The sequence below is a fragment of the Spirillospora sp. NPDC048911 genome (genome assembly GCF_043198015.1).
Taxonomy (GTDB): Bacteria; Actinomycetota; Actinomycetes; order Streptosporangiales; family Streptosporangiaceae; genus Spirillospora.
Genome location: NZ_JBICUD010000011.1, coordinates 258,049 through 313,933, shown reverse-complemented (window position 1 = coordinate 313,933; position 55,885 = coordinate 258,049). Strand labels below are relative to the sequence as shown.

At 71.9% G+C, this 55,885-nt stretch carries 53 protein-coding genes (2 of these 53 running past the window's edge); 31 read left to right on the top strand and 22 right to left on the bottom strand.

All coding sequences use genetic code 11. The features are described from left to right. Positions 1-44, bottom strand: the 5' end (the start) of a protein-coding gene (locus ACGFNU_RS40635; RefSeq protein WP_392601946.1) for a hypothetical protein. It extends 220 nt beyond the left edge of the window; 44 of the gene's 264 nt are visible here — the first part of the coding sequence; the start codon lies at positions 42-44; its stop codon lies off the left edge, out of view. A gap of 20 nt (positions 45-64) precedes the next feature. Then, positions 65-1,561 carry a flavin-containing monooxygenase gene (locus ACGFNU_RS40630; protein ID WP_392601945.1) on the bottom strand — a complete coding sequence of 499 codons (1,497 nt, stop codon included), beginning with the start codon at positions 1,559-1,561 and terminating at the stop codon, positions 65-67. Between the two features lie 137 nt (positions 1,562-1,698). Between ACGFNU_RS40630 and ACGFNU_RS40625 the strand changes: the two genes are divergently transcribed. From ACGFNU_RS40625 to ACGFNU_RS40615, 3 genes are all read left to right on the top strand, one after another. Then, positions 1,699-2,307, top strand: coding sequence for a TetR/AcrR family transcriptional regulator (locus ACGFNU_RS40625; RefSeq protein WP_392601944.1), 609 nt, complete (start codon positions 1,699-1,701; stop codon positions 2,305-2,307). A 131-nt stretch (positions 2,308-2,438) separates the two neighbouring features. Further along, positions 2,439-2,954 (top strand): SigE family RNA polymerase sigma factor, encoded by a 516-nt coding sequence (locus tag ACGFNU_RS40620; RefSeq protein ID WP_392601943.1) that lies wholly within the window; start codon positions 2,439-2,441, stop codon positions 2,952-2,954. After that, complete coding sequence (locus tag ACGFNU_RS40615) at positions 2,951-3,670, top strand: hypothetical protein (RefSeq protein ID WP_392601942.1); 720 nt, start codon at positions 2,951-2,953, stop codon at positions 3,668-3,670. The genes ACGFNU_RS40620 and ACGFNU_RS40615 overlap by 4 nt, the downstream gene beginning before the upstream one ends. 40 nt (positions 3,671-3,710) lie before the next feature. Here the strand turns inward: ACGFNU_RS40615 and ACGFNU_RS40610 are convergent, their stop codons facing one another. The 3 genes from ACGFNU_RS40610 to ACGFNU_RS40600 form a co-directional block, all read right to left on the bottom strand. Further along, positions 3,711-4,475 carry a sirohydrochlorin chelatase gene (locus ACGFNU_RS40610; protein WP_392601941.1) on the bottom strand — a complete coding sequence of 255 codons (765 nt, stop codon included), beginning with the start codon at positions 4,473-4,475 and terminating at the stop codon, positions 3,711-3,713. Between the two features lie 31 nt (positions 4,476-4,506). Next, entirely contained in the window at positions 4,507-5,217 is a 711-nt protein-coding gene (locus ACGFNU_RS40605) for a phosphoadenylyl-sulfate reductase (protein ID WP_392601940.1), read from the bottom strand. A gap of 174 nt (positions 5,218-5,391) precedes the next feature. Next, positions 5,392-7,062: a nitrite/sulfite reductase gene (locus ACGFNU_RS40600; RefSeq protein WP_392601939.1), complete on the bottom strand. Its 1,671-nt coding sequence runs from the start codon at positions 7,060-7,062 to the stop codon at positions 5,392-5,394. Positions 7,063-7,745: 683 nt separating this feature from the next. On the opposite strand from ACGFNU_RS40600, the gene ACGFNU_RS40595 reads away from it, so the two are divergent. From ACGFNU_RS40595 to ACGFNU_RS40580, 4 genes are all read left to right on the top strand, one after another. Continuing rightward, complete coding sequence (locus tag ACGFNU_RS40595) at positions 7,746-8,774, top strand: YihY/virulence factor BrkB family protein (protein WP_392601938.1); 1,029 nt, start codon at positions 7,746-7,748, stop codon at positions 8,772-8,774. Between the two features lie 68 nt (positions 8,775-8,842). Continuing rightward, on the top strand, positions 8,843-9,787 hold the full coding sequence (locus tag ACGFNU_RS40590) for a phosphotriesterase (RefSeq protein ID WP_392601937.1): 945 nt from the start codon (positions 8,843-8,845) through the stop codon (positions 9,785-9,787). 111 nt (positions 9,788-9,898) lie between these two features. After that, a complete protein-coding gene (locus tag ACGFNU_RS40585; RefSeq protein ID WP_392601936.1) occupies positions 9,899-10,615 on the top strand; it encodes a phosphoribosyltransferase in 717 nt (238 codons plus the stop codon). Next, positions 10,612-11,259: a dienelactone hydrolase family protein gene (locus ACGFNU_RS40580; RefSeq protein ID WP_392601935.1), complete on the top strand. Its 648-nt coding sequence runs from the start codon at positions 10,612-10,614 to the stop codon at positions 11,257-11,259. The genes ACGFNU_RS40585 and ACGFNU_RS40580 overlap by 4 nt, the downstream gene beginning before the upstream one ends. Before the next feature lie 198 nt (positions 11,260-11,457). Here ACGFNU_RS40580 and ACGFNU_RS40575 read toward each other — a convergent pair whose 3' ends face one another. From ACGFNU_RS40575 to ACGFNU_RS40560, 4 genes are all read right to left on the bottom strand, one after another. Further along, positions 11,458-11,754: a WhiB family transcriptional regulator gene (locus tag ACGFNU_RS40575; protein WP_358404045.1), complete on the bottom strand. Its 297-nt coding sequence runs from the start codon at positions 11,752-11,754 to the stop codon at positions 11,458-11,460. Between the two features lie 169 nt (positions 11,755-11,923). Further along, complete coding sequence (locus ACGFNU_RS40570; protein ID WP_392601934.1) at positions 11,924-12,823, bottom strand: sucrase ferredoxin; 900 nt, start codon at positions 12,821-12,823, stop codon at positions 11,924-11,926. A gap of 105 nt (positions 12,824-12,928) precedes the next feature. Further along, positions 12,929-14,557: a glycerol-3-phosphate dehydrogenase/oxidase gene (locus ACGFNU_RS40565; protein WP_392601933.1), complete on the bottom strand. Its 1,629-nt coding sequence runs from the start codon at positions 14,555-14,557 to the stop codon at positions 12,929-12,931. Further along, a complete protein-coding gene (locus tag ACGFNU_RS40560) occupies positions 14,554-15,180 on the bottom strand; it encodes a TetR/AcrR family transcriptional regulator (RefSeq protein ID WP_392601932.1) in 627 nt (208 codons plus the stop codon). The genes ACGFNU_RS40565 and ACGFNU_RS40560 overlap by 4 nt, the downstream gene beginning before the upstream one ends. Before the next feature lie 23 nt (positions 15,181-15,203). Between ACGFNU_RS40560 and ACGFNU_RS40555 the strand changes: the two genes are divergently transcribed. The 8 genes from ACGFNU_RS40555 (at position 15,204) to ACGFNU_RS40520 (ending at position 25,048) form a co-directional block, all read left to right on the top strand. Next, the gene (locus ACGFNU_RS40555; protein WP_392602070.1) at positions 15,204-16,820 is read left to right on the top strand and encodes an FAD-binding oxidoreductase; all 1,617 of its coding nucleotides are present in this window, start codon (positions 15,204-15,206) and stop codon (positions 16,818-16,820) included. 4 nt (positions 16,821-16,824) lie between these two features. Then, positions 16,825-17,709: a diacylglycerol/lipid kinase family protein gene (locus ACGFNU_RS40550; protein WP_392601931.1), complete on the top strand. Its 885-nt coding sequence runs from the start codon at positions 16,825-16,827 to the stop codon at positions 17,707-17,709. Between the two features lie 330 nt (positions 17,710-18,039). Next, positions 18,040-18,438, top strand: a complete 399-nt coding sequence (locus ACGFNU_RS40545; protein ID WP_392601930.1) for a YccF domain-containing protein — start codon at positions 18,040-18,042, stop codon at positions 18,436-18,438. Positions 18,439-18,646: 208 nt separating this feature from the next. Then, positions 18,647-19,219, top strand: coding sequence for a DUF485 domain-containing protein (locus tag ACGFNU_RS40540; RefSeq protein WP_392601929.1), 573 nt, complete (start codon positions 18,647-18,649; stop codon positions 19,217-19,219). Further along, a complete protein-coding gene (locus tag ACGFNU_RS40535; protein ID WP_392601928.1) occupies positions 19,216-20,940 on the top strand; it encodes a cation acetate symporter in 1,725 nt (574 codons plus the stop codon). Before ACGFNU_RS40540 ends, ACGFNU_RS40535 begins: the two co-directional genes overlap by 4 nt. 86 nt (positions 20,941-21,026) lie before the next feature. Further along, the gene (locus ACGFNU_RS40530) at positions 21,027-22,556 is read left to right on the top strand and encodes a metallophosphoesterase family protein (RefSeq protein WP_392601927.1); all 1,530 of its coding nucleotides are present in this window, start codon (positions 21,027-21,029) and stop codon (positions 22,554-22,556) included. Positions 22,557-22,724: 168 nt separating this feature from the next. Beyond that, positions 22,725-23,246: a DUF4234 domain-containing protein gene (locus ACGFNU_RS40525; RefSeq protein ID WP_392601926.1), complete on the top strand. Its 522-nt coding sequence runs from the start codon at positions 22,725-22,727 to the stop codon at positions 23,244-23,246. A gap of 152 nt (positions 23,247-23,398) precedes the next feature. Next, entirely contained in the window at positions 23,399-25,048 is a 1,650-nt protein-coding gene (locus ACGFNU_RS40520; RefSeq protein ID WP_392601925.1) for a bifunctional 3'-5' exonuclease/DNA polymerase, read from the top strand. 54 nt (positions 25,049-25,102) lie between these two features. On the opposite strand, the gene ACGFNU_RS40515 is transcribed toward ACGFNU_RS40520, so the two are convergent. The 6 genes from ACGFNU_RS40515 to ACGFNU_RS40490 all read right to left on the bottom strand — a co-directional run bounded on the left by ACGFNU_RS40515 (position 25,103) and on the right by ACGFNU_RS40490 (position 29,818). Further along, positions 25,103-25,324 carry a hypothetical protein gene (locus ACGFNU_RS40515; protein ID WP_392601924.1) on the bottom strand — a complete coding sequence of 74 codons (222 nt, stop codon included), beginning with the start codon at positions 25,322-25,324 and terminating at the stop codon, positions 25,103-25,105. A gap of 86 nt (positions 25,325-25,410) precedes the next feature. Next, positions 25,411-26,205 (bottom strand): ABC transporter ATP-binding protein, encoded by a 795-nt coding sequence (locus tag ACGFNU_RS40510; protein ID WP_392601923.1) that lies wholly within the window; start codon positions 26,203-26,205, stop codon positions 25,411-25,413. A gap of 73 nt (positions 26,206-26,278) precedes the next feature. Continuing rightward, positions 26,279-27,076, bottom strand: a complete 798-nt coding sequence (locus tag ACGFNU_RS40505; protein ID WP_392601922.1) for an ABC transporter permease — start codon at positions 27,074-27,076, stop codon at positions 26,279-26,281. Between the two features lie 20 nt (positions 27,077-27,096). Then, positions 27,097-27,888 carry an ABC transporter permease gene (locus ACGFNU_RS40500; RefSeq protein WP_392601921.1) on the bottom strand — a complete coding sequence of 264 codons (792 nt, stop codon included), beginning with the start codon at positions 27,886-27,888 and terminating at the stop codon, positions 27,097-27,099. Then, positions 27,885-28,853 carry an ABC transporter substrate-binding protein gene (locus ACGFNU_RS40495; protein ID WP_392601920.1) on the bottom strand — a complete coding sequence of 323 codons (969 nt, stop codon included), beginning with the start codon at positions 28,851-28,853 and terminating at the stop codon, positions 27,885-27,887. The genes ACGFNU_RS40500 and ACGFNU_RS40495 overlap by 4 nt, the downstream gene beginning before the upstream one ends. 122 nt (positions 28,854-28,975) lie before the next feature. Further along, the gene (locus tag ACGFNU_RS40490) at positions 28,976-29,818 is read right to left on the bottom strand and encodes an ABC transporter ATP-binding protein (protein WP_392601919.1); all 843 of its coding nucleotides are present in this window, start codon (positions 29,816-29,818) and stop codon (positions 28,976-28,978) included. A gap of 953 nt (positions 29,819-30,771) precedes the next feature. Between ACGFNU_RS40490 and ACGFNU_RS40485 the strand changes: the two genes are divergently transcribed. The 9 genes from ACGFNU_RS40485 (at position 30,772) to ACGFNU_RS40445 (ending at position 40,396) form a co-directional block, all read left to right on the top strand. Continuing rightward, on the top strand, positions 30,772-34,053 hold the full coding sequence (locus ACGFNU_RS40485) for a nitrate- and nitrite sensing domain-containing protein (protein ID WP_392601918.1): 3,282 nt from the start codon (positions 30,772-30,774) through the stop codon (positions 34,051-34,053). Further along, positions 34,050-34,499: a roadblock/LC7 domain-containing protein gene (locus ACGFNU_RS40480; RefSeq protein WP_392601917.1), complete on the top strand. Its 450-nt coding sequence runs from the start codon at positions 34,050-34,052 to the stop codon at positions 34,497-34,499. Before ACGFNU_RS40485 ends, ACGFNU_RS40480 begins: the two co-directional genes overlap by 4 nt. 31 nt (positions 34,500-34,530) lie before the next feature. Then, on the top strand, positions 34,531-34,962 hold the full coding sequence (locus tag ACGFNU_RS40475; protein ID WP_392601916.1) for a DUF742 domain-containing protein: 432 nt from the start codon (positions 34,531-34,533) through the stop codon (positions 34,960-34,962). A 130-nt stretch (positions 34,963-35,092) separates the two neighbouring features. Continuing rightward, on the top strand, positions 35,093-35,653 hold the full coding sequence (locus ACGFNU_RS40470) for an ATP/GTP-binding protein (RefSeq protein WP_392602069.1): 561 nt from the start codon (positions 35,093-35,095) through the stop codon (positions 35,651-35,653). After that, positions 35,650-36,696: an LLM class flavin-dependent oxidoreductase gene (locus tag ACGFNU_RS40465; RefSeq protein ID WP_392601915.1), complete on the top strand. Its 1,047-nt coding sequence runs from the start codon at positions 35,650-35,652 to the stop codon at positions 36,694-36,696. The genes ACGFNU_RS40470 and ACGFNU_RS40465 overlap by 4 nt, the downstream gene beginning before the upstream one ends. A gap of 250 nt (positions 36,697-36,946) precedes the next feature. Continuing rightward, positions 36,947-37,921 (top strand): ABC transporter substrate-binding protein, encoded by a 975-nt coding sequence (locus ACGFNU_RS40460; RefSeq protein WP_392601914.1) that lies wholly within the window; start codon positions 36,947-36,949, stop codon positions 37,919-37,921. Continuing rightward, positions 37,921-38,694 (top strand): ABC transporter permease, encoded by a 774-nt coding sequence (locus ACGFNU_RS40455; RefSeq protein ID WP_392601913.1) that lies wholly within the window; start codon positions 37,921-37,923, stop codon positions 38,692-38,694. The genes ACGFNU_RS40460 and ACGFNU_RS40455 overlap by 1 nt, the downstream gene beginning before the upstream one ends. Then, entirely contained in the window at positions 38,691-39,500 is an 810-nt protein-coding gene (locus ACGFNU_RS40450; RefSeq protein WP_392601912.1) for an ABC transporter permease, read from the top strand. The genes ACGFNU_RS40455 and ACGFNU_RS40450 overlap by 4 nt, the downstream gene beginning before the upstream one ends. Before the next feature lie 104 nt (positions 39,501-39,604). Further along, positions 39,605-40,396 carry an SGNH/GDSL hydrolase family protein gene (locus ACGFNU_RS40445; RefSeq protein ID WP_392601911.1) on the top strand — a complete coding sequence of 264 codons (792 nt, stop codon included), beginning with the start codon at positions 39,605-39,607 and terminating at the stop codon, positions 40,394-40,396. 82 nt (positions 40,397-40,478) lie between these two features. Here the strand turns inward: ACGFNU_RS40445 and ACGFNU_RS40440 are convergent, their stop codons facing one another. Beyond that, positions 40,479-40,865 carry an STAS domain-containing protein gene (locus ACGFNU_RS40440; protein ID WP_392601910.1) on the bottom strand — a complete coding sequence of 129 codons (387 nt, stop codon included), beginning with the start codon at positions 40,863-40,865 and terminating at the stop codon, positions 40,479-40,481. Positions 40,866-41,048: 183 nt separating this feature from the next. On the opposite strand from ACGFNU_RS40440, the gene ACGFNU_RS40435 reads away from it, so the two are divergent. After that, positions 41,049-44,738, top strand: coding sequence for an AAA family ATPase (locus ACGFNU_RS40435; RefSeq protein WP_392601909.1), 3,690 nt, complete (start codon positions 41,049-41,051; stop codon positions 44,736-44,738). A gap of 10 nt (positions 44,739-44,748) precedes the next feature. Here ACGFNU_RS40435 and ACGFNU_RS40430 read toward each other — a convergent pair whose 3' ends face one another. Beyond that, complete coding sequence (locus tag ACGFNU_RS40430; protein ID WP_392601908.1) at positions 44,749-46,830, bottom strand: ABC transporter ATP-binding protein; 2,082 nt, start codon at positions 46,828-46,830, stop codon at positions 44,749-44,751. 158 nt (positions 46,831-46,988) lie between these two features. On the opposite strand from ACGFNU_RS40430, the gene ACGFNU_RS40425 reads away from it, so the two are divergent. From ACGFNU_RS40425 to ACGFNU_RS40400, 6 genes are all read left to right on the top strand, one after another. Further along, positions 46,989-48,134 (top strand): LCP family protein, encoded by a 1,146-nt coding sequence (locus ACGFNU_RS40425; RefSeq protein WP_392601907.1) that lies wholly within the window; start codon positions 46,989-46,991, stop codon positions 48,132-48,134. A 91-nt stretch (positions 48,135-48,225) separates the two neighbouring features. Beyond that, on the top strand, positions 48,226-48,534 hold the full coding sequence (locus ACGFNU_RS40420) for a hypothetical protein (protein ID WP_392601906.1): 309 nt from the start codon (positions 48,226-48,228) through the stop codon (positions 48,532-48,534). A 191-nt stretch (positions 48,535-48,725) separates the two neighbouring features. Next, complete coding sequence (locus tag ACGFNU_RS40415) at positions 48,726-48,881, top strand: hypothetical protein (protein ID WP_392601905.1); 156 nt, start codon at positions 48,726-48,728, stop codon at positions 48,879-48,881. 170 nt (positions 48,882-49,051) lie between these two features. Beyond that, positions 49,052-49,207, top strand: a complete 156-nt coding sequence (locus ACGFNU_RS40410; RefSeq protein ID WP_392601904.1) for a hypothetical protein — start codon at positions 49,052-49,054, stop codon at positions 49,205-49,207. A gap of 33 nt (positions 49,208-49,240) precedes the next feature. After that, positions 49,241-49,729: a glutathione peroxidase gene (locus tag ACGFNU_RS40405; RefSeq protein ID WP_392601903.1), complete on the top strand. Its 489-nt coding sequence runs from the start codon at positions 49,241-49,243 to the stop codon at positions 49,727-49,729. A gap of 132 nt (positions 49,730-49,861) precedes the next feature. Beyond that, positions 49,862-50,779 (top strand): oxidoreductase, encoded by a 918-nt coding sequence (locus ACGFNU_RS40400; RefSeq protein ID WP_392601902.1) that lies wholly within the window; start codon positions 49,862-49,864, stop codon positions 50,777-50,779. Between the two features lie 12 nt (positions 50,780-50,791). On the opposite strand, the gene ACGFNU_RS40395 is transcribed toward ACGFNU_RS40400, so the two are convergent. From ACGFNU_RS40395 to ACGFNU_RS40375, 5 genes are all read right to left on the bottom strand, one after another. Beyond that, a complete protein-coding gene (locus ACGFNU_RS40395; RefSeq protein WP_392601901.1) occupies positions 50,792-51,409 on the bottom strand; it encodes a TetR/AcrR family transcriptional regulator in 618 nt (205 codons plus the stop codon). Between the two features lie 74 nt (positions 51,410-51,483). Beyond that, positions 51,484-52,044, bottom strand: coding sequence for a methylated-DNA--[protein]-cysteine S-methyltransferase (locus tag ACGFNU_RS40390; RefSeq protein ID WP_392601900.1), 561 nt, complete (start codon positions 52,042-52,044; stop codon positions 51,484-51,486). Between the two features lie 64 nt (positions 52,045-52,108). Next, on the bottom strand, positions 52,109-53,398 hold the full coding sequence (locus ACGFNU_RS40385; protein WP_392601899.1) for an MFS transporter: 1,290 nt from the start codon (positions 53,396-53,398) through the stop codon (positions 52,109-52,111). A 74-nt stretch (positions 53,399-53,472) separates the two neighbouring features. Continuing rightward, positions 53,473-54,414: a hypothetical protein gene (locus ACGFNU_RS40380; protein WP_392601898.1), complete on the bottom strand. Its 942-nt coding sequence runs from the start codon at positions 54,412-54,414 to the stop codon at positions 53,473-53,475. Between the two features lie 15 nt (positions 54,415-54,429). Beyond that, positions 54,430-55,885: the 3' portion of a DUF6493 family protein gene (locus ACGFNU_RS40375; protein WP_392601897.1), read on the bottom strand. 1,100 nt of this gene lie beyond the right edge of the window; the window shows 1,456 of its 2,556 coding nt (coding positions 1,101-2,556); its start codon lies beyond the right edge, outside the window; it ends in the stop codon at positions 54,430-54,432.

Below are 55,885 nucleotides of genomic sequence, written 5' to 3'. Positions count from 1 at the left end.
CCGGTGACGGCCAGGGCGATCCCGGCGGTACGAAGAAGAGCCATGAGGGGCGTGTTCCTTTCAGCTACTGATGATCGGCGGTGGCGTACTCGTAGTCGTCCAGGTCGAAGCTCCGGCTTCGGCGCCAAACGTACAACCCGGACTGCGGCCGGACGTACGGGGAGTCCCCGTGCCGGTCGAAGTAGTAGGAGTTGGAGCGCGCGCAGCTCGGCTGGGCGAGGATCGTGCCCTTCATCCGGCGGCGCATGTCGGCGGTGAACGCGTCGTGCGGGCGGCGCTTGACGACCATCCGCACCGCCCGGCGCCGCCGTGCCTCGGCGAGGCAGCGGACGATGTGCGTGCCGCCGGCCTCGATGATCGAGAACCAGGACGCCCCGGTGACCGTGTACGGCCCGTTCATCAGCCAGAAGTTGGGCGCCTGTGGCGCGGCGACGCCCTCGTAGGTCTGGTAGCGGTGCTCGTCCCAGTACGCGCCCAGCTCGACGCCGCCCAGCCCGACCACCGGGAACGCGGGCATCGCCCCCAGCTCCAGGATCTTGAACCCCGTCGCCAGCACGAGCGTGTCGATCTCCCGCTCGGTGCCGTCCGCCGTGACGATCCCCCGCTCGGTGATCCGCTCGATCCCCTCGGTGACCAGCTCGACGTCGTCGCGCAGGAACGTGGGGAAGTAGCGGTTGGAGAAGGACGGCCGCTTGCAGCCGAATCCGTACTCCGGCGTCAGCCTGTGCCGCAGCCGCCGGTCCGGCACCTGGCGGCGCAGGTGGGCGCGGCAGAGGGCCTCGGTCGCGCGGACGAGGAACGGCACCTTGCTGTAGTGCACGATGCCCAGCACCATGACGACCTCGGAGGCGGCCGTGGTGAGGAAGCGCACGAGCCGCTGCACCGGCGGCGCCGCGCGCAGCAGCGCCCGCACCGCGCGCGGGATGGCGAAGTCGACCTTCGGCAGCACCCAGATCGGCGTGCGCTGGTAGACGTCGAGACGCCCGGCCACCGCCGCGATCTCGGGGATCACCTGCAGCCCGGACGCGCCGGTGCCGATGACCGCGACGCGTTCGCCGCGCAGGTCGTGGTCGTGGTCCCAGCGGGCGGTGTGGATCACCTTTCCGGTGAACGTGGCGATGCCGGGGATGTCCGGGTTCTTGGGCTGGTCCAGCGGCCCCACGGCAGCGACCAGGAACCTCGCGGTGAACGTCCCCCGGTCGGTGTGCACGTGCCACAGGTCGGCGTCCTCGTCGAAGACGGCCCGCTCGACCGTGGTGCCGAGGCGCAGATGCTGCCGCAGCCCGTACTTGTCGGCGCAGTGCTCGGCGTACGCGCGCACCTCGGCACCGGGCGCGAACGAGCGCGACCAGGACGGGTTCGGCTCGAACGAGTAGCAGTACGTGGCGGACGGGATGTCCACGGCCACGCCCGGATAGGTGTTGTGCCGCCACACGCCGCCGACGCTCGGCGCCGCGTCCACGATCACGAAGTCGCGGACGCCCTGCCGCCGCAGCCGGATGCCGACGCACAGGCCGGAGAATCCCGCGCCGACGACGGCCACCTCGTGATCCGGTTGCACGGCCGCTCCTCGGTCGGGGCCAACGAGATACCGAAGGTATTTGTGAGTTGGACGGGATGTCAATATGCGGTAGGCGTCCTGGCAGCACGTTCCAATACCGTCGGTATCCAGATACCGATGTCTTCTATGATGACCGGATGGCACGACTGACCAGGGGCGAGAGCCAGGCGCGCACGCGCGAGCTGCTGCTCGCCACGGCCCGGCGGCTCTTTCTGCGTGACGGTTATCACGCCACCTCGCTGGAGAAGGTCGCGGACGCCGCGGGCTTCTCCAAAGGCGCCGTCTACTCCAATTTCGGCACCAAGGACGAGCTCTGCCAGACGGTCATCGAGGCCGTCCGCGCCGAGCACGTGCGGGCCATCATGGAGGCGTTCCTCGGCGAGGGCTCCGACGAGGACCGTCTCGCCGTCTTCGAGGCCTGGGCGGAACGCACGATCGGCGACCCCGGCTGGACCCTCCTGGAGGCCGAGTTCGCCATCCACGCCACCCGCCGCGACCAGGCGCTCCGCGACACGGTCGCCACCGGCGGCCGCAGCTGGGTCGGCGCCCTGCAGCTGTTGCTGCAGGAAGAGGCCCGCCGCCGCGATCTCACCCTGCCCCTGCCGGCCGCCGAGCTCGCCGACGCGCTTCTCAGCCTGGGCGTCGGGCTGGGCCTCCGCCGCGCCGTCGATCCGTCGCTCTCGCCGCACACGCTGACCGACATGATCCGGCTGCTTCTCGATCTCAGCCCGCGCCGCGACCGCTAGTCTCCTGACACACCCGTCACAACCCCCGTCCGCCGTCGACGACGATCGCCCCGATCGGCCACGCGACGCGGGCAACCGTTCTGGATCTCCAGCCGGTAGTAGGGACAGGGGAGTCTGGGAAGGCGAGGTCCATGCGAGATCGGGAGGACTTCACCGCGTACGTCGCGGAGCGGTCACCGAGGTTGCTGAGAACTGCGTACCTGCTCTGCCGTGACTGGGCGCTCGCGGAGGACCTGTTGCAGACCTCGTTGTCGAAGGTGTGGAGTGCCTGGGGGCGGATCGGGGGCGACCCCGACCCCTACGTCTACCGCGTCCTGGTCAACACGCACGCGTCCTGGTGGAAGCGCCGCTGGCGGGGCGAGATCCCCTCCGCGGAGCCGCCGGACGCGATCGACCCCACGGACCCGATGCGGGCCGCCGACGAACGCGCCGCCATCTGGGCGGCGCTGGGACGGCTGCCGCCCCGGCAACGGTCCGTGGTGGTCCTGCGCTATTTCGAGGACCTCTCGGAGGCGGCGGTCGCCGACATCCTCAACTGCTCGGTCGGCACGGTGAAGAGCCAGACCAGCAAGGCGCTGGCCAAACTCCGCGTCGATCCCGAGATCGTCACCCCCGTCGCGCCGATTCCCGTGGAAGGCCTGTCATGACGCGTAGCATCCACGACCTCCGCGAGACGCTCGACCTGGAGAGCACGGCCGCGCCGCTCAACACCGAGCGCATCGCCGAGGTGGAGACGCGGATCCGCCGCCGGCGCAAGCGCCGGGTGACGACGGGCGCCGTGCTCGGCGTGGCGGCGGCCGCCCTGACGGTCACCGGCGTGCTCGTCCTGCCGGGCGCCAAGGAAGAGACGCCGCAGGCGCTGGACGGGCCGGGGCACCCGCAGCGGAGCCAGGAGATCCGGACGCCGCCGACCGTCTACCAGGGCATGCGGCGCATCGCGATGAGGCGCTTCACCACCACGGGCAAGATGATGCGGGTGAACTTCACCCCGGTCGGGCCCGACACCGCGTACGTCATCCAGTGCCGGCCCGGCTACGAGGTGATCGAGCAGACCGACGGGGACGGCGGCTACGGCTCGTTCGGCGACTGCGACAGCGATCTGGACCCGCCGCAGTCGGTGAGCACGTCCGACCAGGCGTCCGGCCCCCTCAAGGAGGGCGTCGCGCACGTTCTCGAGGTGGTCGTGCTGCCCAAGGGGACGGTCAAGGACAACGTGATCGAGTACATGAACGAGGACGCCGAACGCATCGAGGGCGGCAGCACCGGGCAGATCAGCCTGTCGGAGTACCTTGCCAGCCACGAGCCGGGGACGAGCCCGTGGACCGTGTCCGTCTACAGCGGCACCTGCAAGGGCGACTGCTGAGCGACGCCGCCAGGCCGCGGGATCAGACCGGACCGCGGGGTCAGACCGCGGCGGCGGCCCGCACCTCGGCGAGGGCCTCGTCGTAGCGGTGCAGGACGAGCTCGGCCACCTCGGGCGCCGCGCCCAGCACGGGGGAGACGGCCGCGGCCCCGGCGGCCAGCGACTCGCGCCGTACCTTGTCGGCGAAATAGCCGGGCGCGAGGAAGTAGGAGGCCACCGCGACGCGGGGCGCGCCCGCGTCCAGCAGCGCCCTGACCGCCTCGGCCGGCGTCGGATGGGCGGCCGACGCGAACGCGGGGACGACGCCGCGCCGGCGCCGCGTCCGCCACTCGCGCGCCAGGCTCCAGATCGTGGCGTTCGCCGACGGGTCGCTGGAGCCCGCCGACACCAGCACGACCGCCGTGTCCGGATCACCGATCTCCACGTCCGCCTCGGCGAGCCGGCGTTCCAGCGCCGCCATCAGCAGCGGGTGCGGGCCGAGCGTGTCCGCGGTGCGCAGCGACAGCCGGGGCCGCAGGGTCCGCACCTCGCGCAGGACGCCGGGGATGTCGGACTTGCTGTGGTACGCGGCGGTCAGCAACAGCGGCAGCACGATCGCCTCGTCCACACCGCGCTGCGCGAGGCCGTCCAGGACGCGCACCGGGTTCGGCGGCGCGTGGTCCAGGAAGGACGTCAGCACCGGAACGCCGGGACGGCGGGCCTGGACGGCGGCGAGCAGCTCCGCGACGGTCGCGGCGGCACGCGGGTCCTTGCTCCCGTGCGCGACCGCGACCATCGGCGGGGCTTCGAGGGGAAACCGGGTCATGGGTGGATACCGAGTCCTCGTGGATACCGCGTCACAGGTGGATGCCGCATTCGGTCTTGCCCATCCCCGCCCAGCGGCCGCTGCGCGGGTCCTCGCCGGGCGCGACGGGACGGGTGCACGGCTCGCAGCCGATCGACGGGTAGCCGTCGTAGTGCAGCGGGTTGACCAGCACCCCGTTGTCCTCGATGTAGTCGTCCATCTGCTGCTGCGTCCAGCCGAGGACGGGGTTGACCTTGACCATGCCGCGCTTGCGGTCCCACTCGACCACGCGGCGGTCACGGCGGCTGGCGGTCTCCTCGCGGCGGATCCCGCTGAACCAGGCCATGTAGCCCTCCAGCGCCTTGCCCAGCGGTTCCACCTTGCGCAGGTGGCAGCACAGGTCCGGGTTGCGGCCGTTGAGCCGGGGGCCGAGCGCGGCCTCCTGCTCGGCGACCGTGCGCGACGGGGTCACGTTGATGACGTTGACGGGATAGACGGCCTCGACCGCGTCCCGGGTGCCGATGGTCTCGGCGAAGTGGTAGCCGGTGTCGACGAACAGCACGTCGATCCCGGGCTTCACCTTCGACACCAGATGGATCAGCGCGGCGTCGGACATGGAGGAGGTCAGACAGATGCGGTCTCCGAACGTCGCCGCGGCCCACCGGATCACCTCGAGGGTCGGGGCACCCTCCAGCGCGGTCGCGGCGGACTCGACGATGTCCTCAAGGTCGAGTGTCGGTCTGTCGGTCTCCAGCAGAGTCACTGGGGGATCTCCTTGTGTGTATGGGGGGCTCCAACACCGAGGAACTTCAACTTGAAGGCACGGACACAGTCGCGGCAGAACCAGGTCCCGTCCTCTTCGAGAGGCTCGAGGTGCTCTTCTCCGCAGTACGGGCAGTAGAACGGCGCGGCACGTTCGCTCATTTCCTACTGTCCGTTACTTGAGATCGGCGTCGTCGGCGCGCTGCACCCAGGCGGCGAAGGTCTCGCCCTCCGCGCGCTGGTCGTCGTACTTGCGCACGACCCGCTCGACGTAGTCGGTGAGCCCGGCCGAGGTGGTCTTCAGCCCGCGGACCTTCTTGCCGAACGTGGTGCCGAGCTGGCCGCCCAGGTGGATCTGGAAGCCCTCGACCTGGTCGCCGTTCTCGTCGACCACCAGCTGGCCCTTCAGGCCGATGTCGGCGGTCTGGATGCGGGCGCACGCGTTCGGGCAGCCGTTGACGTTGATGGTCAGCGGCTGGTCGAAGTCGGGCAGCCGCTTCTCCAGCTCGTCCATGAGGTCCATCGCGCGCTGCTTGGTCTCGACGATCGCGAGCTTGCAGTACTCGATGCCGGTGCAGGCCATGGTCTGGCGGCGGAACGTGGACGGGCGGACCTGCAGGTCGTGCTCGGCCAGCTCGGCGGCGAGCGCCTCGGTGGCGGCCTCGGGCACGTCCAGGATGACCATCTTCTGCTCGACCGTGGTGGCCACCCGGCCGGAGCCGTAGCGCTCGGCCAGATCGGCGATCGTGGCGAGCAGCGGCCCGTTCACCCGGCCGACCCGCGGCGCGAAGCCGACGTAGAAGTCGCCGTCCTTCTGCGGGTGGATGCCCACATGGTCGCGCTGGCGGACGGGCGGCGCCGGCTCCGGGCCGTCGGGCAGCGCGTACCCGAGGTACTCCTTCTCCAGCACCTCGCGGAACTTCTCCGCGCCCCAGTCGTTCACCAGGAACTTGATCCGCGCCCGGTGCCGCAGCCGCCGGTAGCCGTAGTCGCGGAAGATCGAGATGACGCCCTTCCACGCCTCGTGCGCCTGCTCGGGCTTGACGAAGACCCCGAGGCTCTTGGCGAACATCGGGTTGGTGGACAGGCCGCCGCCGACGAACAGCTGGTAGCCGGCCTCGCCCTCCTCGTTCACCGTGCCGACCAGCGCCACGTCGTTGATCTCGTGGACCGTGCAGTGCGCGGCGCAGCCGGAGACCGCGGTCTTGAACTTGCGCGGCAGGTTGGAGAACTCCGGCGAGCCGATGTAGCGGTCATGGATCTCGTCGATCTGCGGCCCGCCGTCGAGCACCTCGTCGGCGTCGATCCCGGCCAGCGGGCAGCCGATGATCACGCGCGGGGTGTCGCCGCAGGCCTCCATCGTGGACAGCCCGACCGACTCCAGCGCGTCCCAGATGGCCGGGACGTCCTCGATCGCGATCCAGTGGTACTGCACGTTCTGCCGGTCGGTGATGTCGGCGGTGCCGCGCGCGTACTTCGTGGAGATGTCGGCGATCACCCGCAGCTGCTCGGCGCTGAGCTGCCCGCCGTCGATGCGCACGCGCATCATGAAGTAGCGGTCGTCGAGCTCCTCGTCGGGCAGGCTGCCGGTCTTGCCGCCGTCGATGCCGGGCCGGCGCTGGGTGTAGAGCCCGAACCAGCGGAAGCGGCCGCGGAGATCGGCCGGGTCGATCGAGTCGAACCCCGCCTTGGAGTAGACGTCGACGATACGGCGGCGGACGTTGAGCCCGTCGTCGTTCTTCTTGTTCTCTTCGTTCTTGTTGAGAGGTTCGCGGTAGCCGAGGGCCCACTGGCCCTCGCCTCTCTTGCGCTTGGTCGCTGGTGGCACGGCGAGCGTCCTATCCATGTCGTACGGATGCATCTCGTACGGAGGACGCGCAGCGCAACGGGACAGCCTCAGGCGGCCGGCTCGACGGTGAGCGGGAACGGTTAAAGGTGACGCCGATGCGCCACGCTTCCGTAGATGATCAACGGGTGCGTGGTCGGGGCGTCACGGACAGATCGCGCTGCGGACGCGCAGAAAGTCCACGTGCCGGCGCATTACCAGCAGGGGATCCGCAGCAGTCATACGTGCATTCTGACCCGCCGTCTCGCGGGCTGTCCAGTTGCGTCCGGCATGCGGACGGGTGAGATCCGTCATCATCCCTGGCGCTTCCAGTTCACTCCGGGCTCCGCCGGCCGGCTCGCGCCGGGTGTGGCGCGGCCGTCCCGGCCCGGCGTGGCGGGACCGGGGCGGTGCTGGCAGGCGCACCACGAACCACCACGACAGTCGTCGTGGTGGCGATCACGGCATGCCTGGCAAATCACCTGTCCATTGTCACCGATCGTCGTGCATGCGTGCGCCACGACCGGGGACGGGGCCGGAACGGGCGTGGCGAGCGGCGTGCGGAAGTGATCTTGGGCTTGTCGTGGCTCGTGAACGTCAGAGTGGGTATGAGGCGGGAAACCGGCCGTGCGACGCGCGGAACGGATCACTGAAATGGGCGATCAGGCATGTTCCGGGCGGGTAACGCTTTACGGTGGGTCGGTGTGACCACCGTTTCGGACGCCGCCGGCGCCTCGGGGAGCCCGGCGGACGACTCCGACACCGAGCCCGGCCCCGCGCTGAACCGGCGCGTGGGCTCGGTGGCCTGGGGCCTCGTCCGCGACACGGCGATCGCCGCCTTCCGCTACCGGGTGACCGGGCTGGCCGCCGAGGCGGCCTTCTTCGCCCTGCTGTCGCTGCCGCCGCTGGTCATCGGGCTCATCGGCACGATGGGCCACTTCCGCGGCATGCTGGGCTCCGACACCGTGGCCGAGGTCCGCGCCTGGCTGATCGAGCAGGCGCAGACCGTGCTGACCGGCCCGGCCGTCGAGTCGGTCGTGGAGCCGCTGATCGACGACGTGATCAGGGGCGGCAGCCCGGACATCGTGTCGGTCAGCTTCCTGATCTCGCTCTGGGCGGGCTCGCGGGCCACCAACGTCTACGTCGACACGATCACCATCGCGTACGGGCTGTCCGGGGTGCGCGGGGTGATCCGCACCCGGCTGCGCGCGTTCGTGCTCTACCTCGTCGGCCTGATGGTGATGCTGATCGTCATCCCGCTGCTCGTGGCGGGGCCCGCGCTGGTCCGCGACGCGCTGCCGGAGAGCGCCGGATTCGTCCAGCTCTTCTACTGGCCGGTCGTGGTGACGCTGTCGATCCTCTTCCTGGCGATGCTCTACCACATGAGCGTTCCGGTGCGGACGGCCTGGTGGCGCGAGGTGCCCGGCGCGGTGATGGCGCTGATCATCTGGATCGTCGGCAGCGTCACGCTCCGGCTCTACCTGGCGGGCTCGCTGGCCGGGGTGTCGGTCTACGGCTCGCTGGCCGCGTCCATCGCCATCCTGGCCTGGCTGTACGTGGCGGCGCTGGCCGTGCTCATCGGAGCCGCGCTGAACGCCGAGATCGACCGGCTGTGGCCCAGCGCCGGCACCGCCCGGGCCCGCGCCGTCCGCGCCGCCGCGGCGCAGAGCGCGGCCGAGGCCGCCGAGGAGGCGGCGGCCGCCGACGAGGCGCACGCCAAGAACCGCGAATAACGGTCCGGGGTAAAAATCGTGTCACAACAGGCCCTGAATAGGTCAAACATGTCGTAGCCTCGCCTGACATGACCCCCCCTCCCGCCGAGCGACGGCTCCGTACCGTGACCGGTACGATCCCCGCGTCCGCGATCACCGGCACGGTCCTGCCGCACGAGCACCTCCAGCTCGACCTGCGGTGGCCCGCGCGCCCGGCCCAGGTGGAGTCCGACCCGCGCCGCTGGCTGGACGAGGAGAAGGCGGTCACCGCCGAGCTGGCGGCCCTGCGCGCCGGCCACGAGCTGAGCCTGGTCGTCGACCTCACCTGCGGCGGCATGGGCCGCAACGCGGCCGCCCTGTCCCGGATCAGCGCGGGCTCGCGGGTGGCCGTCGTGGCGGGCACCGGCTTCTTCGCCGAGCCCTTCCACCCCGCCTTCGTGGCCGACGCCGACGTCGAGAAGCTCGCCGAGCGCATCCTGGCCGAGATCGGCTTCGGCATGGACGGCACCAACTCGCTCCCCGGTGTGATCGGCGAGATCGGCAGCTGGGGCGAGGCGCCCACCGAGGCCGAGGAGCGCTGCCTCCGCGCCGCCGCCCGCGCCGCCCGCTACTCCGGCCTCCCGGTGGCGACCTACGGCCGCCCCGGCGTCACCCAGCTGGAGATCCTCACCGGCGACGGCCTGGACCCGTCCCGGGTCGCCGTCGGCCAGCAGACGGACGACCCGGCCGCCTACCGCAAAATCGCCGAACAGGGCGCCTATGTCTCGTTCGGCCTCACGGGCGACTCCGCCACGCTGGACAGCCAGGTGCGGGCCGTCGTGGAGCTTCTGGAGGCCGGTCACAACGAGCGTGTCCTGCTCAGCACGGGAATCGCCCGGATGGAGCAGGTCCAGCGCTACGGCGGCCCCGGCTTCGCCCATCTCTTCGAGGCCTTCCTGCCCGCGCTGAGCGCCGCCGGAGCCGACGACGCCACCCTGCGCACGATCACCCGCGACAACCCCCTCCGCTGGCTGACCAGCGCCCCTGCCGCCTGACCCTGGGGCGCTCACAGAACGGGCGGACAGGAGTGAATCGCACGATCGCGGCGGAAACTGGGTAGGCCAGGGATAGGCGCTTTTTCGCGACCCCAGGAGGGGGTGGCGCCGATGGCTTGGAACAGGCCCGCACGCGACACGGCTCCCGACTCGGAGACCGTCAGGCTGCCGTTCGCCGACCGGGCCGAGGCCGGCCGGGTGCTCGCCACCCGGCTGATGCCGCTCGGCCTGGACGGCTCCGTGGTGCTGGCGCTGCCTCGCGGCGGGGTGCCCGTCGCGTACGAGGTGGCCCGGCGGCTGTCCGCGCCGGATCGGGCCGTGCCCCTCGACGTTCTGGTGACCCGCAAGATCGGCTATCCGCGCCAGCCCGAGCTGGGTGTGGGGGCGATCGCCGAGGGGGGTGAGCCCGTCTTCGACCGCGGGCTGATGGAACGGCTCGGGCTCGTCGAGGGGGATCTCGCCGCCACCGTGGCGGCCGAGCGTGCCGAGCTGGCCCGGCGGGTGCGCACTTATCGAGGGGATCGTCCGCTTCCGCCTGTCGCCGGCCGGCCGGTCATCATCGTCGACGATGGTCTGGCCACCGGCGGGACGGCGCGCGCCGCGCTTCGGGCCGTGCGGGCGAAGGGGCCCGCCAGGCTGGTGCTGGCGGTTCCGGTGGGGGCCGCGGAGACCGTCCGGGTGCTGGAGCCCGAGGTGGACGATCTGGTGGTTCTGGCGGCGCCGTGGGCGTTCCGTGCGGTCGGCCAGTGGTATCGGCGCTTCGACCAGCTCAGCGATGGCGATGTGCTTTCGTGGCTCGACCGGGCCGCTCGGGCGGACAGGCCATGAGCACCTTGCAGGTGCCGGCAGGCGATGTCCGGCTGGAGGCGGAGATCTCTGAGCCCGACGGTGCCGTTCGCGGCGTGGTCGTCTTCGCGCACGGCAGCGGCAGCGGGCGGCACAGCCCGCGCAATCAGGAAGTGGCCGCCGCTCTCACCCGGCGGGGCTTCGCGGCGTTGCTCTTCGATCTGCTCACGCCCGGCGAGGAGATCGAGGATCTGCGGACGTCGCAGCCGCGGTTCAACGTGCCGTTGCTGGCCGGGCGGCTCAGCCGGGTGGTGGCGTGGGTGCGGTCGGGTGAGCTCGCAGGGCGTCCCGTGGGGCTCTTCGGGGCCAGTACGGGAGCGGCGGCGGCGCTGGTGGCGGCGGCGAACAGCCCTGGTGACGTGGGGGCCGTCGTCTCGCGTGGCGGCCGTCCCGATCTGGCGGCCCACGCGCTGGGCTCGGTGCGGGCGCCGACGCTGCTGATCGTCGGCGGGTGCGACACCGAGGTGCTGGCGCTGAACGAGCAGTCGCTGGCGCGGATGGACCCGAAGGCCGGGCACGGCCTCGCCGTGGTGCCGGACGCGGGACATCTGTTCGAAGAACCGGGCGCCCTTCGCGAGGTGGCCCGGCTCACTATGGAATGGTTCTGCTCGAATTTGCTGGAATAGCCACCGGAACGGCATCTGATCCGGTAAAAGCGGACCCGATTGCCACGGACTCCTCGTGACTCACTTGTGACATGTACTTCGTGGCGCGAACGAGACCGGACACGCGAACGGCCCCGCGGGAGCGGGGCCGTGACGTTTTTTCCGGTGGCGTGCCGGGGTGCGCGATGGGAAACCGCGAGGGGACCTTTGCGGCGTGCCTTAAGCGGCGTTGGCGCGACGCATCCGGCGGCGGCGCTCGGAGGCCCGCTCGTCCTCGTTCAGCCCGCCCCACGTGCCGTACTTCTCCGGCCTGGACACCGCGTAGTCCAGGCACTCCGCACGCATGGGGCAGCCCATACAGATCTGCTTGGCCTTGCGCTCACGAATCTCACGCTCGGGCTGACGCTCGCCGTCCGGACCGAAGAAGAGCACAAGGTCTTCCCCCCGGCACGCCGCGGCGTCCTGCCAGCCCCAGCTGGGACGAGGGAGGTTTGCCTGCCGACGTACCTGAGCCATGGAACACCCACCTTGGTTGGTTTTACTGAGCAATTTCGGACATGGACGCTCGATCGCTGCAGAAGCGCCGAAAGGTCCAACGTCTGGAGTTGCCGCTCTGTTCCCCACCCGGTTGTCCGGGAACTGGGGCCGTGCGGCAGGGAGACCCAACAATGGGGCCTCCGAGAGATTACACGAGGGCTGCCTCGTTGAGAAGGGTGAGTTCCCTAACAATGTAGGTCTCGAGCTTCTCTTGGCAGTCCGTGCCGCAGGGATGGGCCGTCGCCGCGCTCTCCACGATCACGCGGTAACGGTTCCCCTCTACCTGAACGACCGCCACATAGGGATCTGTTCCCGTGAGCGACAACACGCTGACAGCGGTCAGCCCCAGGGCTCCGACCTGGGCCCGGACGTGGTGCTCGGCGGCTTGCGCGGCCTCCGGGAGGCCGGCCCGGCCGCGCAGCCGGTCGAGGACGACCTCGCCCTTCACATAGGCGTTCACCGCCCGTACGGCCTCGGTGGCTCCGAGGTCTCCGTAGTAGATCCCGTGTGGAAGACATACCAAGTTCGCTGCGTAGCGGTCACCGCCCACATGGGTCGTTTCCCATACAAGAGACCCGAAACGCGACGTGAGATCTCGCGCCAGCGGGGCGCCGGTCCGGGCGCAGCAGGCGTTTCGTCGCCCGTGGGTACAAACCAGCAGGACAGGCTCGGCCGTGGTCTCCCCGAACCCGGGCCGGCGGCCCTCGGCGACGGCCGCGAGATCGAGCTCGCCGAACTCCGCGGGGTCGGCCAGTTCGCGGCCTTCGAGCCATACGTCGTCGCCGGCGGAGCATCCCACGTACACCTGAAAAGGGGGCGTGGCCCGCCGCCGGCCCGGCCGCCGGATGAGCTGGGGCCGCACGCCGGCCGCCTGCGCGGCCCGGACGACGTCGCCGAGGGGACCGTCGAGCTGCTCGACGCGCTCGGGCCAGGGGCCGGGATGCTCGATCAGCAGCCAGCCGCGCGCCTTGGTGGTGGCGCTCGCCAGGCACGGCCGTTCCCCGGTGTGACTTCCCGGGCAATGGTCGCAGCCGTTCAGGCGCTGCAAGAGGGACCCCCGTCGGATGAAGCAACGAATTAGGAGAGCCTAACCTAACCCGATGTTCCCCGTCCGGCGCAAGTGACACGCCCTATACCCGGATAGCGACGACGATCACACTCCGGCGGGGGTGGTCACGAAGGATCCGGCGACGGCCAGGGCGGCCTCGCGGTCGGCCGCGACCAGGCCGATCCGGGTGCGCCGGTCGAGCAGGTCGCCCACGTCGAGCGCGCCCTCGTGCCGTACCGCCCAGGCGAGCTCGGCGTTGAGCACCGGCAGGCCGGGGATCACGGGCTCCAGAAGGGCGGCGTCGTCACGGGCCATGGCCGCCAGCAGCGGTGCCTCCGTGCCGTAGCGCTGGACGAGGCGGCGCGGGGCGTCCAGCGCGTTGAGGACGGCGGGCGAGGCCGCGCCGACGAGGGGCAGCCGGGCCGTGCGCGAGGGGCCCGCGGCCAGCGCCGGCCTGGCCGCGAGGACGGCGTCGACCGCGTCCTGCGCCATGCGCCGGTACGTGGTGAGCTTGCCGCCGACGATCGTGACGACTCCGTCCGCGGAGGTCAGGACGGCGTGCCGCCGGGAGAGGTCGGCGGTGCCGGCGGCCGGGCCGTCCCGTCGCGAACCGGTCCGCGGCGGGCCGTCCAGCAGCGGGCGCAGGCCGGCGAACGAGCCGATCACCTCGTCCCGGCGCAGGGGCACGTCGAGCGCCGAGTCGAGGATGTCGAGGAGGAAGCCGATCTCGGCCTCGGTGGGCGTGGGCACGTCGGGGATCGGCCCATCGGCGGGCTCGTCGGTGAGGCCGACGTAGACGCGGCCGTCGCCCTGCGGGATCACCAGGATGAAGCGGGCGTTCGCGCCCGGGACCGGGACGTGCATCCCGGCGGTGAGACCGCGCAGGCTCTCGGCCCGCACGACCAGATGCGTGCCCCGGGACGGGCGCAGCCGCACGCCGTCCACGAGGCCGCCCGCCCAGACGCCCGCGGCGTTGACGACGCCGCGGGCGCGAATGCCGAACGTGCGGCCGGTGAGCTCGTCCCGGACCTGCGCGCCGTCACCGGTGAGGGTGAGCGCGCGGCAGCGGGTGAGGATCTTCGCGCCGTGCGCGGCGGCCGTCCGGGCGACGGCCGTGACCAGGCGGGCGTCGTCGGCCAGCTGGCCGTCCCAGGAGAGCAGCCCGCCGCGCAGGCCGTACGGGCGGAGCGCGGGGGCCAGGCGGAGCGTCTCGACCGCGGACAGGCGGCGCGGCGCGGGGAGGGTCCGCCGCGAGGTGCGGGCCGCCAGGCGCAGGGCGTCGCCGGCGTGGAGCCCGGCGCGGGCGATCGCCCCCTGGGAGCGGGACACCATCGGGGTCAGGGGCAGCACGAAGGGAAGGGCGCGGACCAGGTGCGGGGCGGTGCGCTCCATGAGGACGCCCCGTTCGACCGCGCTCTCGTGGGCGACGTCGAGCTGCCCGGAGGCCAGGTAGCGCAGGCCGCCGTGGATGAGCTTCGAGCTCCACCGGGACGTGCCGAACGCGAGGTCGTGGGCGTCGATCGCCGCGACGGACAGCCCCCGGGACGCGGCGTCCAGGGCCACGCCCGCCCCGGTGGCGCCGAGGCCGACGACCAGGACGTCCACCACCTCGCCGTCGAGGGCGGCCAGCTCGCGGGAGCGGCGCGCGGCGTTGAGCGAGGAACCGGCGGGCGAGGAGCCGGTGGGGGAGGACGGCGGGCCGGGCACGGAGGAGGCCCTCGCTGGGGTCGTCATGGCGTGAGCGTCCTCTCCAGGATGTGGCGGAGCTCGGCGTCGAACGCCTCGGCGGCGAGCTCGGGATCGTCGGTCTCGGTCATGGTCGGGGCCGACAGGGCGAACGACTGGACGACGAGGAGGAGCGACCGCGCCTGCCGGGCCACGTGATCGGGGCGGATCGTGCCGTCCGCGTGGCCGGCCCGCAGCGTGGCCTCGAAGATCTCCAGGAAGGCCCGCTGGCTGGCGCCGCGGCGGTCGAGCATGTAGGGCAGCAGCAGCTCGGGGTCGACCTCGACGATCTTGCGCAGCAGCGGATGGGCGCGGAACGTCCGCACGCCCTCGACCAGGCTGCCGACCAGGCGGTCCCGCACCGCGCCGCCGTCGGCCGGCGGCCGGACCGCGGCGGCGATCTCGACCCATTCGCGGGTCATGAGGTCCGCCACGATCGTGCGCACGTCGGGCCAGCGCCGGTAGAGCGTCATCCGCGAGACCCCGGCGCGGCGGGCGATGTCGGTCAGGGTCGTGCGCCGGACGCCGACGGCCAGCACGCAGTCGCGCGCGGCGTCCAGCACCGTGTCGTCCGCGGTCTTGCCGTGGTGGCGCTCCGCGGTCCTGCCACTGTTGTGACGATTCGACGTCATGTGTCACAGTGTAAGGCATGGACATGTTGTGGAGCGGCTGGGGAGACCCGGCCAAGGCCGCGCCGCTGCCGGATCCGGTCACGGGACTGCTGCGCGACCTGCTCGGTGTGACGGCGGGCGACGCCGCGCCGGTGCCGCTCGGCGAGATCGAGGTCCGGGACTCCCGGCTCGGCGACGGCGCGCTCGGGGCGCTGCGCGCGGCGGTGGGCGACGCGAACGTCCGCACCGACCACGAGTCGCGGGTCCGGCACACGCGCGGCAAGTCCACGCCCGACCTGCTGCGGATCCGGCGCGGCGACGCCGCCGGCGCCCCCGACGCGGTCGTGCTGCCGAGCACCCACGACGAGGTGCTGGACGTGCTCAGGGCCTGCGCGGAACGCCGGATCGCGGTGGTCCCGTTCGGCGGCGGCACCTCGGTGGTGGGCGGCCTCGCGCCCCAGCTCACCTCTCAGGGGCTCTCCTCGTTCGTGGCCCTCGACCTGCGCCGCATGGACGCGCTCGTGTCGGTGGACGAGGTGTCGCGCACGGCCGTCCTGCAACCGGGACTTCGCGCGCCCCGGGCCGAGGCGCTGCTCCGCGAACAGGGCTACACGCTGGGGCATTTCCCGCAGTCCTACGAATGGGCCTCGATCGGCGGGTTCGCGGCGGCCCGTTCGAGCGGGCAGGCGTCGGCGGGCTACGGACGCTTCGACGAGATGGTGATGGGCCTGACCGTCGCCACGCCCGAGGGCGGGCTGGACCTCGGCCGCGCGCCCAGGTCGGCGGCCGGGCCCGACCTGCGCCAGCTGGTGCTCGGCTCGGAGGGCGCCTTCGGGGTGATCACCTCCGTCACGGTGCGGATCCACCCGCTGCCCGCGTCCGCCGCGTACGAGGGCTGGCGGTTCGCCTCGTTCGAGACGGGCACCGGCGCGCTGCGGCGGCTCGCTCAGGACGGGCCGATGCCGGTGGTGCTGCGGCTCTCCGACGAGGCCGAGACGATGGTCGGGCTCGCCGATCCCGGCGCCATCGGCGGTGGCCTGCCGGACGCCGCCGGATGCCTGGCGGTCGTCGGCTACGAGGGCACCCCGGAGGAGATCGCCGAACGCCGGGCCAAGGTGCGCGCCGCCCTGACAGGGGCGGGCGGCGAACACCTCGGCGCCGGGCCGGGGGAGAAGTGGGAGCACGGGCGGTTCAACGCGCCGTACCTGCGCGACTCGCTGCTGGACGTGGGCGCGTTCGTCGAGACGCTGGAGACCGCGACGTTCTGGTCGGGCATTCCCGCCCTGTACGAGGCGGTCAAGGGGGCGCTCACCACGACGCTTGCGGAGGCGGGCACGCCGCCGCTCGTGATGTGCCACATCTCGCACGTCTACCCGGCGGGCGCCTCGCTCTACTTCACCGTCGTGTCGGCGCAGCCCAAGGAGGTACAAGGGGACGTGCTGACGCACTGGGAGCAGGCCAAGCACGCGGCCAACAACGCGATCATCTCGGCAGGTGGGACGATCAGCCACCACCACGGGGTCGGCTCCGACCACCGCGACTGGTACGCCTGGGAGGTCGGCGCGCTCGGCATGGACGTGCTGCGCGCGATCAAGGACCGGCTCGACCCCGCGGGCATCCTCAACCCCGGCGTCCTCGTCCCGCCGGCCGGTCGGGAGTAGCCCGATGAGCTCCCGTGCCTTCACCGCCGTGGTGAACCCCGCGGCGGGCGGGTCGGCCTCGGCGGCGACGCTGATCCCGCTCGCCCGGCTGCTGCGCGACGCGGGCGCCGAGGTGGCGGTGGAGTACAGCCGCGGCCTGGAGCACGCCACCGCGCTGGCCCGCGGCGCGGCCGAGGCCGGGCACGTCGTGCTGGGCGTGGGCGGCGACGGCATGGTCGGCTGCGTCGGCGGCGCGCTCGCCGGCACGGACGCCGTCCTCGGCATCGTTCCGGCCGGACGCGGCAACGACTTCGCCCGCCAGCTCGGGATCCCCGGCGATCCGGCGGCGCTGGCCGAGCTGCTCCTGACGGGTGAACCGCGCGCCGTCGACACGATCGACGCCAACGGCGTCGCGGTGCTGGGAAGCGTGTACGCGGGCGTCGACGCCGTGGCCAACGACAACGCCAACAAGACGAGGCTTCTGCGCGGCTCGGCGGCGTACTACGTCGGGGCGCTCCGCGCGATCCTGACCTGGCGGCCCGCCGACTACCGGATCACCGTGGACGGCGAGGTACACGAGCGGCGCGGGTATTCGGTGGTGGCCGCCAATTCCGGCTACTACGGGTTCGGGCGGCACATCGCCCCGGGCGCCGAGGTGGACGACGGCCTGCTGGACGTCGTGATCATCAAGCACGCGCCGAAGTCGCTGTTCTTCACGGTGATGCGCGAGCTGGCGGACGGGTCGCATGTGCGGCGCCCGCAGGTCGAGGTCGTGCGCGGCCGCACGGTGCGGATCGAGCTGGCCACGCCGGGCCGGGTGCTGCCGTACGGGGCGGACGGCGAACTGCCCGGCGTGCTGCCGGTCACCGCCGAGATCATGCCCGGCGCCCTGCGCGTCCTGGCCCCCTGACCGGCCGTCGAACTGCCGGTGGGCCGCCGCTGACCGGCCCCTGACCGGTGCGGCGGCAGATTTGGCCGGCGCGTTTTGGTCGGTTTACGAAGGCATTACGGATGACTGGATAGCGTTTCCTCTACGTCCCGGTTTTGGGACCTCCGGCCGTCTGCGGAGGCATCATGGGAGGCGCGAGTCGCCGTTCTGGGGGGACTCATGATGCCCGCAGGCGCCAGGCCGTGGTGGTTGAACCCACGGCTCTCGCGTTTGTCCCCTCGCCTTTGGGCGAGGGGGCAACCGCTTGCCCGCCCGCTGCGCTTCCGTGACCCGTGCTTCTAGAGTGGTCCCGTGCGCACCCTGCTGAACGTCATCTGGCTCTTGCTGTCGGGATTCTGGCTGGCCGTCGGGTACGCGGTCGCCGGCATCGTCTGCTTCATCCTGATCATCACCATCCCCTTCGGCATCGCCTCGTTCCGGATCGCGCTGTTCGCGCTGTGGCCGTTCGGCAACACCGTCGTGCGGCGCTCCGACGCCGGGGCGGGCTCCTGCCTGGGCAACGCCATCTGGGTGGTCGTCGCCGGCTGGTGGCTGGCGCTCAGCCATCTGGTCACCGGCGTGGTGCTGTGCGTCACGATCATCGGGATCCCGTTCGGCATCGCCAACTTCAAGCTGATCCCCGTCTCGCTGCTGCCGCTCGGCCGGGAGATCGTTCCCACCGGCGACACGCGCACCTTCGTGGTCGAGTGACCCGCGTTCGGGCCGTGGCACACTGTGACGGCTCACGTTTTGTGTGACGCAGGTCTCAGTCCGGCATCGAGCGCGCATCGACCGTGTCTCCGGTCTTGCAGGGGTTGACCAAGTTCTTGGTCAAATGGCCTGCACCGGCCACGCCGGGGCCGCATCGCGATCATGCTCCCTGGTGAGATTGGCGAGGAGATCTTTCCCGGAGGTGTGCGTGACAGCGGATACGTCAGGCTCTGGCCCGACGGGTGCCGGCAACGGCCCGGTCGAGAACCAGGTCTATCTACAGTTGGAGGAGAGCCCGGAGTTCCAGCGGCTCCGGCGAGCCTTCCGCCGCTTCGTGTTCCCGATGACGGCGGCGTTCCTGACCTGGTACCTGCTCTACGTGGTGCTGTCGGCCTACGCGCGCGACTTCATGAGCACCAAGGTCGTCGGCCAGATCAACGTCGCGCTGGTCTTCGGCCTGCTCCAGTTCCTCTCCACGTTCCTCATCGCCTGGTCCTACGAGCGGTACTCCAGCCGCAAGCTGGAGCCCATGGCCACGGCGGTGCGGGACGTGGCGCCGGGCGCCGCGCTGCTGGACGCCGACGCGGCCGAGGCCGCGGCTCCCGAGGCGCCGGCGGCTGAGGCTCCCGAGACCGAGGCCCCCGAGGCCGAGGCCCCGGCGGCCGAGAAGCCCGCGGCCGAGAAGCCCGCGGCCGGAGCGTCGAAGGACGAGCCGTCGAAGGCGGAGCCGTCGAAGGGCGAGGCCAAGGCCGAAGCGCCGGACGAGGAGGAGGGCAAGTGAGGGAGTTTCTCGCCGCGCCGGTGCTGGCGCAGGGCACCGACAACGAGCACCGCACGTTCTCGCTGATCCTCTTCGCGCTGTTCGTGGGCATCACGCTCTACATCACGATCTGGGCGAGCCGGCAGAACAAGACCGCCGCCGACTACTACGCGGGCGGCCGCTCGTTCTCCGCGTTCCAGAACGGCCTGGCCATCGGCGGCGACTACATGTCGGCCGCCTCGTTCCTCGGCATCGCGGGCCTGTTCGCGCTGTCGGGCTACGACGGCTTCCTCTACTCGATCGGCTTCCTGGTCGCGTGGCTGGTGGCGCTGCTCCTCGTCGCCGAGATGCTGCGGAACTCCGGCCGGTTCACCATGGCCGACGTGCTGGCGTTCCGGATGCGGCAGCGGCCGGTCCGCGCCGCCGCCGGCATCTCCACCATCGTCGTGAGCATCTTCTACCTGCTCGCGCAGATGGTCGGCGCGGGCGCGCTGGTCAACCTGCTGCTCGGCACCGAGGGCGAGGCCGCCAAGATCTGGACGATCGTGGTCGTCGGCGCGCTGATGATCTTCTATGTCACGGTCGGCGGCATGCGCGGCACCACCTGGGTGCAGATCGTCAAGGCGGTCATGCTCATGACCGGCGCGCTGATCATGACGATCTGGGTGCTCTCGAAGTACAGCTTCAACCTGTCGACGCTGCTCGACGCGGCGGCCGACAAGAGCGGCAAGGGCGACGCGTTCCTCCAGCCCGGCCTGAAGTACGGCGCCACCGACATGTGGTCCAAGCTCGACCTGCTGTCGCTGGGCCTCGCGCTGGTGCTGGGCACGGCGGGCCTGCCGCACATCCTGATCCGCTTCTACACGGTGCCGACCGCCAAGGCGGCCCGCAAGTCGGTCAACTGGGCCATCGGCATCATCGGCGCCTTCTACCTGATGACCCTGGTCATCGGCTTCGGCGCCGCGGCGCTGGTCGGCAGCGCCGCCATCAAGAAGGCCGATCCCGGCGGCAACACCGCGGCCCCGCAGCTCGCCGAGGAACTCGGCGGCGGGGCCGGCTCGACCGGTGGCGCGATCTTCCTGGCGATCATCGCGGCGGTGGCGTTCGCGACGATCCTCGCCGTGGTCGCCGGGCTGACGCTGGCGTCGTCCTCCTCGTTCGCGCACGACCTGTTCTCCAACGTCTTCAAGCGCGGCAAGGTGACGGAACTGGACGAGGTCAAGGTCGCCCGGATCGCGGCCCTCATCATCGGCGCGATCGCGATCGTCCTGTCCATCTTCGCCCGCGGGCTCAACGTGGCGTTCCTGGTGGCGCTCGCGTTCGCGGTCGCGGCGTCGGCCAACCTGCCCACGTTGCTCTTCTCGCTGTTCTGGAAGAAGTTCAACACGCGCGGCGCGGTCTGGGGCATCTACGGCGGCCTCATCTCGGCCGTCGTCCTGGTCCTGCTCTCGCCGGTCGCCTGGGGCGGCGCGTCGGAGACCAAGCCGGCCCTGAAGCTGACCGCCACCCAGGCGGAGAAGTGCGATGTGCCGGTCACCTCCAAGGAGGTGGGCAACGCGACCGCGCTGTTCTCGTGCACGACCAAGGCGCCGTTCCCGCTGGAGAACCCGGGTCTGATCTCCATCCCGGTCGGCTTCCTCGCCGCGGCGCTGGGCACGATCACCGCCGGCCGCCGCCGCGAGGACGACGCGCTCTACGCCGAGCTCGAAGTCCGCGCGCTCACCGGAACCGGCGCCCACTAAGGGCTTCCGGGCTTTCCGGGACCGCTTGACGCACAGATCACCTCCGGGACAGGGTGTGCCTACCCCCTTACTCCCGGAGGTTTTCTGTGCACGCCGAGGACTCGGTGTCGGCCGGGCATCCGCCCGAGAACTCGCGTACGTCGGAGACGGGTGCCGGCTGGACGTGCGGCCGGCCCGGCACCTTCACGGAGCTGATGCCGGACGGCCGCTCGCCGGGCTTTTCCTGGCGGCGGCCGACGGTGCTGTGGCGCTCGCGCAACGACGTGATCGCGCGGTTGTTCGGCGACCCGTCCGACGGCATCCGCCGCCGCTGCGTCGACGCGCTGGCCGAACGGGGATCTCCCGCCGCGTTCACCGTGCACAGGCCGGACGCGGAGTTCTCGTTCATGGTGCTCGGCGACACCGGTGAGGGCGACCGTTCGCAGTACGCGGTCGTGCCGGGCGCGATGCGGGTCGGGGACGGCGCCGACTTCATGATCATCGCGAGCGACGTCGTCTACCCGACCGGCGAGGCGGCCGAGTACGAGACCAAGTTCTTCCGCCCGTACCAGGGGTTCCCGGGCCCGATCTACGCGGTGCCCGGCAACCACGACTGGTACGACGGGCTGCGGGGTTTCCTGCGCGTCTTCTGCGACCTCGACATGGCCTGCCATCCGGAGCCGTGGACTGGCACGCTGCGGCTGCTGCCCCGGTTCCTGTGGCGCGAGTCGGGGCCGGTCGACGAGGCGACGCTCGCGGCGGCCCGGGCGAGGTACCGCGGCGCGCCGGGCCAGCGTTCGGTGCAGCCCGGCCCGTACTGGGCGATCGACACCCCGTCGCTGCGCATCGTCGGCATCGACACCGGGATCACCGGCGGCATCGACCGCGCCCAGGGCGAGTGGCTGCGGGAGATGTCGGCGGGGCCCAAGCCCAAGCTGCTCATCACCGGCAAGCCGCTGTACGTGGACGACCGCCACAAGCCCGGCCGGGTCGAGGACGGCGGCACGATCGACGAGATCGTGCAGGACCCCGCGCACCACTACGTCGCGGCGATCGGCGGCGACATCCACAACTACCAGCGCTACCCGATCGCGACGCCGGACGGCCGCACGATCCAGTACGTGGTGGCCGGCGGCGGCGGCGCGTTCATGCACGCCACGCACGTCATCCCGCGGACGCGGACCCTCGACGAGTCGGAGTTCCGCTGCTACCCGCTGCGCGGCGACTCGCTGTCGCGCTACAGCCAGATGTACGGCAGGTGGCTGCGGCTGCCCCGGCTGTTCTCGCTCACCCCCGAGGAGGCCACGGCGGCGATCAAGCACCGGCTCGGCATCGAACCGGGACGCGACTACGACGGCGTTCCGGCGTCGCGGCGCGCGCGGTTCGTCGCCGCGGTGCTGGGCGTCCCGAACGGCCGGTGGCGCCGGACCAAGCTGACCCGGCTGCCGGTGCGGAAGCTGCCGCAGCGGTTCAGGTCGGAGCTGGCCGACTGGGACCGGCCGCCGTTCTTCAAGAGCTTCCTGCGCGTGGACGTGACCGGGGCGGAGCTCCGGCTCCGCTGTTTCGCGGCGAGCGGCTGCCTGGAGCACGAGGTCGATCCGCCCTGCGAGGACGAGGTGACGATCTCACTGCGCTAGCAGGGTTATGGCTGCCCAAATGCGAAAATCTTACTTTAAAGCCTGACAAACTTCTTGATATCCACCTCTTGATCGTCCTGGCTGTCGTACAGTCTGATCTCACCCCCGGATGACCGAATACAGCGGACGGTCGACCGATCACGTGACTCGTCCACCAGGAGTGCAAGCATGAGCTACCCCCAGCAGGGTCAGCAGCAGCCATACCAGCAGCAGCCGCACCAGCAGCAGCCCCACCAGCAGGGCGGCTACGCCCCCGCCCCGGCCCACCAGCAGGCGCCCGTCGCGCGCGCCGCCGGTCTCAACATGAAGCGCCGCAACCCGGTCGGCGCCTGGCTGGGACTGCCGATGATCACGTTCGGCATCTACGGCCTGGTCTGGTTCTTCAAGGTGCACAAGGAGTTGTTCGAGTACGACCGCCGCATCGGCGACTCCTCCACCAACGCCCTGCTGTCGATGCTCTTCGGCTTCATCACCCTCGGCATCTGGCCGCTGGTGATGTGGGTCAAGCTCGGCGGCCACATCGCGCAGGCGCAGCGCGCCGCGGGCCTGCCCGCCAGCTGCAGCGGCGGCATGGGGTTCCTCCTCGGCCTCCTCGGCTTCGGCGTGCTCTACTACCAGCTCCAGCTCAACAAGGTCATCGACCGCTACGGTGACACTCCGCCCGGCCAGCAGGTCTCCCTGGTCGCCTGAGTACCGCGCCGGAACCCCTCCGTGCCCGCCCGCGGGCGCGGAGGGGTTTTGTCGTAGCGAGCACGTCGTGGTGAGCACGTCGTGGTGAGCACCGTCGTGGCGAGCACCCGCCCGCCGCCGGTTCTGTCAGTGCCCGGCGGCAGAATGAGCTGGTGAGGATCGCGGTGGCCCCCGGGCCGGACGGCGGGGGAGAGCTGCGGCCCCTCGCCGACGACGGCACGCCCGCCGGTCCCGGCGAACCGGTCGCCGACCTGGTCGCGGCCATCGCCGGACGCGAGGCCGCCGCCGCGCCGCGCTGGGTGTGGCCCGCCACCGCGCGGCTCTACCCGCGGCTGGTGCGCGCGGGTGTGCGTGTCGCGCGCTGCCACGACCTGGAGCTCGTCGAGAGCCTGCTGCTCGGGCACGCGGGCCGTTACGGCGAGCCGCGTTCCGTACGGGCGGCCTGGGCGCGCCTGCGCGGCGAGCCCGTGCCGGCCGATCCGGTGGCGATGGCCGAGCTGCCGCCGCAGGCGTCGCTCTTCGACGACGATGCCCCGGCCGAGCACGACGAGCTGGAGCGGGTCGTCGCGGTGCACGCCGATCAGCAGCGGCGGATCGCCGGGCTGGACGGCTTCGCGCTGCTCGCCGCGGCCGAGTCGGCGGGCTCGCTCGTCGCCGCCGAGATGAGCCATGACGGGCTGCCCTGGTCGCCCGGGGAGCACGACGCGCTGCTCACCGGCCTGCTCGGGCCCCGGCCGTCCGGCGGGCTGCGCCCGCGCAAGCTGCAGGCCCTCGCCGACCAGATCAGCGCCGCGTTCGGCGGCCGTGCCCACGTCAACCCCGACTCGCCCGGCCAGATCATCAAGGCCTTCGCGGCCGCGGGCCTCACCATCACCTCGACGCGGGCGCACGTCCTCAAGCGGCTCGACCACCCCGCGGTGCCGCTGCTGCTCGAATACAAGGAGCTGTCCCGGCTGCACACCGCGCACGGCTGGGCGTGGCTCGACACCTGGGTCTCCGGAGGACGCTTCCGGCCGGAGTACGTGGTCGGCGGCGTGGTGTCCGGCCGCTGGGCCACCAACGGCGGCGGGGCCCTGCAGATCCCGCGCGTCCTGCGGCAGGCCGTCGTCGCCGACCCCGGCTGGTCGCTGGTGGTCGCGGACGCCGCCCAGCTCGAACCGCGCGTGCTGGCGGCCCTCGCCGGTGACCGCGCGTTCGCCGCGGCCGCCGCGCAGGGCGACCTCTACGCCGCCCTCTCCGACGCGTTCGGCGGCAAGGAGGGCGCCCGCGACAAAGCCAAGATCGCCCTGCTGTCGGCGATGTACGGCGGCGGCACGGGCGAGGCGGTGCAACTGCTCGCCATCCTCAAGAACCGCTTCCCCGACGCGTTCGACTTCGTCGAGTCCGCGGCCCGCGCCGGTGAGCAGGGGCGGCTCGTGCGATCACGCCTGGGCCGCACCTGCCCGCCCCCGTCCACGAGCTGGCGTGAGCTGACCAGCACGGGCGACGACGCCAGCGCGGGCCAGGCGCTGCGCAGCCGCGGCCGCTTCACCCGCAACTTCGTCGTGCAGGCGACCGCCGCCGACTGGGCGCTCGCCCTGCTCGGCTCCCTCCGCCGCCGCCTCACGACCCTCGGCCCGCCACGGCTGGTGTTCTTCCAGCACGACGAGGTCATCGTCCACACGCCCACGGAGCTCGCCGGCCAGGTGTCGGAGGCGATCCACGCCGCGGCCGGCGAGGCCCGCGACCTCCTCTTCGGCCAGACCCCCGTCGTCTTCCCCATGGAGCTCGCCGTCGTCGACCGCTACGCCGACGCCAAATGAAGTCGAACGGGCGTCCTGGCCAGTGCCACCAAGCTCATGAGGAGCCGACCGCTATCAGGCGTCGTGGACTTCGTCGATCTCCTGGTCCGTGAGGGTCGGCATCTTAAGTCCCTGCTGCGTCAGCAGGAGACCCGGCGCCTTGATGGTGAGGGCTTGTCCCTCCTGGAGGGAGACGACCCTGCGGGTGAGGGCGTCGACCTGCGTCTCGACGTCGTCCAGCCGGGCGCCCTGGCCCTTGACGATCATCGTGAGTTCGGAGGTGGAGACAGTCGCCACGCCTTTGACATTACCGGAGACCCAGATGGGGGCGGGGGCACGTTGCTGAACATGCGTGCTCTTGGTGAGACCCCGGTGACTGGCCGTCAGTGGTCGACGTTCAGTTTGGGTTCGTGCCGGGTGGGGTTCGCGGGTCTGCCGCCGCGGACCAGGCGGCCCACTTCGGCGCGGAGGCGCACGAACTCGGGCTCGGCGCGGGTCGCGATCTGGTCGCGCGGGCCGGCCAGCTTGACCGGGATGTCGGCGCGGACGTGGCCGGGGTCGCGGCCGAGCACGATGACGCGGTCGCCGACGTACACGCTCTCGTCGATGTCGTGGGTGACCAGCAGGATCGTCATCTCGCCGGTGCCGCGCACGGTCAGGACCAGGTCCTCCAGGTCCTCGCGGGTCTGGGCGTCGACGGAGCCGAACGGCTCGTCCATGAGCATGAGGGCGGGGCGGTAGGCGAGCGCTCGTGCGATGGAGACGCGCTGCTGCATGCCGCCCGACAGCTGCCAGGGGTATTTGCTACCCGCGTCGGCGAGATCGACCGACTTGAGCGCTTCGAGTGCGGCCGCGCGCCGTCGCTGCCTGCCCATGCCGCGGCGGCGCAGTGGGAGCGCCACGTTGTCGCGCACGGTCAGCCAGGGGAACAGGGAGCGGCTGTAGTCCTGGAAGACCACCGCCAGGTTGTCGGGCACGCCGTCGATGGCGGTGTCGTTGAGCACCACTTTGCCGCCCGTGGGCTTGATGAGTCCGGCGATGCAGCGCAGCAGGGTGGACTTGCCGCAGCCGGACGGGCCGACGATGCTCACCAGCTGGCCCTCGGCGACGGTCAGGTTCACGCCTTCCAGCGCCAGGTGGTCGTTGTATCGATGGCTCAGGTCTTCGATCTCGAGCACGGGGCAACCCTCGGTTTGTGTGATTGCGACCATCGTGGCGCAGGAGGCCGCCGAGCGCGAGGGAAAGGGACGTTTACGGCCGGGTCTGCCGTGCGCCCCGGTGCCAGGAGAGGACGCGGCGTTCCACGATCAGGAGCAGCGAGTTGAGGACGTAGCCGAGCACGCCCAGCAGCACGATGACCGCCCAGATCTCCGGCAGGTCATAGCGGCTCTGCGCGTCGGTCAGCTGGAACCCGATGCCGTTGGACGTGCCCGGCAGCAGCTCCGAGAAGACCATCAGGATGAGCGACAGCGAGAGCGCCAGGCGCAGGCCGGTGAAGATCTTCGGCAGCGCGGCCGGGAGGACGAGCAGCCACAGCCGTTCGGCCGCGGTGAGCCGGTAGACCGCCGCGGTGTCGAGCTGCAGCGGATCGACCGCGCGGGCGCCGTCGGCGGTGTTGAGCACGATCGGCCAGATCACGCTGAAGAGGATCGAGGCGATCTGCATCTGCGTGCCGAGGCTGAACAGCACCAGGAAGACCGGTACCAGCGTGGGCGGCGGGATGGCCCGGGCGAACTGGAACACCGGGTCGCAGTAGGCGTGGAAACGTTCCGAACGGCCGGCCGCGACGCCCAGCGCGACCCCGGCCACCAGGCCGGCCGCCAGCGAGACCAGCATCCTGGCCAGGCTCGGCAGGATGTCGCCGGTCGCCCGCTCGGTCATGAAGAGGCGCGACGCCGGGCCCGACAACCACAGCGTGTGCATCGTCCGGACGATGGTGGAGGGCGGCGGGAAGAACGGGTCGCCCGCCGCACGGCACGCCGCCTCCCAGACCCCGGCGCCGACGGCGAACACGAGCCAGCGTCGTGCCGCCGCGGCGGCGAGCCGCACGGGCGTTCTGCTCGCCGCCGTCACGAGATCCGCCGCTGCCGGCGAAAGAGCCGTCGCTCGGCCGCGATCAGCACGGCGTTGATCACCAGCCCCAGCGTTCCCGTCCACACCGTCGCGGCGAGCATGTCGTCGATGCCGCCGGGCGCGGTCTGCGCCTGGGCGATGAAGACGCCGACGCCCTCGCCCCAGCCGGCCAGGATCTCGGTGCTCACCGCCAGGATCAGCGCCACCGCCGCGGCCAGCCGGATCCCGGTGGCGATGAACGGCGCGGCGTAGGGCAGCGAGACCCGGTACAGCACCGGCAGGGGACCGAAGCCGAACGACCGCAGCGTGTCCTTCGCCAGCGGGTCCACGTCGTTCAGGCCGTACATGGTGTTGAACAGGATCGGCCAGGTGGCCGCGTAGACGATCAGTGTCAGCTTCATCTGCAGCCCGGCTCCCAGGATGAGTCCGGCCAGGGGGATGAGCGCGACCGAGGGGATGGGACGCAGGAACTCCACCACCGCGCGGGTCCCGGTGTTGATCACCGGCACACTGCCCAGCACCACGCCCAGCGGGACGGCGAACGCGACGGCGATCAGCAGGCCGAGCGCCCACGCGGTGAGGGTGGCGCGCAGGTGCCCGAGGAAGGCGGTGTCGGCCGCGAGCTCGGCGGCGCGCCGCAGGAACACCGAGGCGGGCGGGAGGTAGTCGCGGTGCACGATGCCCGCCCGCCCGAGCGCCTCGCTGGCCGCGACGAGGATCGCCACCCCGGCGGCGCCGCGGGCGAACCGTCCGGCCGGAGTGAGCCGGCCGGGCACGGCGGCGGTCACGAGCCGGCGACGACGATGGACGCCGCGTCCAGCCTCTTCCTGAGCTGTCCCTGCCCGACCATCAGATCGATGAGCCGCTGGATCCGCGCCGCGCTGATCGAGGCCGGGTAACCGGGCATGGTCATGATCTTCGCGATCGCCGGGTCGACCCTGGTGTAGGAGGGCAGCACCGCCTCCACCTCGCGCCGGTCGGCCGCCAGCGCGTTCGCCTTGATCATGGCGCGCTGGAAGGCCCGCGCGGTGCCGGGGTTGCGGCCGGCCCACCGGTCGGTGGTGAAGTAGCCGTCGAGCGCGATGTCCCGCACCGGCGCGGCGGCACCGTCGGAGACCACGCGCGCGCCGAGCTTCCTCTTGGCGTCGCTGATGAACGGCTCCATGCCGTGCATGGCGTCGATGTCGCCCTTCTGCAGGGCGGCGGCCATGTTGGGCAGCAGGACCTCGCGATACCTGATCCGCTTGGGGTCGCCCTTGCCGGCCTTGACGATCGCGTTGAAGGTGAGCGCCTGGACGTTGTTGAGGATGTGCACCGAGACGCTCTTGCCGCCCAGGTCGGCGATCGTCCTGACGGGGGAGCCCGGCATGACCAGCACGGCCATGAAACCGGGGCTGAGGGTGGTGCCCTCGGCCACCAGCCTGACCTTGAGCGTGCCGCTGTCGTGGCCTTGCAGGAACGAGGCGTCGTTGCCGTAGACGATGTCGATGTCGCCCCTGACCAGGCCGGGGACCGCCTGTTTGCTCTGCGGCACCAGGACGGGCGTGACCTGGAGGCCCTCCTTCTCGAAGAGCTTGTGCCTCAGCGCGATGTAGAAGGGCGCGTCCACGACGAGGGGGAGCGTCGCCACCTTGATCTTGGTCTTGTCGCGGGAGCCGGCGCCGCCGCCGTCGCCCGAGTCACCGCAGGCGGACGCGAGCGAGACGAGCAGCAGGACGCAGAGGAGCAGGGCCGACGGTGATCTGAACCGCATGGCGTTCCTTTGGCAGGGAGCTTGTGCCTGCCATCTTGAACGCCGCGATGCCGGCGGCCCAGGGTGGAGATCCGCTCTGGCCTGAAAAGGCCGACCACGCCGCAGGCGGCCCTGACGACGCCTCAGTCCGACTTGGTCGCGGCCTTGACGATGTTGTCCGGAGCCGTTGCCTCGGGCGCCGGCTCCGGCGCCGGCTGCGCGGGAGACCCCGGCTGCTGCGAGGCGCCGCGCACGAGCCGGCCGACCTCGGCGCGCAGCCAGACGAACTCCGGAGCGGCGCGGGTCGCGATCTGCTCGCGCGGGGTCGGCAGGCTGACCGGGATCTCGGCGCGGACGTGGCCGGGGTTGCGGCCGAGCACCACGACCCGGTCGCCGACGTACACGCTCTCGTCGATGTCGTGGGTGACCAGCAGGATCGTCATGCCCTCGTCGCGGTGCACCCGCAGGACCAGGTCCTCCAGATCTTCGCGGGTCTGGGCGTCGACGGAGCCGAACGGCTCGTCCATGAGCATCAGGGCGGGACGGTAGGCGAGCGCCCGCGCGATCGAGACGCGCTGCTGCATGCCGCCCGACAGCTGCCAGGGGTACTTGCGCCCGGCGTCGGCGAGACCCACCGCCGCCAGGGCCTCCATCGCCGCCGCCCGCCGCTCGGCGCGCTTCTTGCCGCGGCGGCGCAGCGGCAGCGCCACGTTGTCGCGCACGCTCAGCCAGGGGAACAGCGACCGGCTGTAGTCCTGGAAGACCACGGCGAGGTTGTCGGGCACGCCGTCGATGACCTGGCCGTTCAGGGTGACCGTGCCGCTGGTGGGCCGCATCAGCCCGGCCGCGCAGCGCAGCAGGGTGGACTTGCCGCAGCCGGAGGGCCCGACGATGCTCACCAGCTCGCCCTCGGCGACGGTGAGGTTCAGGTCGCGCAGCACATCGTGCTCACCGTAGCTGTGCGTCAGTTTGGCGATCTCAAGCATGGTCTTCACCTGGCCGGGACGAGCGAGGCGGCGAGTGGACCCGGGGTCACTTCCGCCGCTTCTTTTTATGGGGGTTCATTTCACGTATATGCGGGGGTTCAGCGCGTGCACGGCCCCACAGACGATGACCGGTGGATGGCGCTCCTTAACACGCGTGAAACGTGAAATGCGGGTCGCGGAGGCCTGGCCGGCCATGTCGCCGGACGAGGCGGCGGCCGGGGAGTCAGGGGCCGTGGCAACTGGGACATTACCGCAGTGCGGGAACGTTCCGCTCGGACGGCCCGGAACAGGATCTCCGTCTGAACGATCATGGTACGCGAGGGTGTGCGGTCCCCGGACCGTCATCGCCGCTGACGTGCCCTGAGGTGCGGACCGTGGCGGCGCGCCTCCGGCATGTGCCCGCGCGGACGGCCGCCGGTTCGGCTCCGTGTTCCGGGGTCGTCCGCCTGCGCGCGGGGAGGAATGTCCGCCGGATCGCGGCGAAATGCTATTGGAATGCGGTCCAACGCTCGTCCCATGCCATCTTCGGCAACATTTTCGCAACGAGGAACGCGCCCGGTCGCGGCCGCATTACGGCGCGTGGCATCACGGGGGTTCCGGGGGGTCGTCAACTCCTAGACAAAGGGTGCAAACCGGACAAACGGGTATAAAACTACTGGTGTTCTGTGCGGATCTGCGAAGATCGCTGACACCTTTGCGGCGTGTCTTCTAATGTGCTCCAATGTCGGGCGCAGTGAAGGAACAGCGGGCATGTCGTGCAAACCAATCGCGCAGCCCTCGACCGCCGGAAAACGGCACTGTGAGTGAGAGGGTGTCGACGCCAAGTGCGTATGCAATCGGGCGATGAGAGTCGGGAAGCTCCCCCCGGGCCCGGGCGCGAGCTTCCCTTGGCCGTGCCCGCAGCCGACAATTCCGACCGTGGGCTCGGAAGGCTGCGCCTCCATAACTGGCGCGTGCCGGTCAAGCTGTTCGCGCTCATCGCGATCCCGACCTTCGTGGCGGCCCTGCTGGCGGGATACCGGGTGTCGGTCTCCTGGAACGACGCCCAGGACTACCAGCGGCTGGAACGCCTCGCCGAGCTCGGCCAGCAGATGGCCGCCTTCTCCCACGAACTCGAGGGCGAACGGGACCTCCGGGTGGACCGGACCGCGGGCGGCGCGTTCAGCCAGGTCACCGACAACACCCTGCGCGCGAAGCAGGCGTCGGTCGACGAGGCCGCCGGAAAGGTGCGCACCGCGGCCCGGCGGGTGAGCACCGAGGGTTCCCCCGGCCTCGAACTGACCGTGCGCACCGTCCTCTCCCGCATCGAGGTGCTGCCCGCCCTCCGCAGGCTGGCCGACCAGCTGCCCCCCGGCGCGATCGTGGACAAGTACTCCGGGGTCATCGCCGACGTCAACGACTTCCACGTCCAGCTCGCCCAGGGCGCGCCCAAGCCCGATCTCGCGCAGAACGCCCTGGCCCTGTCGGCGATCGCGCGGGCCAAGGACGCCGCGTCCCAGGAACGCGCGCTGGTCGCCACCGGCCTGTGGGCCGGGCGGTTCGAGCAGTCCGACCTGCGGGCGCTGGAGTCCACCAGCGCCGAGTCCGAGAGCCTGGTGGCCACGTTCCGTTCGACGGCGACCGGCGAACAGCGCCGGTTGTTCGAGGACACCGTGACCGGCACGGAGATCGACCAGACCGAGAGCACCCGCCTGCAGGCCGTCACGCTGGCCCGCGCCTCCGCCTCGCTCCGGGTCAGGCCGGCCCTCAGCGCCAACGACGCGCGCACGTGGGGCCGGAACATGACGAAGAAGACCGAGAAGATGCGCGACGTCGAGGAGGTGCTGGCCAAGTCGCTCACCGACCGCACCGGCGCCCTGCGCGGCGACGCCCTCGCCGCCGCGATCCGCGACGGCGTCATCCTCTTCCTCGTCATCGTGATCGTCCTCATCGCGACCATCATCGTCGCCCGCTCGCTGGTGCGGCCGCTGCGCCGGCTGCGCAACGGCGCGCTGGAGGTGGCCGGCACCCGGCTGCCGGGTCTGGTCGACCGGCTGCGCGATCCGGAGGCGGCCGCCGGCGGCATCGAGGTCGACCCGATCGACATCGTCTCGACCGACGAGATCGGCCAGGTCGCCCGCGCGTTCGACGAGGTCCACCGCGAGGCGGTCCGGCTCGCGGCCGACGAGGCCGTCCTGCGAGGCAACATCAACGCGATGTTCGTCAACCTGTCGCGCCGGAGCCAGTCGCTCATCGAACGCCAGCTGCGGCTGATCGAGGAGCTGGAGCAGAGCGAGCGCGACGAGGAGCAGCTGGCCAACCTCTTCCGGCTGGACCACCTGGCCACCCGCATGCGCCGCAACTGCGAGAACCTCCTGGTCCTCGGCGGCCAGGACCAGGTGCGCAAGTGGAACCGCCCGGTCCCGCTCATCGACGTCGTGCGCGCCTCGCTGTCGGAGGTGGAGCAGTACGAGCGGGTCTCGCTGCGCGTGCAGGGCGAGATGCTGGTCGCCGGTCCCATGGTCAACGACCTGGTGCACCTGCTGGCCGAGCTGGTCGAGAACGCCACGGTGTTCTCCGCCGAGAGCACCAAGGTCACGGTGTCGGGCCAGCTGCTGAGCGGCGGCGGCGCGATGCTGCAGATCACCGACAACGGCGTGGGCATGTCGGTGGAGGAGCTGGAGCAGGCCAACTGGCGGCTGGCCAACCCGCCGGTCATCGACTTCTCGGCCGCCCGCCGCATGGGCCTGTTCGTGGTCGGCCGCCTGGCGGTCCGGCACGGCATCCGGGTCGAGCTGCGGGCCGCGCAGGGCGGCGGTCTCACCGCGTTCGTGGTGCTGCCGGACGCGGTGGTCAGCGCCGGCGAGTCCGGCGGCGTGGGGTCGCGCAACTTCAGCGGTGGCGGCCGCGAGTTCGACGCCCCGGCGCCGGTCCTGTCGGCCGGCGCGGGCACCCCGCTGGCGCTCTCCGCGCCCTCGAACGGCGGCTTCCAGCAGACCGGCGGGCAGCCCACGTTCCACGACACCGGCGGCCGGCCCTCGCTGCAGGACACCGGGCCGCGCGCGTCTCTGCGGGACACGGGCTCGCAGCCGTCCTACCAGGATCCGCGTCCCTCGTACCAGGACGGCGGCTCCTACCAGGACACCGGCTCCCGGCCGTCCTACCAGGACTCGCGTCCCTCGTACCAGGACGGCGGCTCCTACCAGGACACCGGTTCCCAGCCGTCCTACCAGGACGGGTCACGCCCCTCCTACCAGGACACGGGATCGCAGCCGCGCCTCCACAACACCGGCGGGCAGCCGCGGGTGTCCGGCACCGGGCCGCTGCCGCGGATCCACGGGACGGGCCAGGGGCAGGGCATGCCGCCCGCGGAGCCGTCGCACCCGGCCACCGGGCCGCTGCCGATCCGGCAGCCGGGCGCGCAGCTGCCGGGCCGCGCGGAGCCGCAGGGCCAGACCGGGCCGCTGCCCCGCGTGCTCGACGGCAGGGACCACACCGCGCCGCTGCCGGCCGTGCCCGAGGCGCAGCCGCGCATCCCCGAGCAGCAGGGCCCGGCGGACCGCAACCTGCGGCGCCAGATCTCGTGGGAGACCGGCCCGCAGCCCGCGGTGGAGGCCTTCGGCGCGCCCGGCGGCGACTACGGCCGCGGCGGCGAACCGGGCCACCAGCCCGGCAATGGATCCGGTACCGGCGGCGCCTCGTGGGGCGAGCCGCACGGCACCGGTCAGGGCGGGCCTCGGCAGCCCGCGCCGTTCACGCTCGAGGAGCCGGTCCTCGAGCCGCCCGCTCCCGAACCCGCCGTGCGGTCCGAGCCGCCGCGGCGCACCCCGGAGCGGTCACCTATCTTCGACGCGATGCAGTCGGAGTGGTTCCAGCGCAGGTCCGAGGGTGGGGGAGGCAAGGATCCGGTGAAGGGCTGGGAGTCGCCCGCCGACGCGGGCTTCCAGGCCGCCGAGGCGGTGCGGGAGCCGGTGGCGGGCAAACTGACCTCCGTCGGGCTGCCCAAGCGGGTGCCCGGCAAGAACCGGGTCCCCGGCGCGGTCGCGTCGCCCGCGGCCCAGGCCGCCACCGGACCACTGGAACAACCGGCGGCGCCACGGCAGGCCCAGTCCGCCGACGTCGTCCGGAACCGTTTCGCCAGCCTGCAGCGCGGCGTCCACCGTGGGCGCACGCACATGCAGCAAGGCGGACCGGGCGAGGGTACAGGTGAAGATCCGTCGCAGCAGGGCGGCGGAGAGACAGGAGGCACCCGGTGAGCGGGCAGGATCTCAACTGGTTGGTGACGAACTTCGCGGACCGGGTTCCGAAGGTCGCGCACGCCGTCGTGGTCTCCTCAGACGGTCTGCCGATGGCCTACTCGGCCGGCTTTCCGCCGGAGCGGGCGGACCAGCTATCGGCCATCGCCTCCGGGCTGATGAGCCTCACGCAGGGGGCGGCGAAGATCTTCGACGCCGGCGGCGTGAGCCAGACCGTCGTCGAGATGGACCGCGGACTGCTGTTCGTCATGTCGATCACGAACGGCTCGGTCTTCGCGGTGCTCGCCGCGCCGGACTGCGACCTCGGCCTGGTGGCGTACGAGATGACGCTGCTGGTCGAGCGCGTGGGCCGGGTACTGACCCCGGCGCTGCGCGCCGGCGGGGAGCAGCCGCCCCATCCAGGTCCTCCGGTGTCCGAAATGGGCGCCGGCCCGGCCCGTTACTGACCTTGATTGATTCTGGCGGAGGGTCGGCGTGATGGATCGAGGCGGACACTACGGTGCCGGGCCCGGCGGTGTCCCACGATGGGACGACCGGTCGCAGCGGCGGCCGGAGCCGCGGCAGGACCAGGACTCCAGTTCCCTGGTGCGGCCGTACGCGGTCACCGGCGGGCGTGTCAAGCCGCGGTACGACCTGGCGATCGAGGCGCTGGTCACCGCGGCGCCCTACCCGCCGCGCGACGTGTCCATGCTGACCCCCGAATATCGGGCGATCATGGATTTGTGCCGGTCGGCGCGTTCGGTGGCCGAGGTGTCCGCGCTGTTGAGGCTCCCCCTCGGCGTGGCCCGCGTGCTCGTCGCCGACATGGCCCTCGAAGGACTTCTGCGGCTGCACCAGTCGCGCCCCGCCGGGACGCAGCCGGACCTCCGCCTGCTGGAAAGGGTGCTCAGTGGACTTCGCAAGCTCTGATCGGGGATCGGTGGCGGGGCCGCCCGCCGGACCGGGTGGTCCCGGTGGTCCGGTCGGTCCCGGTGGCCCGGGCGGGCCGGGCGGCCCCGGTGGCCCGGGCGGCCACGGCATGGGCGGTCCGGACGGCGACCTGGTCTCGGTCAAGATCGTCGTGGGTGGCGGTTTCGGCGTCGGCAAGACGACGTTCGTCGGCTCGGTCTCGGAGATCATGCCGCTGACCACCGAGGCGGTCATGACGGCCGCCAGCGCGGACGTGGACGACCTGTCCGCGGTGCCCGACAAGACCACCACCACGGTCGCCATGGACTTCGGCCGGGTGTCGCTGGACAGCGAGCTGATCCTCTACCTGTTCGGCACGCCCGGGCAGCACCGGTTCTGGTTCATGTGGGACGACCTGGTCAAGGGCGCCATCGGCGCCGTCGTCCTGGTCGACACCCGGCGCCTGGCCGACTGCTTCGCCGCGGTCGACTACTTCGAGGAGCTCGGGCTGCCTTTCGTGGTCGGCGTCAACGGCTTCCACGGCGAGTTCCAGTACGGCGTCGAGGACATCCGCGAGGCCCTGTCGATCAGCGCGCACGTGCCGATCCTCCAGTGCGACGCCCGCAGCCGGGAGTCGACCAAGCAGGTGCTCATCACCCTCGTCCAGCACGCCATGTCGGTGCACATGGCGGCCGCCGGGCCGGGGTCATGACCTGCGCGGCCGGTCTTCCCCCCGACCGCGAGGTATGGACGCTGACGTTCCCGGCCGCGGGCCGGGGGCCGCAGGCCGCCGCGACGGCCGAGGCCCAGGGCTGGGACGGGATCCTCATCGCCGACAGCCAGAACCTCACCGGCGACGTGTACGCGACGCTGACCGCCGCCGCGGCGGCCACCGAGCGGATCCTGCTGGCGCCGGGCGTGACCAACAGCGTGACCCGCGACCCGGCGGTGACCGCGTCCGGCATCGCGACCGTGCAGCAGTTCTCCGGCGGCCGGGCGGTGCTGGGCATCGGCCGGGGCGACTCGGCGGTCGCCTACCTCGGGAAGCGGCCGTCGCCGGTCCCCGAGTTCGAGGACTACCTGCGCGACGTGCAGGCCTATCTGCGCGGTGAGGCGGTCGACCGGTCGGGCTTCCCGAGCCGGCTGGAGTGGCTGCCCGGCGCGGACCTGCCCAAGGTTCCGGTCGAGGTCGCCGCGACCGGGCCCAAGGTGCTCGCGGCCGCCGCCCGCACGGCCGACCGCGTCGCGGTCACCGTCGGCGCGGACCCCGGCCGGGTGCGCTGGGCGATCGACACCGCGCGCCGGGCCCGGGAGGAGGCCGGCCTCGACCCCGCCGGCCTCTCCTTCGGCGCGTACGTCAACGCGGTGGCGCATCCCGACCGGAGCGTCGCGCGCGAGGTGGTACGGGGCAGCTTCAGCACGCTCGTGCGGTTCGGCGGCATGTCGGACGCCGGCTCCCAGGTCACCGCGGCGGCCGACCGGTCGGCGCTGACCACGCTGGCGCGGGACTACTCGGTCCGGCGCCACGCGATGCGCGACGCCGAGCACGCCGCGGCGATCGACGACGGGTTCGTCGACCGCTTCGCCGTGGTCGGCCCGAGCGAGCACTGTGCGGAACGGCTGCGGGAGCTCTTCGACGTCGGGCTGGACCGGCTCATCATCGCCGGCCATTCCCGCGACGCCGACCCGGCGCTGCTCAGCGAGACGGCGGAGCGCTTCGCGTCCGAGGTCCTCCCGATGGTCAGGAAGAGCTGACCGGGCGGACGGGCCCAAGAACACTCAAAGGCGAGAGAGGTGTGCAGCGATGCATTATCGGTCATCGGGCTGACATTCGGCCGGGCTGACCCCCGTCCCGAATGATGATCATTGTGCGCTAGTCTCTTCGCGCTGGCCGTCGGCCATCGCTGGTCAATCCCCCCGTGTAGCGATACGGCCGCCCGCTCACCATCCGTCATCCCCGCGAGTTGGCTGGAGCGGCCGGTGGCTCGTTTCGTAAGGAGCAAGAATGAAGTTCGGTCGAATCCGGCGCGTCGTTGGCGCCGGGCTGGTCGGCATCCTCGCCGCCGGCCTCATCGCCGGATGCAGTGATTCCGATGACGCCGGCGGCGACGGTGATCTCGAGAAGAGCACCCTCAACATCGGCACCCTCCCCATCCCCTATGCGGCCCCCGTATACCTGGCGCAGCAGAAGGGCTTCTTCAAGGAGGAGGGCCTCACCGTCAAGACCGAGGTCTTCCCCGGTGGCGCGAAGGCCCTGCCGAAGCTCATCGGCGGCCAGATCGACATGATGGTCAGCAACCACGTCAGCGCGATCACCTCGTCCGCCAACGGCACCAAGATGCGCATTCTCGCCGAGATCGACCTCGGGGTGGAGAAGGAGCTGCCGGTCCTGGTCGCCAAGGACTCGCCGATCCACACGCCCGCCGACCTCAAGGGCAAGAAGATCGCGCTCAACACCGGGCGGAACCTCGGTGAGCTCACCGTCACCTCGGCGCTCGCCACCGCGGGCGTGGACGTGAAGAAGGACAAGGTCACGTTCGTCGACGTGCCCTTCCCGGCGATGGTGGCGGCGCTGGAGAAGAAGTCGGTCGACGCGATCTGGGTCGCCGAGCCGTTCCTCACCGACGCGCAGAAGAAGCTCGGCGCCCGTCCGGTGCTGGACTCGCTGTCCGGTGCCACCAAGGACCTGCCGCTGGACGGCTACGTGGCCACCGACGCCTTCGTCAAGAAGAACCCCAAGACCACGGCGGCGTTCAAGCGCGCCATCGCCAGGGCGCAGGCGCTGGCGGCGCAGGACCGCAACGCGGTGGTGAACATCCTGCCCAGCTACGCCGGCCTCGACAAGAGCACGGCGGCGTCGATCGTGATCGGGCCGTTCGTCACCTCGACGAGCGCGACGCGGTTGCAGCGGGTGGCCGACCTGATGCTTCAGTACGGCTTCCTCAAGGAGAAGTTCGACGTCAACACGATTCTGGGCTGATGAAACAACGTTTGATCCGTGGTGGTCTCGGCGTGCTCGCCTTCCTGGTGCTCGCCGAGGCCGCCACGCGGCTCGGATTGATCAAGTCCAGCGTGCTGCCGCCGATGTCGGCGGTCGTGCGCTCGGCCGTCCTGCTGGTGGGCGACACCGCCTTCCTGCGGGACGTGGGCGCCACGCTCTACGTGTGGGCCGTCGGCATGCTCCTCACCATCGTCGTCGGGGTGCCGCTCGGCGTGCTGCTGGGCACGCTGCCGCCGGTCGACCGGGCGGTCCGCGGCATCCTGGAGTTCCTCCGGCCCATCCCGTCGGTGGCCCTGGTGCCGCTCGTCATCGTGATCGCCCAGTCCGACTTCCGCATGCGGGCCATCGTGATCTTCTACGCCGCGCTCTGGCCGGTGCTGATCAACACGATGTACGGGATGCGTGAGGTCGACTCGCTCGCCAAGGAGACCCTGCGCAGCTACGGGTTCGGGCGGATCTCGGTGCTCTGGCGGGTCGCGCTGCCCCACTCCATGCCGTTCGTCGCCACGGGCATCCGGATGGCGGCCTCCGTCGGGCTGATCCTGGCGGTGAGTGCCGAGCTGCTGGCCGGCGGCTCGCACGGTCTCGGCGTGTTCATCCTGAAGAAGTCCAGCGGCATCGACACGACCGACGAGGTGCTGGCCGCGGCCATCTGGGCGGGCGCGCTCGGGCTCGTGATCAATCAGGTGCTGGTCCAGCTGGAACGGTCGATGTTCCGCTGGCACGTGGTCCGGACGGAGGCGGCGCTGTGATCGTGCGGAGACTGGGTTCCTGGGTGGTCCGGGTCCTGGCCGTGGTGTGGCTGCCCGTCGTCGCCGTCGTCGTGTGGCAGAAGGTGACCGCCGCCAAGCAGGAGCCGTTCTTCCCCGAACCCCTGGTGATCTGGGAACGGATGAAGGAGCTGTGGTTCACCGGCCCGGCCGACCACCTGTTCCTGAACGAGGTGGCGACCGAGCACTGGTCCGCGAGCCTCGGCCGCATGTTCGCCGGCTGGGCCGTCGCCGGCGTGCTGGGCGTGGCGCTCGGCGTGGCGCTCGGCCGCTCCCGCCTGGTCTTCGACTTCCTCGACCCGCTGCTGCAGTTCGGCCGCGCGATGCCGCCGCCCGCGCTGGTGCCGTTCTTCATCTCGGTCTTCAAGATCGGGACGCAGATGCAGCTCGCCACGATCATCTTCGGGGTGATCTGGCCGGTGCTGCTCAACTCCATCGACGGCGCGCGCGGCGTCGACCGGGTCAAGCTCGACACCGCCCGGTCGTTCGGCATGTCGCGCTGGATGCGCCTGCGGTACCTCATCCTGCCCGCGGCCGCGCCCAAGATCTTCGCGGGGCTCCGGCTCAGCCTCTCGCTCGCGCTGATCCTCATGGTGCTCTCCGAGCTCGTCGGCAGCAGCGACGGCATCGGCTACCAGCTGCTGCAGGCCCAGAACGAGTTCAACGTCCCCCAGATGTGGGCGAGCATCGTGCTGCTCGGAGTGCTGGGACTGGTGCTGAACGCGATCTTCCTGGTGATCGAGCGCCGCATGCTGGCCTGGCACCGGGGATCGCAGGGCCACGCCTGATCGGCCCCTGGGGCGGAGCCCGATTTATTACGGTGGCGTAGGGACATATGTACGCTGCATGATTAATCCACGTGACCGAACATGATTCCATTCCTGGGGTTGCGATGGGAGATCAGCGGCAGATCAGGACCTTCGTCGCGCTGGGGGACAGCTTCACCGAGGGCCTGAACGATCCGGACCCCGCCGCGGGGCCCGACCGGTTCCGCGGCTGGGCGGACCGCCTCGCCGAGCGACTGGCCGAGCACGACCCCGGGCTGCGCTACGCCAACCTGGCGATCCGCGGCAAGCTGCTGCACCAGATCGTCGAAGACCAGGTGCCGCGGGCGATCGAGCTGCGGCCCGACCTCGTGACCTTCTGCGCCGGCGGCAACGACATGATCCGCCCGGGCGCCGACCCGGACGCGCTGGCGGTCGAGTTCGACGGCGCGGTGCGGCGGCTCCGGGCGACCGGCGCGCGCGTCCTCGTCTTCACCGGCTTCGACCCGCGCGGGCTCCGCTCGGGCGGGCGGATCCGCGGCAAGGCCGCCATCTACAACATGCACCTGCGCGCGATCGCCGACCGGCGCGACTGCGCGGTCGTCGACCTGTGGCCGATGATGGGCGTCTTCAACGACCCCCGGGCCTGGTACGAGGACCGCCTGCACCTGTCGCCGGAGGGGCACCGCCGGATGGCCCTGCGGGCCGCCGAGGCGCTCGGGCTGCCGGTGGCGGCCGACTGGCGCGAGCCCTGGCCCGCGGCGGAGACGGCGCCGGACTGGCTGACGATGCGCCGCGAGGATATCCACTGGGCCAGAACGTACTTGCTGCCCTGGATAGGGCGCCGTGCGACCGGCCGTTCCTCGGGTGACGGACGCGGCCCGAAGCGGCCGACGCCCTCCCCGCCGCAGAAGGCGTGACGCCGCGGAACGTGACGGAAACGAGGCACCCCCGGGCCCTGCGGGCTCCGGGGGTGCCGTGCCGAGTCGCCGACGCCCGCGGTCAGGCGGGTTCGGTGGCCGGCTGGCCGCTCGCGGCGCGTTCCGCGAGTCGGACGGCGACGGCCTCGTCGAGGCTGTCGAAGACGGTGAGCCGGCCGGTGAGGCCGGTCACCTCCAGCGTCCGGCGCACGATCGGCCGGGGCGCGGCGAGGCTCACCCCGCCGCCGGCCGCGGTCGTCACCTTGTAACAGCTGATGATGACGGAGAGACCGTGGGAGTCCATGAACTCCAGGTCCTCCAGGTCGAGGATCATGATGTCGCCGTGTTCGCGGCGCGCGGCGTGCAACTCCCGGCGCAGGTCGTCGGCGTTGGCGATATCCAGTTCGCCTCGCAGGCGCACGACGGTCAGCCCGTCATGCGGCTCGGCGGTCACTTGCAGTGGCTGCACGGGGGATTCCTCCTCCCGGTCGGCGGGCCTTCCCCGGTGTCCCGGTGAAAGCTCTTCATTGGTCAACTATCGCGGACCGGCGTCCAAGTGCCAACCCGGCGTGCCCGGCGGCGTCTTCCCAGGCAGTGCGGCGGGAGGCCCGGAAGGGATGTGTGTGATCGCCCCGCGCCGTAGGGTGCACGTGTGAACGTCCCACGTTTGCCGGAACATCTCGAGCTGCTGCTGACCGACGAGCCCGTCCTGGACGTGTACGCCCACGGGCCGTGGCGGGTGCCGGACGGCCTCTACGAGGAGCTCCGGCAGCGCGCCGTGGAATACAACCGCGACCCGCGCGCGGTGGTGCTCTCCCGGCAGCTCAGCGACTTCTACGGGCCGGGCACGTCGGCGGCGGGCGCCGAGCAGTGGTCGCTGCTGACGTTCCTGCTGGGGGCCTCGGCGCTCCGCGGCGGATCGCGCGGCGACGTCGACTACGAGCTGCTGTCGGGGTTCCTCGCCACGCCGGAGCCGGCCGTCCGCGACCCGCTGGCCTGGTTCTCGCAGGGCGGGCGGTGGCGCCCGCCCGGCCTGTGGCTTCCCGAGCCCGCCGGGGACGACCGCGAGCGCCGCACGGTGATGTACGGGGTCGCCCGCGCAGGGCTGGACGTCTTCGAGGGGCTCGAACCCGTCGAGGAGCGGCGGCGGGCCCTCATCGGGCTCTATGACGGCCGGGCGAACGATCCCGTGCTGCGCGAGCAGGACCTGACGGCGCCGCTCGAACGTCTAGAAGAGCTGTGGACGTCGGGCCTGTCCGCCGAGGACCTGGCCGTGCTCCCCGAGTGCGCCGGGCCCGTCGGCTATCTCACCTGGGCGTGCGAGGGCCTCGCCGCCGCCCACGAGCGGCTCGCGGGCACCGCCGACGCGGGCGACCCGTTCGAGGTCGCCCTGGCCAAGCTGCTGCTGGCGGCGGAGGCCGCCGCCGCCCCGGCCGAGCTCGCGCCCGCGATCGGCACCCGGCGGTACGAGGCGGTCGACGACCGGCTGCGCGCGATCCGCGCCGACTTCGCCGTGGAGAAGTGGCAGCTCGAACTGCGCACCTGGCTGGCGCGCGGCCTCGTCTCCGGCGAGGCGGACGCCTGCCGCGCCTGGCTCGACATGGCGATGCGCGTCACGGGCGCCGTGCAGGGCCTGCCCGAGGCGGCCACGACGCCGCGCTGCCGGCTGCCGTTCCGCGCGTTCAACCTCGACCTGCGGCGGCTCTTCACGGTCCGCCGCGTCGCCAACCCGCTCGCCCGGCGCCTGGCGGCCGCCTCGGCGACCGAGGGGGACACGACCGGCGGCGCGCCGGAGACAACGGCAGGGGAGACGGCGCCGGCGAGCGGACGAGCGGTCACGAGCCCGATCGTCGGCCAGCCCGAGCTGGTCGGCGCGCTGCACGAGGCCATCGCCGCGCGGCTGGCGGGGGAGCGGCCGGTGCGGCTGCTCGTCAGCGGGCCCGAGGGCACCGGCAAGGGCACCGCCGCCGAGGTCGCCGAGCGCGTGCTGACCGAGCGCGGCACGATCCGCGACTCACTGTGGATCTCCGACCAGGTGTTCTCCGCGCTGAGCGGGAGCGACGCGGTCCTGTGGCTGCAGGCCCGCGTCCGCGAGTGCCTGGAGGGCCGCCTGCTGCTCGTCGTGGACGACCTGGAGAAGCTGGCCGGCCATGACCGCTGCGGCCCGGCCGCCGTCGAGGAGCTGCGGCGGCTGATGGCCCGCTCGCCCGCCCTGGACGTCATCGCGCTGTGCCGTCCCGGCGGCGACCGGCGGCTGTTCGACGTCAACCCGGCGCTGGTCGGGGCCTTCGAGGTCACCCGCACCAGGGAGTTCACCGCGGCCGACTTCACCGAGCTGTTCCGCCGCGCCGTCGAGCGCCGGGGCGGCACGGCCGCGCCGCCGGTGGCCGCGGCGGCCGGCACGCTGCTGACCCGGACGGCGCCGCTGCTCAACCTGCGCGGCGCCAGGCTCGTCGAGCACCTCGCCGACCAGGCCTGTGCCGCCGCCCTGGCCCGCGCCGACGCCGCGTTCGCCGCCACCGCCACCGCTGGTGCTGACTCCGCCGCACCGGCCGGCACGGGAGCCGAGCCCGCGGACCGGGCCGACGCGGGTGACGGCGGCGCCGTGGTCGAGGTCACCGAGGCCGACCTCCCGCAGCGGCTGATCGCCGGTGGCGCGGCCACGGCCGACCCGTTCGCCGAGCTCGCCGCCTGCGCGGGCATCGAGCCGGTCAAGAGCGAGGTCGGGGCGCTGGTCGCCGAGGCCAAGGCCGCTCATCTGCGCCGCGAGGCGGGCATGCCGACCGCCGCCCGCCCGCGCCACCTGGTCTTCATGGGCAATCCGGGGACGGGCAAGGCCACGGTCGCGCGCTGCCTCGCCCGGATCTACACCGATCTCGGCGTGCTCACGACCGGGCATCTCGTCGAGGTCGACCGGGCCGACCTCGTGGGCGACTATCCGGGGGAGAGCACGCTCAAGGTGCGCCGGGTCGTCGAACGCGCCCTTGGCGGCGTGCTCTTCGTCCGGGACGCGCACACCTTCAACCCGGTCGACTCCACCCGCGGCAGGGAGGCGGTCGAGGTGCTCCTCACCGCCGTGGAGGCGCATCCCGAGGACCTCATCGTCGTGCTGTCCGGGCCCGAGGCCGAGCTGAACGGCCTGCTCAAGGCCCACCAGGACCTGGCCGCGCACTTCCCGAAGGCCATCCGGTTCCCGGACCTGACCGACGACGAGCTCGTCCACGTCTTCGCGCGGCTCGCGGCAGAGGAGGGCCTCGCCCTGGCCGAAGGCGTACTCGACAAGGTCCGCGGGCTCGTACGGGCGGCGCCGCGCGACCGCGGCTTCGCCAACGCCGGCCTCGTGGTCACCCTCCTCGAATGGGCGGTGGCGATGCAGGGCCGCCGGGTGCTCGCCGACGGCGTCGTCGACGAGACCGAGTCGCTCGACGAGATCCTGCTGGTCGACGTGCCCGACAGCCTCGCCCCCGACCGGGGCCGCGCCGCCGGCGACCCGCTCGCCGAGATCGGCCGGCTGATCGGGCTCGCGCCGGTCAAGGCGGAGGTCGCCAAGCTGGTCGCCGAGGCCCGCACCGACGGGCTGCGCCGCGAGGCGGGGCAGCCGCCGCTGTCGCCCACCCGGCACATGGTCTTCACCGGCAACCCGGGCACCGCGAAGACGACGATGGCCCGGCTCATCGCCGCCGCCTACGCCCAGCTCGGGCTGCTGACGTCCGGCCATCTGGTCGAGGTCACCCGCGCCGGTCTCGTCGGCGAGTACGTGGGCCAGACCGCGCCGCGCGTCCGGGCGGCGGTCGACAGCGCGCTCGGCGGGGTGCTCTTCGTGGACGAGGCGTACTCGCTGGCCCCGGCGGGCTCCGACCAGCGCGACTTCGGGCATGAGGCGGTCGCCGAGCTCATCAAGCTGATGGAGGAGCACCGGTCCGATCTGGTGGTGATCGTCGCCGGCTACGAGGGCGAGATGGAGCTGTTCCTGAAGTCGAACCCGGGCCTGGCCTCGCGGTTCCCCAAGGTGCTGCGCTTCCCCGACTACAGCGACGACGAGCTGATCACCATCTTCGAGTACATGTCCGCCGAGCAGGGGTTCACGCTCGCTGACGGCGTGCTGGCCGGCGTCCGGGGCCTGCTGGCGGCCGCTCCGCGCGACTCCTCGTTCGGCAACGCGCGCCTCATCCGCAACATCCTGGAGGACGCGATCTCGCGGCAGGGGCAGCGCATCGCGGCGGCGGCCGACGAGAGCCCGGGCGCGGTCACCCCGGCCGAGGTTCGCCTGCTGCGCCCGGAGGACCTGCCCGACAGCCCGAAGCCGCCGGACCGAGGCGCGGGCCACGGCCCCTACCTCTGAGCCGCCGGGCTCAGGCGGCGTGGTAGGCGCGCGCCTGCAGCGAGTAGAGCTCGGCGTAGAGACCGTCGAGCGCCATCAGATGGTCGTGGTCCCCTTCCTCGGTCACCTTCCCCTGGTCGAGGACGAAGATCCGGTCGGCGTGCCGGACGCTGGCCAGCCGGTGGGTGATGAGCAGGACGGTGCGGCCGTCGGCGTGCGTGCGGATCCGCTCGAAGAGATGGTGCTCGGCGCGCGCGTCCAGGGCGGCGGTCGGCTCGTCGCAGATCAGCAGCGGGGCGTCCCGGTAGAAGCCGCGCGCGACCGCCAGGCGCTGCCACTGGCCGCCCGACAGCTCCGCGCCGCCCTGGAACCTGCGGTCGAGCAGCGTGTCGTAGCCGTGCGCCAGCCCGTCGACGACCTCGTCGGCGCCGGAGGCGCGCGCCGCCGCCAGCACCGCGGTCTCGGTGCCGGCCGCGTCACCGGCCCCGCGGCCCATCGTGATGTTCTGCCGCGCCGTCATCGGCCAGTGCGTGTACTCCTGGGCGATGACGGCGATGCGCTCCCACAGCGTCGTCGGATCGATCTCGCGCAGCGAGACCTCGTCCCAGCGCACGTCGCCGCCGTCCGGGTCGTACAGGCCCGCCATGATCTTCGCGAGCGTGGTCTTGCCCGAGCCGTTCTCGCCGACCAGCGCGATCACTTCCCCGCGGCTCAGCTCCAGCGAGATCCCGTTCAGCGACGGCGTCTCGGCGCCCGGATAGGTGAACGTCACGTCCTCGACGACGATCTTGCCGAAGTCGTCCGGCAGCCGGGCGGCCTGCAGCCGGGCGGCCTGCCGGCCGGTGGCGGCCTGCCGGCCGGTGGCGTCGGGCCGGCGGGTCGTGGCGGGAAGGGGGGTGGCGGCGGGTTCCGTCTCCGCCGCGACCGCGGGGACGGGGAGGGCGCGCGCGGCGACGCGTTCGTCCGCCTTCGCGCAGAAACCGAGGTAGTCGCCGAAGTAGAGCCCCTCCTCGTAGCAGCGGTTGACGGAGAAGACCAGGTTGGCGAGCGACATCTGCCCGGTGCGGATGGCGAGCACGGCGGTTCCCGCGACCGCCAGCGGCACCGCGCCGCTCCACAACATGAGACCGAGCGCGACATAGACGCCCGCGGTCGTGACGCCCTGCAGCACGTCGCCGAAGACCCGGGCGACCGTCTGGCGCCGCGCCAGGCCCAGCTCCACCCCGCGCTGGTACGCGGCGACCCGGTCGTACTCGTCCAGCAGGAAGCGGCGCATGGTGAACGAGCGGATCTCGGCCGCGTGGCGGCGGTCGGCCATGAGGTCGGACAGGATCCACTTGCGGCGCGCGACCCCCACCAGGGCCAGCTCCGTCACGTACCGCATCCGGGCCGAGCGGATCGACGCCCAGCCCTCCGGCAGCGCGGTCAGCAGGAGCAGCGGGAGCAACAGCGGATGCAGCACCCCCAGCGTGCCGGCCGCCGCGATGACGCCCACGGCGCCGGTCAGGACGTCGACCGCGGTCGTCACCACGCGCGACGCCGACGCCATGCCGCGGCTCTGCGCCCGCTGGAGGTCGTCGAGGAACTCCGAGTCGTCCAGCGCGGCCAGTTCGACCGCCGTGGTCAGCTCGTACAGCCGCAGCTCGACCAGCCGTTCGACCTGCGGCTCCAGCCGGGCCTGCGTCCAGCCCGCGACCGCCTGCAGCCCGGCCCGCAGCGCGGCGGCGGCCGCGACCAGCGCCAGGGAGGGCAGCGCGGCGCGGACCCGGTCCGGCGTCGGACCGGCGCTGAACAGGGCGGTGAGGACGCCGGTCGTCGCGAGCAGCCCGAACGCCGTGAAGAACCCGGCGAGGAGGTTGAGCCCGATCGTCACCGACGTGTCGACCCGGCTGGCCCGCCACGCCAGCCGGGCGGACTGGGCGATCACCGAGGGCAGCCGCCGTGCCATCGTCCGCATGCTGGTCTCGACCAGTTCCCCGGTATGACGCGTCCAGCGGTGCTCGGTCAGCTCCGGCAGGACCGGCTCCGGCTGGTCGTCTTTTGGCAGGTCACGATGCTCTGACTCCTTCCCGAGGAGGAGCGCCCGAAGGAAAAATCTTCGCCAAGCAGTCATCCACGACCCCTCGCGCCTACGTATCACTCACTGGAAGTGTGCATCGGGAGGCCGACAAGTTTTACTGCATCCGTCACATAGCGTGGTGATTGGGAGCTGTGGACAATCATGCGCCAGATGGACGCGGGCAGGCCGCCGGAATCACTAGGGTTTACGGCATGACCGACGCCTGGCCGGACGGCTGGACACGACAGGAGGGGAACCGCGTGGCGCGCAGCAGGCAGCCTGCACCAGCCGGGACGGACTACCCGTACGAGCAGGACCCGTACGAGAGCGATCCGTACGCGGGCGACCAGCTGCGCGGGATGGGCACCTACGGCGAGGACACCCGGCCGGCGGGCCGTGCCCGCGTCCGCAGGCGCCGCTGGCCCAAGATCCTTGCGGCCCTGGTCGTGGTCGTCCTGGTCATGGTCGTCGGCGGCTACTTCTATCTCGACTCCCGGCTCAACCGCGAGAGCGTCCTCACCGACTACGCGGGCCGTCCCGCCGACACGCCGGGCACCAACTGGCTGATCGTCGGCTCCGACAGCCGCGAGGGCCTGTCCAGGCAGCAGAAGAAGGACTTCGCGACCGGCAGCGCCGCGGGCCGCCGCACCGACTCGATGATGTTGCTGCACTACGGCGACGGCGGCACGACGCTCGTCAGCCTCCCGCGCGACTCCTACCTGCCGATCCCCGGCAAGGGCTCCAACAAGCTCAACGCGGCCTTCGCGTTCGGCGGCCCCAAGCTGCTCGTCCGGACCGTCGAGCAGGCCACCGGCATCCGCGTCGACCACTACGCCGAGATCGGCTTCGGCGGGTTCGTCGGCGTCGTGGACGCCATCGGCGGCGTCGAGATCTGCGTCAAGAGCCGCATGAAGGACCCGAAGGCCGGCATCGACCTCCAGCCCGGCTGCCAGACGCTCACCGGCGGCGAGGCCCTCGGATACGTGCGCACCCGGGCCAGCGCGCGCGCCGACCTCGACCGCATCGACCACCAGCGGCAGTTCTTCGGCGCCCTGATGAAGAAGGCGGGCGGCCCCGGGGTGTTCCTCAACCCGTTCCGGAGCGTCCCGCTCGCCATGAACGCCACGAGCAACTTCATCGTGGACGACAACGACCACCTGCTCGACCTCACCCGGATGATGTGGGCCATGCGCGGCGTCTCCGGCGGCGACGGCGTCACCACCTCGGTCCCGCTGGGCCGCTTCGGCTCGTCCGCGGCGGCGGGCTCGTACATCACGTGGCACCCGACGAAGTCCAAGCAGCTGTTCACCGCGCTCAAGGACGACCAGCCGGTGCCCAAGGACGTCATCACCAAGTAGCCGCGTCCACGGCGTCGATGACGAAGGTGGCGGCGCACCGCGCGCGGCGGGCGGATGCATGAGACGTGCCCCTGTGGCTAGAGTCAGGGGCATGCCCGATGAGACGCCCGGTGTGGCGGAGCTTGAGAGCCTGTCATCGAAGGAGTTGCACGACAGGGCGCTGGATCTCGCCAAGCAACGCCGCGATGTCGGCTTCCTGTGGGATCTGCTGCGCTCCATCCCCGCCGCCGCGGCGGCGACGGGCGACCGGCGGCGCGCCGACTTCGACATGCTGCACGGGCTGGCGTTGCTCGAAGAGTTCATCCATGCCGACGAAGGCGAAGTCGCCGACGCGCTACGCCCTGTCTATCTCGACTATCTGACTCGGCACGGAGAGTCCGGTTCGTCAGGCGGTTCGTAAAGTTCCCCTGAAAGTTCCAAGTGAAGGTGCGCTGAACGGTGTCCGGAAGGCGCTTCAAGGCGCCTGAACGCGCTCGAACGCGCCATGAAAGCCCTTACCCCCTGACTGTTCCTTTGTGACCCCTTGGTCGCCGCTCGCCCATCGCCGGGAATCACTCCAGGTGAGCACTTGACAGCGGGAGGTGGGCAAGTATGAACAAGAAGTACCTGAAACTGGGTGCCATCGCATTCGTCGCCTGGTACGTCATCAGCAGACCCGAGGGTGCCGCGAGCCTGGTCCACAGCGGTCTGGGCGGTCTCGGCAACGCCGCGGAGTCGTTGTCGCAGTTCGTGAGCGCCATCCCGTAGTCCGGCGGCCGTACGAGGCCCCGTGCCCTAGGGTGGTACGGGGCTCTTTCGTGTGCGCTATCCGGCACTTGCCTCAAGGCACAGTAAAATCGCGCTTTGCGGGCTGAAGCAGCTGGGCACAATTGAATCGGGTCAGTGTGTCGCTGCGCTACAACAGGGACGGCGTTCGGATGAAGAAGAACCTCCGCTATGTTGCCATCGCCTTCGTCATCTTCTACCTTCTCAGCAAACCCACGGAAGCCGCCGCTGTGGTCAACAACGGCTTCGACCAGCTCGCGAACGCGGGCAACCAGCTCGCCGCGTTCGTGGGCGCGCTCGGGACGTAACAGGCGGCGCGGGGCGGGTCTAAGATCGGCCCCATGTCTGTCTATGAGGTAGAGATCGGTGGTCTGCAGGGTGGCTCTGCGGACCTCGGGCAGTACGAGGGCAAGGCCGTGCTTGTCGTCAATGTCGCCTCCAAGTGCGGCCTCACCCCACAGTACGCAGGCCTGGAACGGCTGCAGGAGCGTTACGCCGGCCGCGGGTTCACGGTGCTCGGCGTGCCCTGCAACCAGTTCATGGGCCAGGAGCCGGGAACGCACGACGAGATCGCGCAGTTCTGCTCCGCGACGTACGGCGTGACGTTCCCGATGACCGAGAAGGTCGAGGTCAACGGGGCCGGGCGCCATCCGCTGTACGCCGGGCTCGTCGACGTCCCCGACGCCGGGGGCCACACCGGCGACATCCGCTGGAACTTCGAGAAGTTCCTCATCGCGCCTGACGGCACCGTCGCGGCGCGCTTCGACCCGCGGACCGAGCCCGAGTCGGCCGAGGTCGTCGGAGCCATCGAGAAGACCCTCCCCGCCTAGGACGCCCAGCGCCGTGCGGCGCGGTGCGGGGCCGCGCGGCTGTGGGGTCCGCCACATCCCGGCCGAACGGTTGTCGGTATTCGACGGCCGTTCTAATTTGGGGGCTCGAGATATGACGTGGAGGTGGCCCTCATGCACGGCTGGACGGCGGCGGACATCCCTGATCTCAGTGGCCGGCGGGCGATCGTCACCGGGGCCAACAGCGGGCTCGGCTACCACACCGCGCTCGAACTCGCCCGGCACGGCGCGTCCGTGGTGCTGGCCTGCCGCAGCATGGAGCGGGGGCAGCGGGCCCACGACCGGATCATGTCGGCGGTGCCCGCGGGCGAGGTGGCCCTGGCCCCGCTCGACCTCGCCGACCTCGCCTCGGTCCGGACGTTCGCGGGTGACCACGGCACGGCCCCGCTCGACATCCTGGTCAACAACGCGGGCGTGATGGCCCTGCCTCACCGGACGACGGCCGACGGCTTCGAGATGCAGTTCGGCACGAACCACCTCGGGCACTTCGCCCTCACCGGGCTGCTGCTGCCGTCCCTCCTCGCCGCGTCCTCACCACGCGTGGTGACCGTGACCAGCGGTGTCGCCCATGCCGGACGCCTGCGCTTCGACGACCTGCAAGGAGAGAAGCGCTACCGCAAGTGGGGCGCGTACGCCCAGTCCAAGTTCGCCAACCTCGTCTTCGCCAAGGAGCTGGCGCGGCGCTTCCCCGACGTGCTGAGCGTGGCGGCGCATCCCGGCTTCGCCGCCACCAACCTGCAGGAGGCGGGCCCGAAGATGGCGGGCAACCGGCTGGAAGAGCGGGTCGCCGCGGTCGGCAACAAGGTCGTGGCCCAGTCGGCGGCGGCCGGGGCGCTGCCGTCGCTGTACGCGGCGACGGCGCCCGACGTTCGGCCGGGCGTCTGCTACGGCCCGCGGCTCGCGCAGCTCAGGGGTGCTCCCGCGAAGGTCTTCACGTCACCGCTCGCGTCCAAGCCAGAGCTGGGCCGGCGGCTGTGGGAGGTCTCCGAAGACCTCACCGGCGTCACCTACGAGGTCGCCGCGAAGGGCTGACCGGTCCCGCGCTCAGCCGCCGTCGAGTCCGTGCAGCGCCTGGACGACCGCCACGGAGATGACCTCCGCGGCGTCGCCCGGCCGTTCGGCGACGAACTTGGCGGCCGCGTCGACGATGCCCTGGATCAGATGGGCGCGCAGCTCCGGCCCCGGGATCCCGGCCTCGCCGAGGGCCGTCACGAGCGGCCGCAGCAGCTGCGCGTGCCCGTCACGGATCCGCCTCGCCTCGGCGCCGCTGCCGCGCTCGGCCGCCCCCGGCTGCGCGGGCTCGGCCAGCGCGTGCTCCACGAGCGCCACGGCGGCCGCGTGCCGCCCGTCGGTCATGACTTCGAGCTGCACGCGGACGTAGGCCTCGACCTTCGCCGCCAGATCCGGCGGGCCGGCCAGCGCCTGGTCGACCAGCGAGGCCCAGCGGGGCAGCTCGTCTTCGACGATGGCCGCGACGAGGTCGTCCTTGGAGCGGAAGTACTCGTACAGGCTGGGCCGTGACAGCCCTACCCGCCGCGCGAGCGCGGCGAGCGACAGTGCCTCGATGCCCTCTTCGGCGACAAGGGAGCGGGCGGCGTCGAGAAGGGTGCGGAGCTGGCGGGCGCGGTGCTCGGCGACGGTGGCCTCGCTGATTTTCGGCACCCGGACATCCTACGTTTTCCGACGTCGGGTGGCGGGCGCGTCGCTCGCCGGCCCGTGGGGCGAGGGCCCGCCGCTCACGGGCCCGTGGGGCCCTGGCCGGGATCCCAGTCGAGCGTGGCGGGCACCGATCCCTCCAGCGTCAGCAACCACCGCTTGACCTCGACTCCTGAGCCGCCGCTGTAGCCGCCCAGCCCGTTCGCGGCCACCACCCGGTGGCACGGCACGATCACGGGGATGGGGTTGCTGCCCATGACCTGGCCGATCGCCTGGGCGCCCACGCCGAGGCCGCTGAGCCTGTCCAGCTCGCCGTACGTGACGACCTTCCCGTACGGGACCCGCTCGTACAGCGTGGTCAGGACCGTGCGCTGCACGTCCGAGGTCAGCCGCCAGTCGATCGGCACGCCGAACGTGACGCTCTCGCCGGCGAAGTACTCGGCGAGGCCCGCCAAGGCCTCGGCCGTGCGGCCGGGATCGTCCACGACCGGCAGCCCGGCCCGCTTGACCGCGCGGGCCCGCGTGCCGGGAGTGTCCTTGAACGACAGGTGGGCGACACCGTTCTCGGTGGCGCCGACCAGCAGCCGCCCCAGGGAGGTCTCGATCGCGCCGAGCGTCAGCGTCTCCGTCACGGTCTCCATCTTCGTCCCTCCTCGTGTACGTCTCGCTCTGAACAACACCGGAACGTCCATGATCGTTGCATGGTCAGGCCCCGGCCGGGCGGCGAATCCAGGTGAGGGTCAGGGCCGCGGTCATGGGGAGGACGAGGAGCACGGCGATCGCGGCGAGGGTCCCGTAGGAGAAGACGGTCACGATCGCCCCCGCGGCCAGGCCGCCCAGGGCCCCGCCGGCGTTCATCATCAGGTCGGAGAGGCCCTGGACGGCCGGGCGGTGGGCCGTGGGCACGGACTCGGTCAGCAGGGCGGAGCCGCCGACGAGACCGAACGACCAGCCGAGGCCGAGCAGGATCAGGGCGATCGTCAGCCGGGTGACGTCATGCGGCGCGGAGACGGTGGCCAGCGCCGCGGCGGACGCCAGCAGGGCCATGCCGGTCAGCAGCGCGGGAATCCGGCCCCAGCGGTCGGCCAGCCAGCCCGCGACGGGGGAGAGGGCGTACATCCCGGCGATGTGCAGGCTGATGACGACGCCCACGACGCTGAGGCTCGCGTGGCCGTGGTTGAGATGGACCGGGGTCATGGTCATCACCGAGACCATGACCATGTGGCTCACGACGATCCCGGCGACGGCGAGCCGGGCGCGCGGGGTGGTGCGCAGGATCTGCCAGCCGCTGGACTTGGGCGCGGTGGTCGTCGAGTCCGCGAGCGAGCCCGCCGTCTGGAGCGGGTCGGGACGCAGGAGGGCGAAGACGCCGAGCATCGCCAGCCCGTAGGCGAGGGCCGCGAGGGCGTAGGGGCCCGCCCATTCGGCGAGGCCCAGGGCGCGGCCCAGCCGGTCGGCGGGGTGGGCGAGGTTGGGGCCGGCGACCGAGCCGATCGTGGTGGCCCAGACCACGATGGACAGATCCCGGGCGGCGCGCTTGGGATGGGCCAGGTCGGTCGCGGCGTAGCGGGCGGCGAGGCCGCCCGCCGCGCCGCCGCCGAAGACGAACAGACCGGCGAGCAGCAGCGGCCAGGCGTCCAGGGCCGCGGCGAGCCCGGCGATCACCGCGCCCAGGGTGCCCGCCCCGTACGCCAGGGTGAGGGCGGCCCGGCGGCCGTGGCGCGCGGCGGCGCGCGCCATCGGGATCGCCAGGACGGCGGCGCCCGTGACCGCGCTCGTCTGGGCCAGCCCGCCGATCGTCTCGGAGCCCGAGAGCGTGGCGGCGGCCAGCGTGCTGATCGCGACACCGGTGGCGACGCCGATCCCGCCCAGCACCTGAGTGGCGGTGAGCACGGCGAGGACGCGCCGCTGGGCGGGATGCCGCTCGACGGCGGGTTCGACCGGTGTGGGGCCGACCGGTGTGGACTCGGCCGGTGTCTCGCCGAGGGCCGTCATGTCCCACCCCGTCCTTGTCATTACTGAACGCGCTATTGATCCTGACCGCGCGCTCATGGTACGGGAAGGGGGTATTAAGTCAAGGCCCGGTGCAGGCCCCCCGCCTCACGGGCCAGCCGGCGCGGGCCCCGGTCTCCGCCGCCTCGGTGGCGAGCGCGATGAGGTCGGCCAGCCCGGCCGGTGAGCGTTCTCCAGGCCCGGGAAGCAGGGCCGGGAGCGCCGTGGTGATCACGTTCAGGACGTCGGGGTACGCCCCCGCGCGGGCCGCGTCGGCGAGGCGTCGGTGATCCGGTTGAGCTGACCTGACCGCCCCGCACGGCGATCGCCTCGCCGACCGGAGGGACCCGTCCGCGCGCGCAGCACGTGAGGAACGCGTCGACCGAGGCGGAACGCTCCTCCGTCCGCTTGGACGTGAGGCCGAAAGCGAGCGCGGTGGCCATCGCCGGGCCGACAGGACCGTCGGCCTCCGCGAGGGCGAGCAGGATGCCGCCCTGCCCCTCGCGAGACTCGGTCCCGTCCGCGAAGGGGATCAGCAGGTGCGCGGCGAGGACCTCGCGGTGGGAGGGCAGGAGAGAGGGCCACCAGAAGAAGCAGTAGGGAACGTGTGCCTGCGCCGGAAGCCGTGACCAGCCATCGCGTGGAAGGCCGAGCAGGCGCCGGGTCATCCAGTGCGGATCTGGCAGATCCGCGCTGGTCCTGGCCGGGACGACCGTCGGCAGCACACGTTCGATCTGCTGCTCCTCTGTGCCCCGCCAGTTGAAAACCGTGCGCGGCACCGACGCGGCCTCGCAGGTCACCTCGGGGTCGCGCAGCCCGCCGCCCCCGAGCCACGCGGCCACCCGGCCGCCCTCGGGAGAAACAAGCCGCCGGGCACGCGACACGATGCCGGGCGGGATGTCGCGCGGGAGCCGGAGCAGGGCCTGCTCCAGGTCGAGCGCGCCGCTCGTCCTCCCCGGCCATGGTGAGCATCGAGGCCACGACCTCGGGGTTCCCGGCGGCGATCTGGGCGCGGACATCGTCCCACGTGTGCATCAAAGTTCCTTCGTGAGAGTCCGGTGGAGGCGGGCGGCCTCTCTGACCAGGCGGCTGGAGCCGCCGCGTGCCGCGACGTCGGCGAGTCCGGCCAGGTCGTCGCGGGCGCCGACGGCCTCGGCGGTGCGGGTCGCGAGGGCGAGCAGGTCGGGGAGCCCGGCGGCCGCCCGTTCACCGCGAACGGGCAGGAGCCGGGGCAGGGCGGTGGCCAGGATGGTCCACACGTCGGCGTGCGCACCGGCCCGCGCGGTCTCGTCGAGCGACTCGGCGGCCCGGTTGATCTTGAGCCTGCCCTGCCGGTGCAGCGTGGCGATGGCGTCGCCCAACTCGCGCGCGGGAAGCTGCCCGCGCCCGCTGAACGCCAGGACGGCGTCGACGGCGCCGGCCCGTTCGGACCTGGTCCGGGCGCTCAGCCCGGTGGCCAGCACGGTCGCGGTGGCGGCACCGGCGGGGCCGTCCGCTTCGGCCAACGCCAGGAACGCCGGGCCAGGGTCACGCCAGTACTCCACCCACTCCGGCAGGAGCGGCAACATGTGCGCCGCCGTCACCTCACGATGGGACGGAAGCAGCGTGGGCCACAGGCCGATGGCGCCGCTGTAGTAGCCCTTGGGCAGGCTCTGCCATCTGCCGGTCTCCGGCAGCCGGCAGAGAGCGGCGATGTCTTTCGGCACACCCGCCTGGGCGGTGACGGTGGCCAGCACACGAGGCGAGGCCTCGTAGGGGTAGAACGGGCTGGCCAGCGTCACGTTCGCGTAGGTGATCTCGGGATCGGGCATGCCGCCCTCGGCGAGCCACGACGCGAGGGTCCGGCCCGCGTCGCTCGACAGCCGCCCGGCCGCCGCCACGGTGTCAGAGCCGAAGTCGCGATGCACACGCAGCAGCGCCTGGCAGAGATCAGACCGCAGCGGGACGATCTCGGCCTCCTCCAGCAGCCGCATCCGGTGGACGAGCACCTCGGCGTCGAGATGGCCGCTCGCGGCGGTCGGTGTGGCGAGCAGCACCGGTGACCGGCCCACGGCCGCCGGGATCTCACCCGTCCGCCAGGTGAAGAACCGCTCCGGAAGAGGCCTGGTGCCCTTCTCGTACCACGCAGGCTTCCGCTGGAACTTCGCGAGCAGGCCGCGGACTCCCTCAGGAGCTTCCGAAGACATGAATCGCATCGCGCTCTGCGTCAACCAGCCCACCACCTGCGCGGCGTCCTCGGGCTCCGGATCCGTCAGCACCCGTGCCAGCGCCGTCCGGGTCCCTTCGGCGTCGCGGTACGCGCACTCCACGAGACCCGCCAGCAGGCGTTCGAGAACGGAGAACGTCCCGTCGGAGGTGGCGCGCATCGCCGCGCTGACCTCTTCGGCCAGCTCGGCGGGCGAGGCGATCGGCGCCGGCTGCGCGCGCGGCGTGAACGGAGGAGGACCGAGCACGGACACGGGCGCCCGCGCCGGCTCCACCGCCAGGGCG

What these genes read in the sequence shown, in the direction of transcription:
- ACGFNU_RS40575 (WP_358404045.1), bottom strand. Translation starts at nt 11,754, where the DNA reads ATGGCTCAGGTACGTCGGCAGGCAAACCTCCCTCGTCCCAGCTGGGGC.
- ACGFNU_RS40425 (WP_392601907.1), top strand. Translation starts at nt 46,989, where the DNA reads ATGACCGACGCCTGGCCGGACGGCTGGACACGACAGGAGGGGAACCGC.
- ACGFNU_RS40465 (WP_392601915.1), top strand. Translation starts at nt 35,650, where the DNA reads ATGACCTGCGCGGCCGGTCTTCCCCCCGACCGCGAGGTATGGACGCTG.
- ACGFNU_RS40460 (WP_392601914.1), top strand. Translation starts at nt 36,947, where the DNA reads ATGAAGTTCGGTCGAATCCGGCGCGTCGTTGGCGCCGGGCTGGTCGGC.
- ACGFNU_RS40420 (WP_392601906.1), top strand. Translation starts at nt 48,226, where the DNA reads ATGCCCGATGAGACGCCCGGTGTGGCGGAGCTTGAGAGCCTGTCATCG.
- ACGFNU_RS40430 (WP_392601908.1), bottom strand. Translation starts at nt 46,830, where the DNA reads ATGACTGCTTGGCGAAGATTTTTCCTTCGGGCGCTCCTCCTCGGGAAG.
- ACGFNU_RS40565 (WP_392601933.1), bottom strand. Translation starts at nt 14,557, where the DNA reads ATGACGACCCCAGCGAGGGCCTCCTCCGTGCCCGGCCCGCCGTCCTCC.
- ACGFNU_RS40415 (WP_392601905.1), top strand. Translation starts at nt 48,726, where the DNA reads ATGAACAAGAAGTACCTGAAACTGGGTGCCATCGCATTCGTCGCCTGG.
- ACGFNU_RS40400 (WP_392601902.1), top strand. Translation starts at nt 49,862, where the DNA reads ATGCACGGCTGGACGGCGGCGGACATCCCTGATCTCAGTGGCCGGCGG.
- ACGFNU_RS40475 (WP_392601916.1), top strand. Translation starts at nt 34,531, where the DNA reads ATGGATCGAGGCGGACACTACGGTGCCGGGCCCGGCGGTGTCCCACGA.
- ACGFNU_RS40445 (WP_392601911.1), top strand. Translation starts at nt 39,605, where the DNA reads ATGGGAGATCAGCGGCAGATCAGGACCTTCGTCGCGCTGGGGGACAGC.
- ACGFNU_RS40410 (WP_392601904.1), top strand. Translation starts at nt 49,052, where the DNA reads ATGAAGAAGAACCTCCGCTATGTTGCCATCGCCTTCGTCATCTTCTAC.
- ACGFNU_RS40390 (WP_392601900.1), bottom strand. Translation starts at nt 52,044, where the DNA reads ATGGAGACCGTGACGGAGACGCTGACGCTCGGCGCGATCGAGACCTCC.
- ACGFNU_RS40555 (WP_392602070.1), top strand. Translation starts at nt 15,204, where the DNA reads ATGTTGTGGAGCGGCTGGGGAGACCCGGCCAAGGCCGCGCCGCTGCCG.
- ACGFNU_RS40380 (WP_392601898.1), bottom strand. Translation starts at nt 54,414, where the DNA reads ATGTCCGCGCCCAGATCGCCGCCGGGAACCCCGAGGTCGTGGCCTCGA.
- ACGFNU_RS40615 (WP_392601942.1), top strand. Translation starts at nt 2,951, where the DNA reads ATGACGCGTAGCATCCACGACCTCCGCGAGACGCTCGACCTGGAGAGC.
- ACGFNU_RS40580 (WP_392601935.1), top strand. Translation starts at nt 10,612, where the DNA reads ATGAGCACCTTGCAGGTGCCGGCAGGCGATGTCCGGCTGGAGGCGGAG.
- ACGFNU_RS40455 (WP_392601913.1), top strand. Translation starts at nt 37,921, where the DNA reads ATGAAACAACGTTTGATCCGTGGTGGTCTCGGCGTGCTCGCCTTCCTG.
- ACGFNU_RS40495 (WP_392601920.1), bottom strand. Translation starts at nt 28,853, where the DNA reads ATGCGGTTCAGATCACCGTCGGCCCTGCTCCTCTGCGTCCTGCTGCTC.
- ACGFNU_RS40525 (WP_392601926.1), top strand. Translation starts at nt 22,725, where the DNA reads ATGAGCTACCCCCAGCAGGGTCAGCAGCAGCCATACCAGCAGCAGCCG.
- ACGFNU_RS40625 (WP_392601944.1), top strand. Translation starts at nt 1,699, where the DNA reads ATGGCACGACTGACCAGGGGCGAGAGCCAGGCGCGCACGCGCGAGCTG.
- ACGFNU_RS40490 (WP_392601919.1), bottom strand. Translation starts at nt 29,818, where the DNA reads ATGCTTGAGATCGCCAAACTGACGCACAGCTACGGTGAGCACGATGTG.
- ACGFNU_RS40620 (WP_392601943.1), top strand. Translation starts at nt 2,439, where the DNA reads ATGCGAGATCGGGAGGACTTCACCGCGTACGTCGCGGAGCGGTCACCG.
- ACGFNU_RS40560 (WP_392601932.1), bottom strand. Translation starts at nt 15,180, where the DNA reads ATGACGTCGAATCGTCACAACAGTGGCAGGACCGCGGAGCGCCACCAC.
- ACGFNU_RS40590 (WP_392601937.1), top strand. Translation starts at nt 8,843, where the DNA reads ATGACCCCCCCTCCCGCCGAGCGACGGCTCCGTACCGTGACCGGTACG.
- ACGFNU_RS40585 (WP_392601936.1), top strand. Translation starts at nt 9,899, where the DNA reads ATGGCTTGGAACAGGCCCGCACGCGACACGGCTCCCGACTCGGAGACC.
- ACGFNU_RS40610 (WP_392601941.1), bottom strand. Translation starts at nt 4,475, where the DNA reads ATGACCCGGTTTCCCCTCGAAGCCCCGCCGATGGTCGCGGTCGCGCAC.
- ACGFNU_RS40385 (WP_392601899.1), bottom strand. Translation starts at nt 53,398, where the DNA reads ATGACGGCCCTCGGCGAGACACCGGCCGAGTCCACACCGGTCGGCCCC.
- ACGFNU_RS40550 (WP_392601931.1), top strand. Translation starts at nt 16,825, where the DNA reads ATGAGCTCCCGTGCCTTCACCGCCGTGGTGAACCCCGCGGCGGGCGGG.
- ACGFNU_RS40405 (WP_392601903.1), top strand. Translation starts at nt 49,241, where the DNA reads ATGTCTGTCTATGAGGTAGAGATCGGTGGTCTGCAGGGTGGCTCTGCG.
- ACGFNU_RS40600 (WP_392601939.1), bottom strand. Translation starts at nt 7,062, where the DNA reads ATGGATAGGACGCTCGCCGTGCCACCAGCGACCAAGCGCAAGAGAGGC.